49 protein-coding genes (2 of these 49 only partly in view) are annotated in these 57,671 nt (G+C 71.6%); 22 read left to right on the forward strand and 27 right to left on the reverse strand.

Annotated features, from left to right (window positions below; genetic code table 11):
- Positions 1-1,431: the beginning of a S8 family serine peptidase gene (locus O7623_RS26445; RefSeq protein WP_282225658.1), read on the reverse strand. It extends 1,827 nt beyond the left edge of the window; only the first 1,431 of its 3,258 coding nucleotides appear in the window; it begins with the start codon at positions 1,429-1,431; its stop codon lies beyond the left edge, outside the window.
- 171 nt (positions 1,432-1,602) lie between these two features.
- Positions 1,603-2,847, reverse strand: a complete 1,245-nt coding sequence (locus O7623_RS26450; protein ID WP_282225659.1) for a DNA recombination protein RmuC — start codon at positions 2,845-2,847, stop codon at positions 1,603-1,605.
- Between the two features lie 77 nt (positions 2,848-2,924).
- On the opposite strand from O7623_RS26450, the gene O7623_RS26455 reads away from it, so the two are divergent.
- Both O7623_RS26455 and O7623_RS26460 read left to right on the forward strand, forming a co-directional pair.
- Positions 2,925-3,698 carry a hypothetical protein gene (locus O7623_RS26455; protein WP_282225660.1) on the forward strand — a complete coding sequence of 258 codons (774 nt, stop codon included), beginning with the start codon at positions 2,925-2,927 and terminating at the stop codon, positions 3,696-3,698.
- 36 nt (positions 3,699-3,734) lie between these two features.
- Complete coding sequence (locus tag O7623_RS26460) at positions 3,735-4,376, forward strand: hypothetical protein (RefSeq protein ID WP_282225661.1); 642 nt, start codon at positions 3,735-3,737, stop codon at positions 4,374-4,376.
- A 22-nt stretch (positions 4,377-4,398) separates the two neighbouring features.
- Here O7623_RS26460 and O7623_RS26465 read toward each other — a convergent pair whose 3' ends face one another.
- The 3 genes from O7623_RS26465 to O7623_RS26475 are packed head-to-tail and all read right to left on the reverse strand — an operon-like array spanning position 4,399 to position 6,527.
- Entirely contained in the window at positions 4,399-5,157 is a 759-nt protein-coding gene (locus O7623_RS26465) for an SDR family oxidoreductase (protein WP_282225662.1), read from the reverse strand.
- Between the two features lie 7 nt (positions 5,158-5,164).
- Positions 5,165-6,163 carry an alpha/beta hydrolase gene (locus O7623_RS26470; protein ID WP_282225663.1) on the reverse strand — a complete coding sequence of 333 codons (999 nt, stop codon included), beginning with the start codon at positions 6,161-6,163 and terminating at the stop codon, positions 5,165-5,167.
- 58 nt (positions 6,164-6,221) lie between these two features.
- Positions 6,222-6,527, reverse strand: a complete 306-nt coding sequence (locus O7623_RS26475; RefSeq protein ID WP_282225664.1) for an antibiotic biosynthesis monooxygenase — start codon at positions 6,525-6,527, stop codon at positions 6,222-6,224.
- Positions 6,528-6,684: 157 nt separating this feature from the next.
- Between O7623_RS26475 and O7623_RS26480 the strand changes: the two genes are divergently transcribed.
- On the forward strand, positions 6,685-7,593 hold the full coding sequence (locus O7623_RS26480) for an AraC family transcriptional regulator (protein ID WP_282225665.1): 909 nt from the start codon (positions 6,685-6,687) through the stop codon (positions 7,591-7,593).
- Positions 7,594-7,658: 65 nt separating this feature from the next.
- On the opposite strand, the gene O7623_RS26485 is transcribed toward O7623_RS26480, so the two are convergent.
- Together O7623_RS26485 and O7623_RS26490 are read right to left on the reverse strand one after the other, a co-directional pair.
- On the reverse strand, positions 7,659-8,414 hold the full coding sequence (locus tag O7623_RS26485) for an SGNH/GDSL hydrolase family protein (protein ID WP_282225666.1): 756 nt from the start codon (positions 8,412-8,414) through the stop codon (positions 7,659-7,661).
- A 101-nt stretch (positions 8,415-8,515) separates the two neighbouring features.
- Complete coding sequence (locus O7623_RS26490) at positions 8,516-9,085, reverse strand: GNAT family N-acetyltransferase (RefSeq protein WP_282229592.1); 570 nt, start codon at positions 9,083-9,085, stop codon at positions 8,516-8,518.
- Positions 9,086-9,322: 237 nt separating this feature from the next.
- Here O7623_RS26490 and O7623_RS26495 point away from each other — a divergent pair, with 237 nt between their 5' ends.
- The 3 genes from O7623_RS26495 to O7623_RS26505 all read left to right on the forward strand — a co-directional run bounded on the left by O7623_RS26495 (position 9,323) and on the right by O7623_RS26505 (position 15,485).
- The gene (locus tag O7623_RS26495; RefSeq protein WP_282225667.1) at positions 9,323-11,782 is read left to right on the forward strand and encodes an IPT/TIG domain-containing protein; all 2,460 of its coding nucleotides are present in this window, start codon (positions 9,323-9,325) and stop codon (positions 11,780-11,782) included.
- A gap of 181 nt (positions 11,783-11,963) precedes the next feature.
- On the forward strand, positions 11,964-14,594 hold the full coding sequence (locus tag O7623_RS26500; protein WP_282225668.1) for an IPT/TIG domain-containing protein: 2,631 nt from the start codon (positions 11,964-11,966) through the stop codon (positions 14,592-14,594).
- Between the two features lie 57 nt (positions 14,595-14,651).
- Positions 14,652-15,485, forward strand: coding sequence for a class I SAM-dependent methyltransferase (locus O7623_RS26505; protein WP_282225669.1), 834 nt, complete (start codon positions 14,652-14,654; stop codon positions 15,483-15,485).
- Between the two features lie 17 nt (positions 15,486-15,502).
- On the opposite strand, the gene O7623_RS26510 is transcribed toward O7623_RS26505, so the two are convergent.
- From O7623_RS26510 to O7623_RS26530, 5 genes are read right to left on the reverse strand one after another with little or no spacing between them, the layout of a single operon-like run.
- Complete coding sequence (locus tag O7623_RS26510; protein ID WP_282229593.1) at positions 15,503-17,335, reverse strand: ABC transporter ATP-binding protein; 1,833 nt, start codon at positions 17,333-17,335, stop codon at positions 15,503-15,505.
- A 44-nt stretch (positions 17,336-17,379) separates the two neighbouring features.
- Positions 17,380-19,164 (reverse strand): ABC transporter ATP-binding protein, encoded by a 1,785-nt coding sequence (locus O7623_RS26515; RefSeq protein ID WP_282225670.1) that lies wholly within the window; start codon positions 19,162-19,164, stop codon positions 17,380-17,382.
- A 30-nt stretch (positions 19,165-19,194) separates the two neighbouring features.
- Complete coding sequence (locus O7623_RS26520; RefSeq protein WP_282225671.1) at positions 19,195-19,716, reverse strand: methylated-DNA--[protein]-cysteine S-methyltransferase; 522 nt, start codon at positions 19,714-19,716, stop codon at positions 19,195-19,197.
- Positions 19,716-21,278: an AlkA N-terminal domain-containing protein gene (locus O7623_RS26525; RefSeq protein ID WP_282225672.1), complete on the reverse strand. Its 1,563-nt coding sequence runs from the start codon at positions 21,276-21,278 to the stop codon at positions 19,716-19,718. Before O7623_RS26525 ends, O7623_RS26520 begins: the two co-directional genes overlap by 1 nt.
- A gap of 51 nt (positions 21,279-21,329) precedes the next feature.
- Positions 21,330-22,607, reverse strand: coding sequence for an MFS transporter (locus O7623_RS26530; RefSeq protein ID WP_282225673.1), 1,278 nt, complete (start codon positions 22,605-22,607; stop codon positions 21,330-21,332).
- A gap of 165 nt (positions 22,608-22,772) precedes the next feature.
- Here O7623_RS26530 and O7623_RS26535 point away from each other — a divergent pair, with 165 nt between their 5' ends.
- From O7623_RS26535 to ychF, 3 genes are all read left to right on the forward strand, one after another.
- Positions 22,773-23,237 carry a hypothetical protein gene (locus tag O7623_RS26535; RefSeq protein WP_282225674.1) on the forward strand — a complete coding sequence of 155 codons (465 nt, stop codon included), beginning with the start codon at positions 22,773-22,775 and terminating at the stop codon, positions 23,235-23,237.
- 81 nt (positions 23,238-23,318) lie between these two features.
- A complete protein-coding gene (locus O7623_RS26540; RefSeq protein WP_282225675.1) occupies positions 23,319-23,825 on the forward strand; it encodes a hypothetical protein in 507 nt (168 codons plus the stop codon).
- Positions 23,826-23,858: 33 nt separating this feature from the next.
- Positions 23,859-24,944 carry a redox-regulated ATPase YchF gene (gene ychF / locus O7623_RS26545; RefSeq protein ID WP_282225676.1) on the forward strand — a complete coding sequence of 362 codons (1,086 nt, stop codon included), beginning with the start codon at positions 23,859-23,861 and terminating at the stop codon, positions 24,942-24,944.
- 20 nt (positions 24,945-24,964) lie between these two features.
- Here ychF and O7623_RS26550 read toward each other — a convergent pair whose 3' ends face one another.
- The 5 genes from O7623_RS26550 to O7623_RS26570 all read right to left on the reverse strand — a co-directional run bounded on the left by O7623_RS26550 (position 24,965) and on the right by O7623_RS26570 (position 28,921).
- Positions 24,965-25,378, reverse strand: coding sequence for a Uma2 family endonuclease (locus O7623_RS26550; protein WP_282225677.1), 414 nt, complete (start codon positions 25,376-25,378; stop codon positions 24,965-24,967).
- A 325-nt stretch (positions 25,379-25,703) separates the two neighbouring features.
- The gene (locus O7623_RS26555; protein ID WP_282229594.1) at positions 25,704-26,324 is read right to left on the reverse strand and encodes a hypothetical protein; all 621 of its coding nucleotides are present in this window, start codon (positions 26,322-26,324) and stop codon (positions 25,704-25,706) included.
- Positions 26,325-27,013: 689 nt separating this feature from the next.
- Positions 27,014-28,117 (reverse strand): hypothetical protein, encoded by a 1,104-nt coding sequence (locus O7623_RS26560; protein WP_282225678.1) that lies wholly within the window; start codon positions 28,115-28,117, stop codon positions 27,014-27,016.
- 54 nt (positions 28,118-28,171) lie between these two features.
- Positions 28,172-28,534 (reverse strand): PH domain-containing protein, encoded by a 363-nt coding sequence (locus O7623_RS26565; protein ID WP_282225679.1) that lies wholly within the window; start codon positions 28,532-28,534, stop codon positions 28,172-28,174.
- A 75-nt stretch (positions 28,535-28,609) separates the two neighbouring features.
- Complete coding sequence (locus tag O7623_RS26570; RefSeq protein ID WP_282225680.1) at positions 28,610-28,921, reverse strand: 4a-hydroxytetrahydrobiopterin dehydratase; 312 nt, start codon at positions 28,919-28,921, stop codon at positions 28,610-28,612.
- Positions 28,922-29,079: 158 nt separating this feature from the next.
- Between O7623_RS26570 and O7623_RS26575 the strand changes: the two genes are divergently transcribed.
- On the forward strand, positions 29,080-29,523 hold the full coding sequence (locus O7623_RS26575) for a (deoxy)nucleoside triphosphate pyrophosphohydrolase (protein ID WP_282229595.1): 444 nt from the start codon (positions 29,080-29,082) through the stop codon (positions 29,521-29,523).
- On the opposite strand, the gene O7623_RS26580 is transcribed toward O7623_RS26575, so the two are convergent.
- From O7623_RS26580 to O7623_RS26610, 7 genes are all read right to left on the reverse strand, one after another.
- On the reverse strand, positions 29,517-30,293 hold the full coding sequence (locus tag O7623_RS26580) for a hypothetical protein (protein WP_282225681.1): 777 nt from the start codon (positions 30,291-30,293) through the stop codon (positions 29,517-29,519). The two genes, O7623_RS26575 and O7623_RS26580, sit on opposite strands and share 7 nt — an antisense overlap.
- Positions 30,294-30,534: 241 nt before the next feature.
- Entirely contained in the window at positions 30,535-31,593 is a 1,059-nt protein-coding gene (locus tag O7623_RS26585) for a succinate dehydrogenase/fumarate reductase iron-sulfur subunit (RefSeq protein WP_282225682.1), read from the reverse strand.
- Positions 31,593-33,530 carry a fumarate reductase/succinate dehydrogenase flavoprotein subunit gene (locus O7623_RS26590; protein WP_282225683.1) on the reverse strand — a complete coding sequence of 646 codons (1,938 nt, stop codon included), beginning with the start codon at positions 33,528-33,530 and terminating at the stop codon, positions 31,593-31,595. The genes O7623_RS26585 and O7623_RS26590 overlap by 1 nt, the downstream gene beginning before the upstream one ends.
- 13 nt (positions 33,531-33,543) lie before the next feature.
- Entirely contained in the window at positions 33,544-34,350 is an 807-nt protein-coding gene (locus tag O7623_RS26595; RefSeq protein ID WP_282225684.1) for a hypothetical protein, read from the reverse strand.
- A 458-nt stretch (positions 34,351-34,808) separates the two neighbouring features.
- Positions 34,809-36,287 (reverse strand): metallopeptidase TldD-related protein, encoded by a 1,479-nt coding sequence (locus O7623_RS26600; RefSeq protein WP_282225685.1) that lies wholly within the window; start codon positions 36,285-36,287, stop codon positions 34,809-34,811.
- A complete protein-coding gene (locus tag O7623_RS26605) occupies positions 36,284-37,720 on the reverse strand; it encodes a TldD/PmbA family protein (RefSeq protein ID WP_282225686.1) in 1,437 nt (478 codons plus the stop codon). Before O7623_RS26605 ends, O7623_RS26600 begins: the two co-directional genes overlap by 4 nt.
- Positions 37,721-37,744: 24 nt before the next feature.
- The gene (locus tag O7623_RS26610; RefSeq protein WP_282225687.1) at positions 37,745-39,847 is read right to left on the reverse strand and encodes a prolyl oligopeptidase family serine peptidase; all 2,103 of its coding nucleotides are present in this window, start codon (positions 39,845-39,847) and stop codon (positions 37,745-37,747) included.
- 78 nt (positions 39,848-39,925) lie between these two features.
- Here O7623_RS26610 and mshB point away from each other — a divergent pair, with 78 nt between their 5' ends.
- The 3 genes from mshB to O7623_RS26625 all read left to right on the forward strand — a co-directional run bounded on the left by mshB (position 39,926) and on the right by O7623_RS26625 (position 41,840).
- Positions 39,926-40,819: an N-acetyl-1-D-myo-inositol-2-amino-2-deoxy-alpha-D-glucopyranoside deacetylase gene (mshB, locus tag O7623_RS26615; RefSeq protein WP_282225688.1), complete on the forward strand. Its 894-nt coding sequence runs from the start codon at positions 39,926-39,928 to the stop codon at positions 40,817-40,819.
- A gap of 23 nt (positions 40,820-40,842) precedes the next feature.
- Positions 40,843-41,301 carry a hypothetical protein gene (locus O7623_RS26620; protein ID WP_282225689.1) on the forward strand — a complete coding sequence of 153 codons (459 nt, stop codon included), beginning with the start codon at positions 40,843-40,845 and terminating at the stop codon, positions 41,299-41,301.
- Positions 41,302-41,375: 74 nt separating this feature from the next.
- Positions 41,376-41,840 (forward strand): hypothetical protein, encoded by a 465-nt coding sequence (locus O7623_RS26625; RefSeq protein WP_282225690.1) that lies wholly within the window; start codon positions 41,376-41,378, stop codon positions 41,838-41,840.
- Here the strand turns inward: O7623_RS26625 and O7623_RS26630 are convergent.
- Positions 41,809-42,891, reverse strand: a complete 1,083-nt coding sequence (locus O7623_RS26630) for a GNAT family N-acetyltransferase (protein WP_282225691.1) — start codon at positions 42,889-42,891, stop codon at positions 41,809-41,811. The genes O7623_RS26625 and O7623_RS26630 overlap by 32 nt on opposite strands.
- Positions 42,892-42,971: 80 nt before the next feature.
- Between O7623_RS26630 and fdxA the strand changes: the two genes are divergently transcribed.
- The 5 genes from fdxA to O7623_RS26655 all read left to right on the forward strand — a co-directional run bounded on the left by fdxA (position 42,972) and on the right by O7623_RS26655 (position 52,204).
- A complete protein-coding gene (fdxA, locus tag O7623_RS26635) occupies positions 42,972-43,298 on the forward strand; it encodes a ferredoxin (protein ID WP_282225692.1) in 327 nt (108 codons plus the stop codon).
- Between the two features lie 38 nt (positions 43,299-43,336).
- On the forward strand, positions 43,337-44,440 hold the full coding sequence (dapC, locus tag O7623_RS26640; protein ID WP_282225693.1) for a succinyldiaminopimelate transaminase: 1,104 nt from the start codon (positions 43,337-43,339) through the stop codon (positions 44,438-44,440).
- A gap of 9 nt (positions 44,441-44,449) precedes the next feature.
- Positions 44,450-45,121: an SIMPL domain-containing protein gene (locus tag O7623_RS26645; protein ID WP_282225694.1), complete on the forward strand. Its 672-nt coding sequence runs from the start codon at positions 44,450-44,452 to the stop codon at positions 45,119-45,121.
- Positions 45,122-45,378: 257 nt separating this feature from the next.
- Positions 45,379-48,537, forward strand: coding sequence for an EAL domain-containing protein (locus O7623_RS26650; protein WP_282225695.1), 3,159 nt, complete (start codon positions 45,379-45,381; stop codon positions 48,535-48,537).
- Between the two features lie 199 nt (positions 48,538-48,736).
- On the forward strand, positions 48,737-52,204 hold the full coding sequence (locus O7623_RS26655; RefSeq protein ID WP_282225696.1) for a S8 family serine peptidase: 3,468 nt from the start codon (positions 48,737-48,739) through the stop codon (positions 52,202-52,204).
- A gap of 123 nt (positions 52,205-52,327) precedes the next feature.
- Here the strand turns inward: O7623_RS26655 and dapD are convergent, their stop codons facing one another.
- A complete protein-coding gene (gene dapD / locus O7623_RS26660; protein WP_282225697.1) occupies positions 52,328-53,281 on the reverse strand; it encodes a 2,3,4,5-tetrahydropyridine-2,6-dicarboxylate N-succinyltransferase in 954 nt (317 codons plus the stop codon).
- A 124-nt stretch (positions 53,282-53,405) separates the two neighbouring features.
- Between dapD and dapE the strand changes: the two genes are divergently transcribed.
- A complete protein-coding gene (dapE, locus tag O7623_RS26665) occupies positions 53,406-54,479 on the forward strand; it encodes a succinyl-diaminopimelate desuccinylase (RefSeq protein WP_282225698.1) in 1,074 nt (357 codons plus the stop codon).
- A gap of 92 nt (positions 54,480-54,571) precedes the next feature.
- Here the strand turns inward: dapE and O7623_RS26670 are convergent, their stop codons facing one another.
- On the reverse strand, positions 54,572-54,724 hold the full coding sequence (locus O7623_RS26670; protein ID WP_282225699.1) for a hypothetical protein: 153 nt from the start codon (positions 54,722-54,724) through the stop codon (positions 54,572-54,574).
- Positions 54,725-54,961: 237 nt separating this feature from the next.
- Here O7623_RS26670 and O7623_RS26675 point away from each other — a divergent pair, with 237 nt between their 5' ends.
- The 3 genes in view from O7623_RS26675 to O7623_RS26685 are tightly spaced (at most 58 nt apart) and all read left to right on the forward strand, a layout consistent with a single transcriptional unit that may run on beyond the window.
- Complete coding sequence (locus O7623_RS26675; RefSeq protein WP_282225700.1) at positions 54,962-55,873, forward strand: TIGR00730 family Rossman fold protein; 912 nt, start codon at positions 54,962-54,964, stop codon at positions 55,871-55,873.
- Between the two features lie 10 nt (positions 55,874-55,883).
- A complete protein-coding gene (locus tag O7623_RS26680; protein WP_282225701.1) occupies positions 55,884-56,429 on the forward strand; it encodes a TIGR00730 family Rossman fold protein in 546 nt (181 codons plus the stop codon).
- Between the two features lie 58 nt (positions 56,430-56,487).
- Positions 56,488-57,671, forward strand: partial view of an ATP-dependent DNA helicase gene (locus O7623_RS26685; protein WP_282225702.1) — the beginning only. 2,284 nt of this gene lie beyond the right edge of the window; only the first 1,184 of its 3,468 coding nucleotides appear in the window; its start codon is at positions 56,488-56,490; the stop codon falls past the right edge of the window.

Below are 57,671 nucleotides of genomic sequence, written 5' to 3' on the forward strand. Positions count from 1 at the left end.
CAGGCCGGGACCGGAGTTGCCGGCGGAGATGAACATCTGCACGCCGTACTCGTCGATCAGGATGTCGTAGAGCTCGGCACGGGCGTTGTTGCCGTCGTTGAGCGCCGGCAGGCCGCCGATCGACATGTTGATGATGTCGACGCCCCGGTTGAGCACCAGGTCGACCATGCCGTCGGTGAGCGCCGCCGCGGTGCAGCCGCCAGCGAAGGTGCAGGCCCGGGAGGAGACCAGCTTGGCACCGGGTGCCGCGCCGTCGAAGTCGGCGTTGCCGAGCATGTCGTTGGCGGCCACGATGCCCGCCACGTGGGTGCCGTGCGACGAGGAGATCAGGCCGATGTTGACGTAGTCGACCAGGCCGGGGCCGCCGACCGGGGTGGTGTCGACGCCGGTGCGGTACTCGACGACGAACGGCACCTGCTCGGCGATGGCCGTGGCCGGGTCGTCCGCGCCGAAGTGTCCGATGTCGAAGCGCTCGTTGTACGGGCGCATGACGGCGTCGTCGGTGAAGTCGAGGTTCTGGTTGGTGTCGACCCGCACGTCGCCGGTGGCCGGGTCGTAGAGGACGCCGAACCGGTCGGTGGTGTCCCCGTCGCGGTTGACGTCACCGTTGGACGCCCCGCCCACGGTGATGTTCTCGGCGAACAGGTTGATCCGGTAGGTGCCGGCCGGCGCGGTCCAGGTCACCCCAGCGTAGCTGAAGCTCGGGCCGGCGACCTGGGTCAGCATCGGCCGCCAGCTGCCGTCGTTCTCGAACACCGGGTCGACAGTGGTGACCCAGTCGACGATCTTGCGCTCACCGGTGGTGGTCGTCTTCAGCGCGGGGTGGTCCAGGTCGATGCCGGAGTCCATGATGCCGACGACGACGTTGCGTCCGTCCCAGCGGGGGTGGCTCTTCTTGAACGAGACCGCGCCGGTCTCGTTCGTCGGCATGTACGGGTTGACCGCGTCGGTGTCCGGTCCGGGACCGGTCGCCTCGGTGGCCACGGAGGAAGCGGCCGGCAGGCTCTCCGGGGTCGGGTCCGGCAACTGGATGGTCTCGTTGAGGTCGATCGCGGAGACGCCGGCGAGCTTCGATGCCTTGATGACGTTGCCCGTCGGCACCCGGGCCCGGACGTAGCCGACCTCGTCGACCTGGTTGCCGATGACGCCGCCGAGCTTCTTCAGCTCCGCAGCGACCTTCGGGGCCTGGCCCTTGTCGGTGGCGACCAGCAGTGTGACGGTCTGCTCGCTCTTGGCCTCGGCCTCGGCGAGCAGGTCAAGGTCGCGTGACCCCAACGTATCGGCAGGGGTGTCCTTCAAAACGTCGGCTTCGGTCGACGGGTTGGCGCTCGCGGTGGACGCACCACCCGCCAGCGTCACGGCACCGGCCGCCATGACGGATGCCAGGAGTGCGGCAGAGGTTCGCCGCCTCCAGATGCGGGGTTTACTCACGTTCTCTTCCTCCGGAAGAACTGGGCCCTGGGGTGCAGGACACGTGTGACCGCATCCTTTGTGTTCCGGACGATCGCTGTCACTACTTCCCACCGCGTTGTGACCAGCCCGTGACATGCACATTTTTGAATGGCAGGGACCGCGGTAGCGAATTGCCTGCAATGAGTGAGGTCAATCGAGAGCTTCCCTGCTCAACCGGTCCACTCGGGACGTGTCCGATGCGTCGTGCGTCAGGTACGGCTGGCCGTCGCCGGCCGTACCGGAGGCCACCGGATCCAACTCCGGTGCCTGCACCTGCCGGGGCACCACCTCGACCTGGGCCGGCGCGGCCAGCTCGGCGTCGGACACCCCGAGGTCGGCCAGCTTGCGGGCGCTGACCAGGACCCGCGCCTCCAACGAACCCACCGCCCGGTTGTACGCGGTGACCGCGCCACCCAGCGCGTTGCCCAGCTTCGTCACGTGCTCGCCCAGCGTGCTCAACCGCCCGTACAGCTCCCGGGCCAGCGAATGCACCGCCACCGCGTTGCGGGCCAGCGCCTCCTGCCGCCACGAATACGCCACCGTCCGCAGCAACGCCACCAACGTCGCCGGGGTGGCCAGCACGATGTCCCGGCTGAAGGCGTGCTCCAACAGCGTCGGATCCCGCTGCAACGCGGCGTCCAGGAACGGATCGGCCGGCACGAACAGCACCACGAACTCGGGGGTCTGCGCAAATGCCGACCAGTACCGTTTGCCGGCCAGCGCGTCCACGTGCGCCCGCAACTGTCGGGCGTGGCCGTCCAACTGCTGGTCACGGGTGCGTTCCTCGCGTGCCTCCATCGCCGACAGGTACGCGTCGAACGGTGCCTTCGCGTCGACCACCACGCTGCGCCCGCCGTGCAGCCGTACCACCAGGTCGGGCCGGACCGACTGCTGGTCGGTGGCCGCCGTGACCTGCTCGGCGAAGTCGCAGTGCTCCAGCATTCCGGCGGCCTCGACGATGCGGCGCAGCTGGTGCTCCCCCCACCGGCCCCGCACCTGCGGCGCGCGCAACGCGGCCACCAGCTGTTTGGTCTCGGTCCGCAGCTCGCCGGAGACCGTCGTCATCGCCCGTACCTGCTCGCGCAGTTCGGCGTAGGCGTCGACCCGGTCGTGCTCCAGTTCGGCGACCCGCTGCTCGTAGCGGCGCAGCGTGTCGTGCAGTGGTGCCACCGCCCGCGCCACCGCCTCCTGCGACTGGGCGGTGGCCTCGTACGACAGGGCCCGCAGCGACTGCTCCAGCCGCCCCTCACCGTCCCTGGTCGCCCGCAGGGTGGCGTCCAGACGGGCGATCTCCGTCGCCGACCGGGCCCGCGCGGCCAGCCAGCCGAGCGCCCCACCACAACCCAGACAGACGACCACCACCGCCACCGTCGAGACATCCACGTCGGGAAGCATGTCAAACACCCACGACGTACGCCCGCCATGCCGGCGGTGTTGGCTGGTGGTGGATCAGGGCGGCTACCGTCGTAGGCATGGAATTTCTTCTGCTCCTGGTCCTGGTGGCGCTGCTCGCCGGCGGCGCGCTGTGGTGGCGACGGGAGAGCGCCGCCCGCAAGGAGCGTGCGTTGGCCGACGCCCGCGCCGAGGCGCAGCGCTGGTACGAGCGGCTCGGCGGGCAGGTGATGAACCTGCACGGCGACGCTCCGGCAGTTAAGCAGGCCCTGTTGGACGCCGGTGAGCGCTACAACGCCGCCGGTTCGCAGCTGGAGCAGGCCCGCAGCGTCACCCAGTTCGAGCTGGCCCGGGAGACCGCCCTGGAAGGGCTGGCCTACGTGCGGGCCGCCCGGGTGGCGCTCGGCATCGACCCGGGCCCGGAGCTGCCGCCACTGGCCGCCGCCCGGGGCGCCGGGCAGCTCACCAAGGAGCGCGAGGTCGACGTACAGGGGCAGACCTTCCGGGCCGGGCCCAACCCGGGCCCGCAGACTCCGCACTACTACCCGGGCGGCTACCACCAGGGGCGGCCGGTGCCCGCCGGCTGGTACTCCCAGCCGCTGTGGAAGCCGGCGCTGGCCGGTGCCGCCGGTGCCCTCGGCGGCATGCTGATCTTCAGCGCGTTGTTCTCTCCGGCGTTCGGTGACCCTGGCTACGACGCCGACTCCGCCGCTGGTCTGGACGACGGCGGGGCCGGCGGTGACGACTTCTCCGGCGGTGAGGACTTCTCCGGCGGCGGTGAGGACTTCGGCGGTGGCGATTTCGGTGGTGGTGACTTCGGTGGTGGTGACTTCGGCGGGTTCGGGGATTTCTGACCGTCGGAGGTAGGGCTAGCCGGATGGTGCGCCGGCGTGCCGGCCGGCAGAGTCGTCGTCGTGGACACCAACGGTCAGACTCAGCGCGGTTGGCTCGCCGGAATCGGCGCGGCGGCCCTGGCCACCGGTGCGGTGACCGCCCTCGCCCAGTCGACGGGCCGGTTCCACTGGTGGGCCGGCTTCGTCCTGGTGCCCGGTGCGTTGCTGGCCGCCTGCGGCGGGCCGCTGCTGGTCCGGGGCGGCGGCCGAGCCCTCGGCGGGTACGTGACCGCGTGCGCCGGTGCCCTGGTCTGCACCGTCGGCGCCCTGCTCATGCTGGGGTTGATGGGCGTCGGCTGGCCAGTGATGATCGCCCTGCCGTGCCTGGCCGTCGCCGGTACCTACCACTGGCGGCCGGAGCATCCGCTCGGCCGGGGGCTGCACCGAACCGTCGCGTCGCTGGCCCTGACCGGCGCCGGGCTCGGCGTGACGTTCCTGCTGATCACCACCGGTGTCGTCGATCTGGCCGGCACCGGTTGGTGGGGGGCCTTCATGATGCTGGCCGCCGTCGCGGTCCTCGGTAACGCGGTCGACCTCGGCCGGCACCGGATGCCGTACCGGCTGCAGGCGGTGACCCTGCTCGCCGGTCCGGCAACGGTGGCCTTCCTGCTCGGCCTGCGCTTCCTGCGCGGTTCGTGACACCGGTGCGTAACCGCCGCGGTCAGAGGCGGTAGCCGCCGGAGACCTCGATGTCCTGCGCGGTGATCCAGCGGCTCTCCGCAGCCAGCAGCGCTGCGATCGCCATGCCGATGTCGTCGGGTTCGCCGAGCCTGCCGAGGGCGGTCTCGGCCACCAACGCCGGGATCACCTCCGGGTGACGGTCGAACGCGTCGTCGGCGATGCGGGTGCGGGTGGGGCCGGGTGAGACCGAATTGACCCGGATGCCGCGGCTGCTGAGCTCCTTGGCCAGGTAGCGGGTCAGCACCACCAGGCCGCCCTTCATGGTGCCGTACGCCGAGTAGCCGGGTGTCAGGCCGGCGTGGCCGGCCGAGGTGCTCGTGACGTTGACGATCGCGCCGCCGTCGACCAGCGTCGGCAGCAGGGTCTGGGTCAGGAAGTACGGACCCTTGAGCAGGATCCGCAGCTGGGCGTCGAACGCCTCCTCGGTGGTGTCGGGGAACAGCGCCACGTGGCTGGACCCGGCGTTGTTGACCAGGAAGTCGAACGTGTCGCGCCCCCAGGTGTCGCGTAGTGTCGCGACGACGCGGTCTGCGAAGGCGGTGAACGTCGCCGACCGGCCGAGGTCCAGCGGCAGCGCGACGGCCGTGCCGCCGGCCTGCGTGATGCGGGCGACGGTGGCCGCCGCCCCGGCCTCGTTGCCCTGGTAGGTGCAGATGACGCCGGTTCCCCGGCGGGCGATCTGGATGGCGGCGGACTGCCCGATGCCCGAGCTGGCACCGGTGACGATGGCAACCTGCATGACTGACCTACCTGTCCGTTGGAGGGGTGGTGGGAAGCGGTGCGTCGGTCGGTGCCGACAGGACCCGGGCGAGCCAGTCGCTGCGGGTACGGCGGGCCTCGACCGACAGTTGGGCGTGCGGGAACAGCGCGTCGAAGCCGTGGCATCCGCCGGCCCAGACGTGCAGCTCGGCCTGGCCGCCGGCCGCCCAGATCCCGGTGGCGTAGGCGACGTCCTCGTCGCGGAAGACCTCGGCGGTGCCGACGTCGACGTAGGTGGTCGGCAGGCCGGCGAGGTCGTCGGCCACGGCGGGCGAGACGTAGCCGGGCACGTCGCCGTCGGCCGTGTCACCGAGGACCGCGGACCAGCCGTACTCGTTCATCTCCCGGGTCCAGACGCCTGCCCCGCCGGCGTACTGCCGGCTCGACGTGGTGACGCCCCGGTGATCGAGCATCGGGCAGATCAACACCTGCGCGGCGATCGGCGGGGTGCCCCGGTCGCGGGCCAGCAGGGTGACACCGGCGGCCAGGCCACCGCCGGCGCTGGCCCCGGCGACCACGATCCTGGCCGGGTCGATGCCCAGCTCGTCGGCGTGCGCGACGGTCCAGAGCAGACCCTGGTAGCAGTCCTCGACGAGGGTGGTGCCGGCGGCCTCCGGGGCCAGCCGGTACTCCACCGAGACGACGACGGCACCGAACCGGTCCAGCCAGTCGAGCGGGATGTCGATCTGCGAGTACCGGTCGCCCATCACCATCCCGCCGCCGTGGATCCAGTAGACGCAGGGTGCGGGGGTGGGGCGGTCGGTCCCGGCGGGGCGCAGGACCGACAGCGGGATCATGGTCCCGTCCGGGGCGGTGGCGGCGACCTCCCGGCGATCGACGGCCCGGCCGGCGAGGAGGATGTCGATCGGCGTCGTCGGAAACTGACGCAGCTGGGCGAGGATCTCGGCGTCGAGCTCGGTCGTCAGCGGCAGGTCGGCGAGCAGCGTACGCAGCTCGGGGTCGAGATCAGGCCGTACGGGTGGCATGGGGTTCCTCCACAGGGGGTGGTCGCTGTCGCTGTCGGCGGGGTCGGTCGGCGGGGGTTCAGAAGGCGGCCCGGCCGCCGACCGGGATCTCGTCGGTGTACCGGGCGTCGCCGGTCAGCAGCGGCTGCAGCGCCGCGACCAGTGCCTGCGCCGGCTCGCTGGCGAAGAACGTGGTGTGCGCCTCCCGGCTGGTCCAGCCCTCCGTGACGGAGACGGTGTCCGGGTCGGCGGCCGACCGACCGACCAGGAAGACGACGCACTCGTCGTGCCGCAGGGCCGGCGCGGCGAGCAGCAGCGCGACCAGTTCGTCACCCTTGCCGGGCTGGGCGGTCATGGTGGCGTGGAAACCGTGGTCGACGGTCATCAGCGGGTTCTCCTTGCTTGTCGGTTGCTACCGCAACCGCGCTTTATCGACACACCAATGGAAGCACTGCCAGCTGCTGAAACGATAGAAACATCCTCGCGGATGCTTGCCTGATCCTCTCGTTGTGGCGAGGATCGAATGATGCTCTAATCGGTGGGTGGACCTCGATGAGCTGCGCGCACTGATCACCCGGCACGCCCGCCCCGACACGACGACCGCGATCGACGACGTACTGATCTCCAAGGTGGACCGGACGACGCCGCCGACGCCGTCGATGACCGGCACCGTCCTGGCGCTCATCGCCCAGGGCGCGAAGCGGCTCGCGCTGGGCGACCGGGTGTACGAGTACCACGCTGGGCAGTACCTGATCGCCTCGGTCGACCTGCCGATCACCGGGCACTTCACCGAGGCCGACCCGCAGCGGCCGGCCCTGGGTTTCGGCCTCGTCCTACGCCCGACGACCGTCGCCGAGCTGCTCCTGCACGCCGCACCCGGAGACCTGCCACCCGTGGCCGGAGGCACCCCGTCCGGTCTGGCGGTCAGCGACGCGCCCGCCGAACTCGTCGACGCGGTGGTCCGGCTGCTGCGCCTGCTCGACCGGCCCGGGGACCGGGCGGTGCTGGCTCCGCTGATCAAACGGGAGATCCTCTGGCGGGTGATCACCGGCGAGCAGGGCACCGTGGTGCGCCAACTTGGCCTGGCCGACAGCGGCCTGACCCACGTCGCGCGGGCGGTCCGGTGGATCCGCGAGCACTACGCCCGGTCCTTCCGGGTCGAGGACGTCGCTCAGTTGTGCGGCATGAGCGTCTCCGCGTTCTACCGCAACTTCCACGCGGTGACCGCGATGAGCCCGATCCAGTTCCAGAAGCAGATCCGGCTGCAGGAGGCCCGGCTGCTGCTCGCCACCCACCCCACCGACGTCACCGGGGTCGGGGCCCGGGTCGGCTACGACAGCCCGTCACAGTTCAGCCGCGAGTACCGCCGGCAGTTCGGCGTACCGCCCAGCCAGGATGCCGCCCGACTGCGTGGGCGGCCCGCCGCCGAGGTGGTGCCGGCCGCGATGTGAGCGGCTCACACGGCTCGGCTCGACCGGCGGGGCCGACTCAGGCCGGCTGGACTGTCAGGGCCGACTCAGGCCGGCTGGACCGGCACCCAGTCGAAGTACTTTGCCGTCCGCCCGTCGCCGGACGAGCGGCCCCGCAGCCGCCGGTGCACCCACGGCACCACGAACTCCCGGTAGTAGCGGGCCTCGGCCAGCAGACCCCGCCGAGTACCGACCGGTGCCGGCTCGACCACGTGCGCCTCGGTCGCGTACCCGAGCCCGTCGAGCACCAGACTCGCCACCCGGCGGTGCCCGGCCGAGTTCAGATGCAGCCGGTCGGTCGACCAGTACTGCTCGCGGCGGATCTCGACGTCGCTGAACACGTCGACGAACTCCAGGCCGTGCCGGGCGGCGAGGTCCGCGGTGGCGGCGGTCAGCGCCACCCCGCGTCGGCGCATCACGTTGCCGAAGGGCAGCCGCGCGCTGGGGTCACCGCCGCTGAGCAGCACCAGCCGTACGCCAGCGGCGGCGCAGCGGCGGACCGCGCCCTCGGTGAGCGCCAGCAGCCGGTCCAGGTCGGCACCGGGGCGCATCATGTCGTTGCCGCCCCCGTTGAGCGTGATCATCGTCGGGGCGGGGGACATCGACAGCGCCCGGTCCAGCTGGTCGGTGACGATCGGCTCCAGCAGCCGGCCCCGGATCGCCAGGTTGGCGTACTGCACGGTCGTGCCGTGGGCGGCGGCGAGCCCGGCGGCGACGAGGTCGGCCCAGCCCCGGGTGGTGCCGTCGGGCAGCTCGTCGCCGAGCCCTTCGGTGAAGCTGTCGCCGATCGCCACGTACCGCACCGCGACCTCCCGTCCCCGTGGACCACACCGGCCCCCGCCACGCGCGGCCATCAAGCTACCCGCCGGTGACCGCGCACCGCTGTGACGCGGATCCCGCCGGCTCAGTCCATACCGGAGTGCTGCATTATCCAGATTGTCAACGGATCGGCCGCCATCTGCCGGATCACCTGCCAACCGGCGCGGCGGTATCGTTCCACGTTCGCCGGGTTGCTGGTCTCCAGGACGGCGGGCAGGCCGTCGGCGGCGGCCCGGCGCAGCCCGGCCCGCATCACCGCCCCACCCCACCCCTGGCCGGCCCGGTCCGGCCGGGTGCCGAGCACCCCGAGGTACCAGAACGGGGTGGCCGGCAGCGCCGCGTGCACGGCCATGTCGTATCGGCGTACCCGGGCCAGCGCGTCGGCGGGCAGCACCTCGGCGAGGTCGTCGGTGTCGCCGGATCCGGGGTCGGCGGCGTCGACGTCCGGCCGTTGCCACATCGCCACCGCGTCGCCGCCACCGACGGTCCAGACCGTGCCGTGCGGCACCCGGCGGTCGAACAGCCGGCCGAAGAAGGCCCCGGCGCAGTGCGGGTAGCTGGCGTCGTCAGGGAACAGGTACCGCAGCACCGGGTCGGCGACGAACGCCGCGACCAGCGTGTCGACGGTACGGCCACGGTCGGCGGCGGTGGCCACGTCGACCTGAGGCGGGGGTGCCGTGTCGGGTGAACCGGGATGCTGCACCGGACGACTATACGGGCTGCGTTCCGGTGACGTACGGACGGCAACCCTAGTCGCTGGGCCCGGGTGACATCCGGCGAACGGCGGAAACGGAGCCGTTCGGGCGACGCCCTGGCGTCCAGCCAGAGTCGCCGTGACCGACGTGTGGGCCAACCTGACGCAACGTACGACTTTTTACGAGACTCGCCCGATTTGTTGTCGTTCTCGGTTGAGGGACGGGCACATCGACCTGTTCCGGACGATGCCGAATGCGAGACGAGGGAAATAGTGCAGTCGACAATGAAACGCGTAGCCGGCCTCTGGCTGGCCGCGCTCCTTTGGACAGCCGGTGGCCTGGCGGTGACCACCACGCCGGCTCACGCCGCTCCCGGCGATGCGCAGGCGAGGGGGGTCGTCGTCGACCTGTCCGGAGAGGTGCTCGGAGTCCCGGTGGTCGAAGCCGACGCCGTGATCGGGTCCGCGACCGCACCACCCGGCGGTGGCACCGACACCGAGACCCTGATCGACATCACCCTGCCCGGTGCCGTCGGTGTCACGGCCGACGGCACGGTGCTGGAAGTCAGCGCGACCAGAGGCCCGATCTCCTCGTTCGCCTCGTCGGCGGTCGCCGACGTCTCGTTGAACATCCTCGGCGTGAACGTGCTGACCGCCTCGGCGGTCGAGGCGGCGGTGAGTTGCCCGTACCTCGGCACGCCGACCGCCGAGACGACGCTGACCGGACTGACCGTCCTCGGCTCCGCCGAGGTCCTGGTCCCCAACGGACCGAGCCTCGACGTGAGCGCCGCGGTGACCGTGCCGGGCCTGGCCGGTGCGAGCCTCGACCTGTCGTTGTCCCGTATCGAGACCGTGGCCGCCGACAGCGCGGCGGCGGCGACCATCGTGCTCACCGCCGAACTCTCGGGTGAGATTCTCGGTGTGCCGGTGGTCATCCCGGTCGGTACCGTGATCATCGCGGAGGCCACCTGCGAACGTCCCGCCGCGCCCGCACCGCCGACGGCGTCGTCGATCGATCCGGATGCTGGTCCGCAGTCTGGTGGTCAGACGGTGACGATCACGGGTTCGGGGTTCGTGCCGGGTGGTACGGATGTGACGTTCGACGGGGTGCCGGCTACTGGTGTGGTGGTGGATCCGTCGGGTACGTCGTTGACGGCGGTGACGCCGCCGGGTGCGGTGGGTCCGGCGGATGTGGTGGTGTCCACTGACGGTGGTGCGACTGATCCGTTGGGGTACACGTATCTGGCTGACGGTAGTGACGCGGTGGTGACCGGGTTGGATCCTGATTCGGGTCCGACGTCGGGTGGGACGACGGTGACGATCACGGGTTCGGGTTTCACGGGGGCGACCGGGGTCACGTTCGATGGGGTTCCGGGTTCGGGTTTTTCGGTGAATCCGGCTGGTACGGAGATCACGGTGGTGACGCCGCCGGGTGCTGCTGGTCCGGCGGATGTGGCGATCACGTTCCCGGCGGGTACGGCGGACGCGGGGACCTTCACCTACGTTCCGGTGCCGCCGACGGCGTCGTCGATCGATCCGGATGCTGGTCCGCAGTCTGGTGGTCAGACGGTGACGATCACGGGTTCGGGGTTCGTGCCGGGTGGTACGGATGTGACGTTCGACGGGGTGCCGGCTACTGGTGTGGTGGTGGATCCGTCGGGTACGTCGTTGACGGCGGTGACGCCGCCGGGTGCGGTGGGTCCGGCGGATGTGGTGGTGTCCACTGACGGTGGCGCGACTGATCCGTTGGGGTACACGTATCTGGCTGACGGTAGTGACGCGGTGGTGACCGGGTTGGATCCTGATTCGGGTCCGACGTCGGGTGGGACGACGGTGACGATCACGGGTTCGGGTTTCACGGGGGCGACCGGGGTCACGTTCGATGGGGTTCCGGGTTCGGGTTTTTCGGTGAATCCGGCTGGTACGGAGATCACGGTGGTGACGCCGCCGGGTGCTGCTGGTCCGGCGGATGTGGCGATCACGTTCCCGGCGGGTACGGCGGACGCGGGGACCTTCACCTACGTTCCGCCGACGATCGACTCTGTTGTGCCGGAAACGGGTCCGAACACGGGCGGGACCACGGTGACGGTCACCGGTTCGGGACTCGCCGACGCTACCGATGTGACGTTCGGTGGGGTGCCGGGGACCAACCTGGTGGTGGATCCGTCGGGTACGTCGTTGACGGTGGTAACGCCGCCGGGGCCGGCGGGTCCGGTCGACGTGGTGGTGGTGTTGCCGGGTGACGACGCGGTCGCCTCGGACGGGTTCACCTACACCTCCGGGCCGGCGCCGGTGATCGACTCGGTCGATCCCGCCGAGGGCTCCACCGGCGGTGGTACCACGGTCGTCGTGGACGGTGACGGGTTCATTCCGGGCCAGACGGCCGTCACGATCTGTGGCCAGACGGTGCCGGCCGGTGCGGTGACCGTGAACAGCGTCGGTGATCAGCTCACCTTTGTCACGCCTGCGTGCGGAGCGGGGCGTACCTCGATCACGGTGACCACCCCGAACGGCACCTCGAACGAGATCGCCTTCCGGTACGTGGGGCTGCCGGTCACCGGTAGCGCGACGACGAACCTGATCACCAGCGGTGGCGCACTCGTGCTGCTGGGCGTCTCGTTGCTTCTGCTCACCCGCCGTCGGGCGAAGAGGGCGTGACAGGTAACGACTGAGGGAGGGTGGTCCCGGGAGCGTGGAACGACCGGGGCCACCCGTCCTCATCGCGTCGACCGGACCGGAGCTCGCGACCAGCGAAACCTGATCTCATTTGTCGCTGTTCGTCGCTGGGATCGAGATCCAAGGTCGTGTCGGAGTCCGCAGACAAGTCGAGGTTGTTCCAGTGAGTTCGACATGGGATCGCACAGCGGCCCTGACCCTGGCCGCGTTACTCGGGATCGTCTCCGGCCTGGCGGTGATCACGCCAGCGCTCGCCGCATCCGGTGACGCGCGAGCCAGGGGAGCGGTGGTGTCGCTCGACGCCGAAGTGCTCGGGCGGACGGTGATTTCCGCAAACCTCGCCGCCGGCGTCGCGTCGGCTCCCATCGGTGGCGGGACCGACAGCAAGACCTCGATCGCGATCGACGCCGCCGGTGCCGTCGGGGTGACCACCGGCGGCACGGTCACCGAGGTGACCGCCACCAAACTTGTCGGCGGCTCGTTGGCATCGTCCTCGGTCGCCGGCCTGTCGTTGGCCGTCCTCGGGCTGGAGGTCCTCACTGTGGCGGCGGCCGACGCGTCGGTGAGTTGCCCCGCCACCGGCGGTCAGCGAGCTGATACGACCCTGGCGGGCCTGACGGTCTTCGGGGAGCCGGTCACCCTGTTGGCAAACCGCGGTGGGGGTCGCCGGTGGACCGCCGCCGTGACCGTGGACGGTCTGGGCAACGGAAATCTCGTCGTCACCCTGAGCCGCACCGAGTCCGTCACTGCGGACGGTGCCTCTGCCGCCACCGTCACCGCGACGCTCCAGTTGACCGGCGAGATCGCCGGCTCGCCGGTCGTGATCCCCGTTGGCACCGTGGTCGTTGCCGAGGCGTCCTGCGCGCGGGCGGTGCCACCGTCACCAACGTATGCGATCGACCCTGATGCCGGTCGGCAGTCGGGTGGCGAGAGCGTGACGATCACCGGTACGGGTTTCGTGCCGGGCGGTACGTCGGTGACGTTCGACGGTGTTGCCGCGACCCACGTAGTGGTGAAACCATCCGGAACGTCCCTGACGGCGGTTACCCCGGCGGGGCCGACGGGCCCGGCCGACGTGCTGGTGTCCACCGCCGGCGCTACGACGCTACTTCGCTACACCTATCTGGCGGATGGCTCGGACGCCGTGGTCACCGGGCTCAATCCCGATTCCGGGTGGACTTCCAGCGGTTCGCTGGTGGACATCACTGGCAGGGGCTTCGAAGGGGCGACAGGTGTCACGTTCGCCGGTGTCCCGGGCACCGACTTTCGGCTGAGTCCGGCGGGAACGGTGATCACGTTGGTGCCTCCGCAGAATCCTGCCGGTCCGGCGGCTGTGGAGATCGTGTTCCCAGCAGGTGTGGTGCACGCGGGGACGTTCACATACAACGCCCCCTATGTTGACTTCGTCACGCCGGGCGAAGTGCCGAATACTGGCAACGAGCTGGTGTGGATTGGCGGTGGTGGGCTCCTGAACGTGGAAGGCGTGACGTTCGGTGGTGTGCCGGTGATCGGCAGGGTCGAGCAGCTGGACTGGTGGGGTGCTCTGTTGCGGGTGATAGCGCCGCCGGGGCCGCTGGGTCCGGTCGACGTGGTGGTGCAGCTGCCGGGACCGGACGCAGTCCTCCGCAACGCCGTCACGTACGTCCTTGGCCCACCAGCGGCGTACGGCATTCATCCGCGATCCGGTCCGCTCTCGGGTGGTCAGACAGTGACGATCACCGGGGCGCGTTTCGTGCCGGGCGGTACGTCGGTGACGTTCAACGGGGTGCCGGCTACGGACGTGGTGGTGGATCCGTCGGGGTCGTCGTTGACGGCGGTTACTCCACCTGGGCGGGGGTGGGTTCAGGTGGCGGTGACCACGGCCAACGGCACCACCTTCCCACTGAACTACGCGTACCTGCTCGACGGGTCGGACGCGGCGGTGACAGACCTGTACCCCAGGTACGGCCCGACCGAGGGCGGCACGTTGGTGACGATCGCCGGTCGGGGTTTCGAGGGAGCAACTGATGTGACCTTCGGTGGGGTCGCGGGTGCGCAGCTGTCGGTGGATTCGGCAGGCACGTCGATCACGGTGGCGACGCCGCCGGGGGTCGCCGGCCCGGCGGACGTGGCGATCGTGTTCCCGGCCGGCGTGGTCGACGCGGGAACGTTCCGGTACGGAGGTCCGCCGATCGATGCGGTGTCACCCGATTCGGGTCCCAACACGGGTGGGACCACGGTGACGGTCACCGGTTCGGGACTCGCCGACGCTACCGATGTGACGTTCGGTGGGGTGCCGGGGACCAACCTGGTGGTGGATCCGTCGGGTACGTCGTTGACGGTGGTGACGCCGCCGGGGCCGTTGGGTCCGGTCGACGTGGTGGTGGTGTTGCCGGGTGACGACGCGGTCGCCCCGGACGCGTTCACCTACACCACCGCACCGGCACCGGTGATCGAGTCGGTCGACCCCGGACAGGGACCGGCCAACGGCGGGGCCACAGTTGTCGTCGCGGGCAGTGGCTTCATTCCAGGTCAGACGACCGTGACGATCTGCGGCAGGACGATTCCGGCAGGTGACGTCACGGTCGACAGCTCCGGAACCTCGTTGAGCTTCGTCACCCCGTCCTGTGGCGTCGAGGAGACGACCATCACGGTGGCCACCCCGAACGGCACCTCGAACGAGATCGCCTTCCGGTACGTGGGGCTGCCGGTCACCGGTAGCGCGACGACGAACCTGATCACCAGCGGTGCTGCCCTCATGGTCATGGGTGTCGCCCTGCTTCTCCTTACCCGGAGGCGCGCGACCATGGCGTGACGTCGACAGCCGATAAACGGGATGTCGGGATCGGGAAGCGGTGGCATCGTCAGCCACATGACTGCCGACTACCTCGAGATCAACCGGGCCAGCTGGGACGAACGCGCCCCGGCGCACGCCGCCTCACCGGACTACCGGGTCGCCGAGCTGGTCGCCGACCCGACCGGGCTCAGTGACGTGGTCCGGTTCGACGTGCCGCGCCTCGGTGACCTCACCGGCGTACGCGGGGTGCACCTGCAGTGTCACATCGGCACCGACACTCTGTCGCTGGCCCGGCTGGGTGCGACGATGACCGGTCTGGACCTGTCCGGGGCGTCGCTGGCCGAGGCCCGCCGGATCGCCGCCGCCGCGCGGACCCCCATCGAGTACGTCGAAGCCGACGTCTACCGGGCCGTCGAGGTGCTCGGCGCCGGTCGGTTCGACCTGGTCTTCACCGGTATAGGGGCGCTCTGCTGGCTGCCCAGCGTGACCCGCTGGGCCGACACGGTGGCCGGGCTGCTGCGGCCGGGCGGCCGGCTGTTCCTGCGGGAAGGGCATCCGGCGCTGTGGGCGATCGACGAGACCCGTCCGGACGGGCTGCTGGTGCTGGACCTGCCGTACTTCGAGACGGAGCAGCCGCTGGTGTGGGACGAGGCCGGCACCTACGTCGACACCGACGCCAACTTCACCCACAACCTGACGCACTCGTGGAACCACGGCATCGGGGAGATCTTCACCGCACTGACCGCTGCCGGGCTGCGGGTGACCGACCTGGTCGAGCACGACAGTGTGCCGTGGAACGCGCTGCCCGGCCGGATGACCAAGGGCGACGACGGCGAGTGGCGGCTGACCGAACGCCCGCAGCGGCTGCCGCTGAGCTACACCCTGCGGGCGGTGAAGGACGTCGGCTGAGGCTGTCGTGAAGGACGTCAGCTGAGGCTGTCGCGCCACTGGTCGTGCAGGGCGGCGTACCGGCCGCCGGCGGCGACCAGGTCGGCCGGTGCGCCGTCTTCGACGATCCGGCCGCCGTCGAGGACCAGCACCCGGTCGGCGATCTGCACCGTGGACAGCCGGTGGGCGATGACCAGCGCGGTCCGCCCCCGCCCGCCGTCGCCGCCGGTCAGCATCGTCTGCAACGCCCGCTGCACCAGCCGTTCGGTCGGTACGTCCAACGACGAGGTCGCCTCGTCGAGGATCAGCACCGCCGGGTCGGCGAGCATCGCCCGGGCGAACGCCACCAGCTGCCGCTGCCCGGCGGAGAGCCGCCCGCCACGGCGGTGCACGTCGGTGGCGTACCCGTCGGGCAGCCCGGCGATGAACTCGTGCGCGCCGATCGCCCGCGCGGCGGCCTCGATCTCGGCGTCGGTGGCGTCCGGCCGGCCGAACCGGATGTTGTCCGCCACGCTGCCGGCGAACAGGTGGTTCTCCTGGGTCACCATGATCACGTGGCGGCGCAGGTCGACGCCGGCGATGTCGCGCAGGTCGACGCCGTCGAGGGTGACCGCGCCGGACACCGGATCGTAGAGCCGGGCCACCAGCTTCGCGATCGTCGACTTGCCGGCCCCGGTGGCGCCGACCAGGGCGACGGTCTGTCCCGCCGGGATCCGTACGGTCAGCTCAGGCAGCACCAGCCGGTCCGGCCGGTAGCCGAAGGAGACCGCGCGCAGCCGCACCGCGCCGCGCACCGGCACCGGCAGCGGGCGCGGACGGGCCGGCTCGGGCACCTCGGGTCGCTCGTCGAGGACCCCGGACAGTTTCTCCAGGGCGGCGGTGGCCGACTGCAGCGAGTTGTAGAACTGGCTGAGCTCCTGCATCGGCTCGAAGAATCGGCGCAGGTACAGCAGGAACGCGGCGAGTACCCCGATCTCGGTCTCGCCCTGCAGCACCTGCCAGCCGCCGTAGGTGAGCACGATGGCGACCGCGACGTTGCCGATCCCCTTCAACGCCGGCGAGTAGATCGCGATCAGTCGGAACGCCCGCAGGTTGGCCTGCCGGAAGCCGTCGTTGACTTCGGTGAAGATCTCCTGGTTGCGGGCTTCACGGCCGAACGCGTGCACCGCCCGTACCCCGCCGAGGGATTCGACGAAGTGGACGATCAGCAGGGCGACGGCCTCCCGGGTCCGCCGATAAGCCACAGTGGAGGCGCGGGCGAACCAGACCGAGATCCACAGCAGGAACGGGAACGCCAACAGGGTCACCACCGCCAGCGGGGGGTCCAGCCACAGCAGGATGCCGGCCACCGAGATCACCGACAGCCCGGCCAGCACCAGGTCGTCGATGCCACCTTCGACGAGTTCGGCGATGGAATCCATGTCGCTGGTCAGCCGGGCGACCACCCGGCCGGAGGTGTACCGCTCGTGGAAGTCGACCGACAGTCGCAGGAAGTGCCGGTACACCCGTTGGCGCAGGTCGAGCAGGATCGCCTGGCCGATCCGGGCGGACAGGATCAGGAAGGTGCGTTTGCCGGCGTACTCGGCGATCGTCGCGGCCAGGAAGGCGACGCCGACCGCGACCAACGGGCCGACCGCGCCCCGGTCCCGCAGCAGCGGGATGGCCCGGTCGATACCGATCATGACCAGGTACGGTCCGGCCATCGCGGCGGCGTTCTGCAGCAGCAGCAGGGCGACCGCGACGCCGATCATCCGTCGGTGCGGTCGGGTCAACGAGCCGAGCAGGGCCCGGCTGCGGGCCCGCAGCCGGGCCGGGTCGCCACCTGCCGCCTCGCCGGATCCGCCCAGGTGGTCCATCCGGTCGTCGGCCACCCCCCGCCAGTCCGGCTGCCCGCCGACGGAGCCGTTGCCGCTGGTCACGCTGACCTGACGAGGCCGTGTCCGTCGGCGGAGAGCACCGCCCGGTACGCGGGCACGGTGGCGAGCAGCTCGGTATGGGTGCCGACCGCCACGATCCGCCCCTCCGCCAGCAGCGCGACCCGGTCAGCCAGCGCCACTGTGGATGGTCGGTGCACCACCAGCAGTGCGGTGGTGCCGGCGAGTACCCGGCGCAGCGCCTGTTCCACCAGGGCCTCGGTGTGCACGTCCAGCGCCGACAGCGGATCGTCGAGGACCAGCACCCGGGGTCGGCCGAGCACCGCGCGGGCCAGCGCCAGCCGCTGCCGCTGCCCGCCGGACAACGACAGCCCCTGCTCGCCGATGCGGGTGCGTAACCCCCACGGCAGGTCGTCGACGAAGTCGGCCTGGGCAAGGCGCAGCGCGGCGCGCACCTCGGCGTCGGTGGCGTCGGGGCGGCCGAGGGTCAGGTTCTCCCGGACCGACATCGAGAACAACGTCGGGTCCTCGAAGGCGACGCCGACGCAGCGGCGCAGCTCGTCGAGGCGCAGGTCCCGCAGGTCGTGCCCGTCCAGGGTGATCCGTCCGCCGGTCACGTCGTACAGCCGGGGCACCAGGGAGACCAGGCTGGTCTTGCCGCTGCCGGTCAGGCCCGCGATGGCCAGCGTCTCACCCGGGCGTACGGTCAGGTCGACGCCGCGCAGCACCGGCGCCCGGGCGCCCGGGTAACCGAAGGTCACTCCCTCGAAGCGTAGCTCGCCGCGGACCTCGTCGATCCGGATCCGGGTGGCACCGGGCCGGTCGGTGATCGTCGGCGGGGTGTCCAGCACCTCGTGGATCCGGTCGGCGGCGGTCATCGCCTCCTGCGCCTGGGCGATGATCCAGCCGAGCGACCGGATCGGCCAGACGAGCATCAGCTGCAACGTCACGAACGCGACCAGCTGCCCGATGGTGAGTTGTCCGTACACGACGGCGGCGGCACCGGCGACCAGCACCACGGCGAGCGCCATGTTCGGCACCAGGTCGTAGCGGGCGGAGGCGCGGGCGAGCAGCCGGCCCTTGCCGACCGCGGTGTCGTGCAGGGCACGGGCGCGGTGGGCGAACCGTTCGGTCAGCAACGGGCCCCGGCCCAGCGAGGTGATGGTCCGCAGCCCCTGCGCGGACTCCTCCACCAGGGTGGCCAGGTCGCCCTGTTGATCCTGCAGCCGGCGGGAGATCCGCAGGTACGCCCGGGTGAAGTGGCGGCTGAACAGATACAGCGGGACGGCGCTGGCCGCCACGACCAGCCCCAACGGCCAGTGCAGGTGCAGCAGCAGCGCGACGACCGTGACATACGTCGCCGTGTTGAGTAGCAGAAAGAGCAACCCGAAGGAAAGGAATCGACGGATTACTGACAGATCGCTGGTGGCGCGGGACAACAACTGCCCGGACTGCCATTGATCGTGAAAGGCGACCGGGAGCCGTTGCAGGTGGGCGTAGATGTCGTCGCGGATGGTGCTTTCCATCCCGATCGACGACGCGCTCTGTGTCCACCGCCGGATGAAGATCAGCGCCGCCTCGACCACGCCGAGCAGCAGCGCGAGTCCACCGAGGAGCAACAGCCCGGTCGGCTCACCGGCCGCCACCGGACCGTCCACCACCCCCGCGATGACCAGTGGAATGGCGATACCGGCGGCGGTCGCGGCGGCGGCAGCAGCGAGCAGCCAGCCGAGCTGGCCGAGGTACGGACGCAGGTAGCGGCGGAGCCGCCAGAGATTGTGGACGGCGGGTCGAGGTCGCGATGATCGATCGAGTGCGGCGTCCACAATATGACGGTAGCCGGTACCGGCGATACTTCACCGCCCCCGATCGGTCACCTCTCGCTCATGATCGAGCAGCCATTTCTTGATCGACAACCCCCATCGGTAGCCGCCCAGTGAACCGTCACTGCGCAACACGCGGTGGCAGGGCACGATCAGGGCGACGGCGTTGCGGCCGCAGGCGTTCGCCGCCGCCCGGACCGCCGCCGGCCGGCCGGCCAACGTGGCGAAGTCGCGGTAGGTCACCGGCTGGCCTGCCTTGACCTCCCGCAGTACCGACCAGGCGTGGTTGAGAAACTCGCCGCTGTGCTGGTGGACCGGCAAAGTGTCGAGCGCGGTCAGCTCACCGGCCAGGTAGGACCGGATCGCTGTGGTGACCGCCCCCAACTCGGCCCGCTGCCGCACCGACGCGCGGACGGCCGGGGTGATCAGCGGCAGCAGCGGCCCGGTGCCGTCGGTGAACCCCCCGGCCCGGACCGCGCCGTCGGCGTCGACGATCAAGGTGAACGGGCCGACCGGCGTCGGCACCGCCGCCGTGTCCAGGGTGACAAGTGGCATCAGGGATTCCTTCCGGCGCCGACCAGCGCCAATCGATTGTGGATCGTGACAGCCTGCCACAGGCGCAGCGTCGCGTACGACCGCCACGGTCGCCATCCGGTGGCGTGCGCGGTCAGTCCGGACACCGTGGTGGGCAGGTCGAGCAGTCGGGCGCCGTGGCGGACGCCCAGGTCGGTGCCGAGCAGGACGTCGGGGTCGGCCAGCGCCCGCATCGCCACGTACCCGGTCGTCCACGGCCCGATTCCGGGCAGCGCGCCGAGCCGGGCGACCAGCTCGGCCCGGTCGGCACCGGGGTCGAGCTCGACGGTGCCGTCGGCGACGGCGACGGCCAACGTCCGCAGCGTCGCCCGCCGCGCCGCCGGCATCGCGAACGCCGCGTCGGGCAGCTCCAGCAGCTCGGCCGGCGACGGAAACGGCACCAGCTCGTCGTCGGCCGGCTCTCCACTGTCGGCTGGCTGCCCGTCGTCGGTCGTCGGTCCGCCGCCGTCGGGTGCCGTCGGGTCGCCGGCGGCCGCCGCGCAGAGCCGGGCGAGCACCCGGCGGGCGGCGGCGACCGAGATCTGCTGGCCGACGACCGCCCGGACCGCCAGTTCGAAGCCGTCGACCGTGCCCGGCACCCGCATCCCCGGCGCGGCGGCGACGACCGGCGCGAACGCTGGCTCCGCACCGAGCGTCGCGTCCACCGCCACCGGGTCGGCGTCCAGGTCGAACAACGCCCGGCAGCGGGCCACCGCCGGGGCCAGGTCCCGCAGATCGGCCAGTCGGAACGTCGCGGCGAAGTGGTCGGCGTGCGGGGTGACCGCGACGGTGCCGGGTCCGTGCGGCAGCCGCAACGCCCGGCGGTACGCCCCGTCGCCGGCCGCCTCCACCCCGGGTACCGCCCGCGCGGCCAGGAAGTCCAGTACGGCGTCGGTCGGCATCGGCTGGCGAAACGCCAACCGGACCGTGATCGCCCCGAGCGTGTCGGCGTCACCGCCCCGGTCCGGTGTGGTCCCGGCGGCGCGGACCCGGCCCCGCAGCGCGGTCGGCGCGAGCCCGTACACCGTCCGGAACGTGTCGTTGAACTGACGCACGCTGCCGAACCCGGCGGCGAACGCGATGTCCGTGACGGTCAGCCCGGTCCGCTCGATCAGGATCCGGGCGGTCTGCGCCCGCTGGGCCCGGGCCAGCGCCAACGGGCCGGCACCGAGCTGGTCGGTCAGCACCCGGTTGAGGTGCCGCTCGGTGTAGCCGAGCCGCCGGGCCAGCCCGGACACCCCGTCGCGGTCCACCACCCCGTCGCGGATCAGTCGCATCGCCCGCCCCACCAGGTCGGCGCGCAGGTCCCAGTCCGGCGAGCCGGGTGTGGCGTCCGGGTGGCAGCGGCGACAGGCCCGCAGCCCGGCCTGCTGCGCGGCGGCAGCCGAGACGAAGAACCGGACGTTCGCCCGTTTCGGGGTGACCGCCGGACACGACGGCCGGCAGTAGATGCCGGTCGAGGTCACGCCGGTGTAGAACCAGCCGTCGAAGCGTTGGTCGCGGCTGTCCACCGCCCGGTAGCACCGCTCGAAGTCGAGCTCCATGGGTCGAATCCTGCCTGCCTCGCCGACGCTGCGGCTGGCGGGAATCGGACCTTACCGGCCGGCTCCGTTCTCGGCTCCGTCGTCGGGTAGCGGCCGGGCCGCACCGGCCACCAGCAGGCCGATCAGCAACGCGCCGAGCACCACCAGCAACGACCGCAGGATGCCGACCTGCTCGGCCAGGAAACCCACCAGCGGTGGGCCGGCGAGGAACGCGGTGTAGCCGATCGAACTGACCACCGACACCCGTACCGCCGCCCGGTCGGCCTGGTCGGCGGCCGCGCTCATCCCGACCGGGAAGCCGAGCGACGCGCCCGTACCCCACAGCAACGCTCCGACCATCGCCCACGGCAGCGACGGGCCGAACACCACCAACGTCAACCCGACGACGGCCAGCACGGCGGTGGCCCGCAGCACCGGCACCCGGCCCCACCGCGCCAGGGCGGTCCCGCCGACCATCCGGGCACCGGTCATCGCTGCGACGAAGACCCCGAACGCCACCGCGCCGACCGCGTCGCCCACCCGGTAGCCGTCGACGACCGCCAGCGTCAACCAGTCGTTGGCCACCCCTTCGGTGAACGCGAACGCCAGCACCACCAGACCGATCAGCAGCGTGCGTGGCTCCCGCCAGGCCCGCAGCACCCCGGACCGGGGCGCCGACTCGCCGGGCTCGCGGGCCGGCACCGGCAGGAACATCCGCACGGCGGTGGCGACCGCGGCGATCGCCAGCAACGCGGTGGCGGCGAGCTGCCAGTCCACCGGTACGCCGAGCCATGCGCAGCCGGCCCCGGCGAGCGCGCCGGAGACCGTACCCAGACTGAAGCCGGCGTGGAAGCGCGGCATCAGCGGCCGACCGAGCCGGCGCTCGACGTCGGCGCCTTCCACGTTCATCGCCACGTCCCAGCTGCTCACCCCGGTGCCGGTGAGGAACAGCCCGGCTCCGGCCAGCGGTGGCGACCCGATCGTCACACCGAGCGCGACGGCGAGCATCCCGACGGTCACCGCCGAGGTGCCGAGCAGCACCGTGCGGCGCGGCCCGATCGCGTGCACCAGCGGCCCGGACAGCGGCAGCGCGCTGACCGCACCCGCCGACATGCACAGCAGCAGCAGGCCGAACTGGGCGTTGGTCAACTCGAGCGCGTCACGGATGGCCGGGGTACGGGAGATCCAGGACGCGAAGGCCAGGCCGCTGACCCCGAAGGCGATACCGACCGCGATCCGGGCCCGCTCGACCGTCGGCCGCGCCACCGTGTCCTGCCTGCCCGTCACCACGTCCGCCGCCTCCCCGTTGCCACCCGTTGGCCGACCGGCGTCGGACGCACCGGCTACCACCAGCACAGACGGTAGATCACCGGAAACCGCTAGGTAACATGACGATGCTCACCGTCCCATCTCCACGCATCTGCTCCCGTCGATCGACCTGATCGGGCGGATGTCGGGATCGATCGATAAGCTGAGGCGGTTCGCCCCACCTCGATCAAGGAGTCGGTAGATCCCATGCGTCACCTACTGGCCAGCGCCGCCCTCGGCTCGGCCCTGTTGTTGAGCCTTGCCGCCTGCGGCACCGAACCGCCGACGAACTCCGCGTCGCCGCCCCCCGCCAACACCACCGCCAGCGAGGCCGACATCCTCGCCGCCACCAACGCCGCCTGCAACCAGGCGGTCTCGATGAGCAACGACTTCGCCGCCGGGTTCGAGCGGGACGCCAAGCTGCTCTTCCCCGAAGACGACAGTGTCGCGACGCAGGTGTCGGCGGAGGACTTCGAGGCGCAGATGCGGGCCTGGTCGGCGACGCTCACCTCGCTGGCGACCGGCCCGGTCGACGAGGAGCTGCGGACCGTGCTGGCGGAGAGCACCACCGCGATCGAATCGGCGACCGAGGTGGGGGAGACCCCGTTCACCGACGAGCAGATCGCTGCGGTCACGGCCGTCCCGGAGAAGCTGGGCGCCGTCTGTCAGTGACGCGGAAGGGGCCGATCTGGGGCGGGCGCAGGCGTTGGGTAGCCTGCTCCAGTTTGCTCGCCTCCCATCGGATGGACCACGGTGCTACGTACCCTGATCACCGCCGCCGTCACCACGGCGCTGGCACTCACCCTGGCCGGCTGCGGCGGCGCCGACGCCGGGACCGACGCCGCCGCTGACCCGAGCCCCCAGTCGTCGGCCAGCGCCCCGGCCGACGGGCAACCGGCCGAGTCCGCCGACGACGAAGCCGCCGTGGCCACGAAGACGGCATGCGACACGGCGGTACCGGTCGCCGAGGAGACCGCATCGACCATCGAGGCGTACTTCGCCGAGTTCATCGCCGCGATAGCCGAGGGCGGTACGGATGCGGAGACCGCCGACGCCGAGTTCCGGGCCAAGTTCACCGACCTCTCGGCAATGCTGGAGTCGCTCGCCGCCGACCCGGTCGACGCCGACGTGCAGCAGGCGCTGACCGAGGCGTCCGAGTTTGCCGCCCAGATCGTCGACCCGGACGACAACACCCCGATGGGGCAGGTGGAGGCTCGCCTGGCCGAGCTGGCGGAGAAGCTGAAGACCGCCTGCGCCTGACCCGCTGCTGGGCGCTGCGTAGACTCGACCGACGTGAGTCTCACCATCGGCATCGTCGGCCTGCCCAACGTCGGCAAGAGCACCCTGTTCAACGCGCTCACCAAGAACGACGTTCTCGCGGCGAACTACCCGTTCGCCACGATCGAGCCGAACGTCGGCGTGGTGGGGCTGCCGGACGGGCGGCTGGACAAGCTCGCGGAGATCTTCGGCTCGCAGAAGATCATCCCGGCACCGGTGTCGTTCGTCGACATCGCGGGCCTGGTCCGGGGCGCGTCCAAGGGGCAGGGCCGGGGCAATGCCTTCCTGGCGAACATCCGTGACGCCTCGGCGATCTGCCAGGTGGTCCGGGTGTTCGCCGACCCCAACGTGGTGCACGTCGACGGCAAGGTGTCGCCGGGTGACGACATCGAGACGATCAACACCGAGCTGATCCTGGCCGATCTGCAGACGTTGGAGAAGGCGCTTCCCCGGCTGGAGAAGGAAGCCCGGCTGCGCAAGGACCGGGTGGCGATACACACCGCGGCGAAGGCCGCCGCCGAGCTGCTCGACGGCGGCACCACACTGTACGCGGGTGCGACCGCCGCCGGCATCGACGTCGCCGAGCTGCGCGAGTTGCACCTGCTGACCACCAAGCCGTTCCTGTACGTCTTCAACGTCGACGAGGACGAGCTGGGCAACGCCGCGCTCCTCGACGAGCTGCGGGCCCTGGTCGCCCCGGCCGAGGCGGTCTTCATGGACGCCAAGATCGAGTCCGAGCTGATCGACCTGCCCGACGACGAGGCGCTGGAGCTGCTGGAGTCGATCGGGCAGAGCGAGCCGGGGCTCCACCAGCTGATCCGCGTCGGCTTCCGCACCCTGGGGCTGCAGACGTACCTCACCGCCGGGCCGAAGGAGGCACGGGCCTGGACCATTCCGGTCGGGGCGACCGCGCCGGAGGCCGCCGGGGTGATCCACTCCGACTTCCAGCGTGGCTTCATCAAGGCCGAGATCGTCTCGTTCGACGACCTGGTCGCGGCCGGGACGATGGCGGCGGCGAAGGCGGCCGGCAAGGTCCGGATCGAAGGCAAGGAGTACGTGATGCAGGACGGCGACGTCGTCGAGTTCCGCTTCAACGTCTGATCCCGGAGCAGCTGCCCGGCTCAGCTCTTGCGACCGGGTACCAGCCCATCCAGGTCCAGCTTGACCTCGAACGGCGTCGTGGTGTGCAGCTCGTGGCGGTGGATCCCGGTCGCTACGTACGACCGGGTGGGACCGTCGAGCTCGTAGGCGTGGACCACCGGTGATCCACCCTCGTCTTCGACGCCCCAGTAATGCGGGATGCCTGCTTCCGCGTACCTGCGCAGCTCGACCGTCCGGTCACGGTGGGCCGACTCCGGCGACACCACCTCCACGACCAGCAGAGTCTCCTCAGACGTGTAGTAGGTCCGGAACGGATCGTAGGCCGCCGCTGCGGCCACCAGGTCGGGCTCGGGACGGTTCCATCTGTCGAGTCGGATCGTGATTTCCCGGTCGACCTCGACGCCCGGCGGTGCCTGGTCGGTCAGGCTGTTCACCAGCGCGGATTGTCGAGGTCGTCGGCGTACCACCCCTCAGGGCGGGGCGGTCGCATCCACTCGGGCACCGCGGTCATGTTCTTCACCGTAACGGCCTCACCGCTATGCGGAATCGAAGGCCGAGCCCCGGTCAGCCCCGGTTGGTTGCGTCAGCGCGTGCCGAGTGCCACAGGTACGGAAGCGGCTTGCGGCCCGCTCCGGCGGATCCTGCGAGCGGGTGGTGTCACCCCGGATACACAATCCTGAGGTAGGCATGCGTCGAGGGCCGGACCCCGGGTACGGGGTCCGGCCCTCGACGTTGGCTGTGTCTGTGTCTACTTCCAGGTCAGCTGTTCCAGTGCTGGGCGACGAGTTCGGCGGCCTGGGTCTCCCACTGGGCGTAGTGGTCCGGGTACGCCGACACCTGCACGGTCTGGGCGGCCTGGGTCAGCGGCATGTCCTGCCAGCCGTCGACGGCCTTGAGCCCGTTGAGGAACGCGGTGGTGGAGTACTCGACGTCGGTGATCTGCTCGACGGTGCCCCAGCCGGAGGAGGGCCGCTGCTGGAACAGGCCCTGCGAGTCGTGGTCGTTACGGTCACCGAGGTGGCCGAGGTTCTCCAGTTTCGATTCCTGCAGGGCGGTGGCGATGGCGACGACGGCGGCACGCTCGTCCATGCCGGCCTTCTTGGTGGCGGCGATGATGCCCTTGACGTTGTCGGTCTGCTCGCCGGACAGGGTGATGCGGGACTGTTCGCCCTGCACGCCGTGCGGGATCAGCGTGCTCGTGTCGACGCCGCCGCTGCCGCTGTCGCTGGCCGCGGCGGAGGTGGTCGACGCGGTGACGGTGGTCGAGGCGGCCTGGACGCCGGGGGTGTGCTGGGCGGCCAGGGCGGGGGCGGCGATCGCCCCGCCGGCGAGGGTGAGGCCGGCGATGCCCAGGGCGGTGTTGCGCAGGCTGGTGGCCAGGGTACGGCTGATGATCGTGGTCATGGGGGGTCCACCTTCCGTTTTCCGAGGGGGCACACCCGTCACTCGGCCCCTGCAACGGGCGGGTGGTGTGTGGGGTGTGCGGTAAACGGTCATCCGGGTGGTACGGGGACGCGGCGGTGGCTTCTCGCCCGCTCGGGGGCTGGCCTTCCGCGCGTCGCGACCATGTACAACGACGCGGGCCGGCCGGTCATTCCCCGCCGGGCGCGGCCCGGGGTGCCCGGCCCGGGGTGCCGGCGGCACGGCGGCCGACATCTCGGCCCGCAGGCAGCGGCCGGCTGGGGCAGCAGTGGCCTTGTGGCCCGCCACGTCACCGTCCGTGACGGCGCCACAGGGACATCTGTCCGGGCGGTATTCCTCAGAGGAATAATCATTCCTCTGAGGAATACCGCTCTACCGCAGTACCGGTCCGCCGGGACGCCCACTCGGGTGGAACAGGCTGGCCGGTCGGAGCCGGACAGAGGGCGCGGCAGGGAGGTGCGGCGGAGCGGCCCACTGCGTCGCGAAGCATGTACAACCACGTCGGCGGCCGGGTCATTTCCAGGGGCCGGCGGCTGAGATGGAAGGGACGGCGGAGGCGCTCCGGCCCGCGCTGCGACGTATGGGACAGCTGATTCGACGGGCCGAGCAGCGGGTCGAGCAACGGGTCGAGCGTGCGCGGGTCGGCGTCACTCGTGGGTGATCAGTGAATCCTGCCGCTGCAGCAGTTGGTAGACGATTGATGCTGGCGCACCGTCGGTCGGTCGCAGCCGGACGACCACCGTATCGCCGTCCTGGCGGACCTCCGGCTCGGTGAACCGCTGCGACCAAGGCTGTCCGGTGCTGGAGCTGCCCTGTTCCAGCAGGGTGCCCAGCGCTCCCGCGTTGGCCTTCGCGGAGTCGGCGTCCGCGTGGGCATAGGCGAGCACCGCGACGGGCGCGCCGTCGTGGGCGAGCCCGCCGGCGACCCCGTCGAACGCGGCGGGCAGCGTCTGCCCTCCCCGGCCGCCGCCGTAATCGCCGCCGACCCGGAACAACACCGAGTACGCCTCCTCAGCGTCCATTGCTTCGGCGAGTGCGACCGCGGCCGGCGTGTCGGCGAACGACTCGGCCCCGTTGTCGAGCGCGGTGGCGGTTTCGGAGTTGTCGGCCACTGTCAGCCTGCCGTCACTCAGCCGCAGGTGCAGCGGCTGGCCGAATGGCCGGGCGACGGTGCGACCGGCCAGGTCGATGCTGCCGTCAGCGTTGCCGAGCTGCCATCCGCCGTCGGTCGGCTCACCCATCGCGTCGGTCATCCGGTCGCTGTCGAAGTCGCCGCCGAGCACGGTCATCACGTTCGGCGGATTGCTGTGTTCGGCGTACCAGGAGACGTCGAGCACGGACCAGCCGAGCTCGGCCTCGAACCCGGCGAGGTCGGGTTTGCCGGCCGGTACCGCCTGCTGGGGCAGCAGTGCCGCCACCGCTGCCGGTCCGTCGGCGCTCGCGCCGGGGGACAACGCCGCGAGGTAGCTGCGGACCGCCTCGGCGTCGGCGGGGTCGGTCGGCCGGGTCACCCCGGCGAGCTCGGCCGCCCGATCGAGATCGGCCATCTGTAGCACGATCTCGTCGTCGGCGAGCCGCTGCGGTAGCAGCGCCAACCGTTCGGCGAACGTGGGCCGAGCGACGTTGGCGGAGCCTGCCGGTCCGGCCGGCGCCGTGCCGTCGGCGTCGTCGCTGTCAGTGCTACCGCAGCCGGCGGCGAACAGGGTCAGAACAAGTCCGGTGGCGGTGGCGCCAAGCATGATCCGCTTCACGACCTGCACCGTAACAACCCTGGTCCAGGGCTTCTGCCGGCCGGCGAGGGCTGATCACGAGATGTAGTGCAGGATTACGTTGTGTACGTGGTGTGACTTCTGGTCGCCCCGGAACTCGACCTCGTAGGTGTGCGTGCCGACGTTGATGGCGATGGCGCCGGTGGAGAAGTACGAGCCACCCCAGGACTTGTTGCTCACCACGCTGACGCTGGTGATCTTCGAGTACGGGATGCTGGTGATGGCGACCTTCTTGCCGACGAAGGACTTGTCCTGGATGATCACGCGACGGTTGGTCAGCCCGATGAAGCCGGTGCCAGTGCCGATCGCGTCGTAGACCGCGATCACCTGCTCGCCATCGAGCAGCCCGCTTTCGATCTGCCGTAGTTGCTCGCGTCGGTCGTACGCAACATTCGCCATGATCCGAGGGTAGGTCGCATCGACAACCAGCCCCGGCAGCCGCCGGCCGCCGGTGGAAGCCAGGGGACCGGTGGATCAGACGGCGTCGATGATCGTACGGTAGGCGTCCTCGATCCGGGCGGCGAGCGTCACGTCACCTTCGGTGATCTTATCGCCGTCCGGGGCGCCGAGGCAGATCTGGGTGTGCCCGTCCACCCTGCGCACCTGTGGTCGTAGATGCAGGGCGTCGGCCGCGACCTTGATCCGCTCGGTCAGCTCGGCGTGCTGACTGTCGTCGAGCAGTAGGGTTCGGCGGATCTGCTGGCCGTCCTGGGTCCACCCGTCCAGCTGGGTCAGCGCGTCGCTAAGGTAGTCGCGGCCTACCCGGCCGGGCCAGATTGCTCGCAAAGCCACACCTCCCAGGCGTCGTTGCCGGCTTGTGGCCAAATCGTCGCCATCCTGTGTCTTGGTCGGTGGCCCCCAGTCTGGCCGCTGACTGGCTGGTGTGTCCACGTCCACCCTTCCGTCATCTGCTGTCCTTGCAGACAGCAGGGTTACCCGAATTGCTGATTGATCTGGCAGGCTGGTCTGCTGTGCGGACCGGGCAGTCAAGGCGTCGGGTAGTGGTGGGGGCGGCGATCGTCCGCGAGGGGCAGGTGCTGGCCTGCGCGCGGGCTCACCCGCCGAGTGCGGCGGGAAAATGGGAGTTTCCTGGCGGAAAGGTGGAAAACGGCGAGTCGGAAGTCGACGCGTTGGTCCGGGAGTGTCACGAAGAGTTGGGAGTGACGGTCGCGGTCGGGCAGCGACTCGGCGACGACCAGGTGCTCGGGCACGGTCGGTCGGTCCTACGGGTCTACCTGGCCAGCCTGCTCGGCCCGGCCCAGCCCACCGCGCTGGAGCACGCCGAGTTGCGATGGCTGGCCGCCGACGAACTCGACCAGGTCACCTGGCTGCCGGCGGATCAGCCCATCGTCGCCGTACTCGGGCCGCATCTGCGTCAACCTCAGTAGTTGATCTTCACCTCGAACGACTGGGAGGCGAGTCCGGCACCGCCGTGCCAGATCTCGAAGCCCGCCTCGATTCCGGTGAGGTACCAGTCACGGTCGATGTACCCCCGGCCCACGGCGTCACGCGTGAAGGCCGCCAGCTCCAGATCCTCCGCCCGGTCGGTCGGGCTGGTCCGCACGTATGCGACGTAGTTCCAGTGCCAGTCGGCGTGGTAGACGTCCCAGGTCGCCCCGGCCAGGGCGACGTCGCTGGCCACCAGCGTGCCGGCGGGCTCGGCACCGCCGTGGCGATCCAGCCAGACCATCAGTTCCGCCCCGTCCGGCGAGCGGTGGGCGTTCGCGTCGGTGTGGAACCACAGGTCGTACGTGGCGTTCCACCGGCCCTCGGCGTCGGCGGTGTCGAACGTCCAGTCGGAGCGGGCCGACCGCAGTTGCCGTACCTTGATCGGCAGCCCGCTGCCCACCGTGCAGTTGCCCCAGTGACAGCCCTGGTAGATCGTCGGGTACGCGGCCGCCGACCCGGTGCGCTTGTCGTGCTCGGAGCGGCTGACGGTGAACCGGCCCTCCTCGGTGACCCGCAGACACTGCAGGGTTCCGGCTCCCCAGACGTTGTTCATCACCACGTACCGTTTGTCGGCGATGGCGACCGTGTCCGTCCGGCCGCAGAGTTCGCCGGCGTCCGCGACCGGTGCGAACCAGACGACGGTGACCCCGAGGGCGACGACCGCGGCGAAGATGATCGAAAGCAGGCGGAAGCGCCTGAGTGCACACATTGCCGTGGAGCTCCTTCGGCGGGCAGCCCGCATGGCGGACTGGTGCCGTGGGCTCGGCGGCCCGACACCGCCCACGACGGAAACGATCGACGAGGTTCGTTCCCGGCTCCGCCGAGGATGCTACGACTGTCGATCTGGTGCCGGCAACCCCGCGACGATCACGTCGCCCACGACGATCGCCCCGCCTGCCGGTGCAAGGCAGACGGGGCGATCACCGTCAGTGACGTACTGTGCTGGCCGCTCAGCGGTCCTGGTCGGGGTGGTGGTAGTTCAGCGACTTGTCCGGCAGCGGGAAGGTGACGTCCTCGCCGAACGGTGACGGCGCGGCCGGCTTGTCGAAGGCCAACTCGCTGATCGGCAGGTGACCCTTCTCGTCCACCGCCGCGGCCTGCGGACGGGGGACCTGCCGGTGCCAGTTGACACCCCGGGCGGCGTCGGCCGCCGGGCTGTGGTCACCGTCGGCCGGCAACGCGCTCGCCGCGACGGTGCCGACAGGCTGGTCGAGGCCGGACTGACCGAGCGCCGGACCGCTGTCCGCCGCGCCGTTCTGCCCCCGCCGGAAGATCTTGCTACCGAGCCACACCAGTGGATCGTACCGCCGGTCGACGACGCGCTCCTTCATCGGGATGATCGCGTTGTCGGTGATCTTGATGTGCTCGGGGCAGACCTCGGTGCAGCACTTGGTGATGTTGCAGTAGCCCAGCCCCTGCGAGGCCTGGGCGTACTGCTTGCGGTCGGTCCTGGTGTCCAGCGGGTGCATGTCCAGCTCGGCGGCGCGGATGAACACCCGGGGACCGGAGAAGGCGGTCTTGTTGTCCTCGTGGTCACGGACCACGTGGCAGGTGTTCTGGCACAGGAAGCACTCGATGCACTTGCGGAACTCCTGCGAGCGTTCCACGTCGACCTGCTGCATCCGGTACTCGCCGGGAGCCAGGTCCTCCGGCGGGCTGAACGCCGGCGTCTCCAACGACTTCTGGTAGTTGAACGACACGTCGGTGACCAGGTCCCGGATCACCGGGAAGGTGCGTAGCGGGGTGACGCTGATCGTCTCGTTCTCCTCGAACGTCGACATTCGCGTCATGCAGCCGAGCTTCGGCATGCCGTTGATCTCCATGGAGCAGGAGCCGCACTTGCCGGCCTTGCAGTTCCACCGGCAGGCCAGGTCGGGAGCCTGCGTCGCCTGCAGCCGGTGGATGACGTCGAGGACGACCTCGCCCTCGTTCACCTCGACCTGGTAGTCCTGCAGCTCGCCGCCGTTCTCGTCGCCCCGCCACACCCTGAAGTGGCGATTCGTGCCCATCAGTTGTCCGCCTCCTCAGCGAGCGCGTCCTGCGCCAGCGCGTCGAACTCCGCCAGCTCCTCGTCGGTCAGGTACTTGGCCAGCTCCGCCCGGTCGAAGAGCTTGATCAGCTCGGGGCGCATCTTCGGCAGCGGCTTGTGTTCCAGCGTGACCGTCTCGCCGTCGAGCGAGCAGACCAGGTTGACCTTGCGCCACTGCGGGGCCATCGTCGGGTGGTCCTCGCGGGTGTGCCCGCCCCGGGACTCGGTGCGCTCCAGCGCAGCCTTGGCGGTGCACTCGGAGACGACCAGCATGTTGCGCAGGTCGAGCGCCAGGTGCCAGCCCGGGTTGTAGCGTCGGCCACCGGCCGCGCTGACCTTGGCCACCCGTTCTCGCAGCTCAGCCAGCTTGACCAGGGATTCGGCCAGCTCGCCTTCGCGGCGGATGATGCCGACCAGGTCGCCCATCACCGCCTGCAGGTCCTGCTGCAGGGTGTACGGGTTCTCCCCGGTGTCGCGCGACAGCGGCGCCAGTGCCTGGTCGACGGCGTGCTCGACCTCCTCGGCGGAGACCTTCGGCCGCCGGTCCAGGCTCGCGGCGTACGCCGCCGCGTGCTCGCCGGCCCGCTTGCCGAAGACCAGCAGGTCGGACAGGGAGTTGCCGCCGAGGCGGTTGGAGCCGTGCATGCCGCCGGAGACCTCGCCGGCGGCGAACAGTCCGCGGACCCGGCCGGTGGCGGCGGCGGTGTCCGGGTCGACCTCGACGCCACCCATCACGTAGTGGCAGGTCGGCCCGACCTCCATCGGCTGCTTGGTGATGTCGACGTCGGCCAGCTCCTTGAACTGGTGGTACATCGACGGCAGCCGGCGACGGATCTCCTCGGCCGGCAGCCGGCTGGCGATGTCCAGCAGGACGCCGCCGGACTTCGTACCCCGGCCGGCCTTGACCTCGCTGTTGATCGCCCGGGCGACCTCGTCACGGGGCAGCAGCTCCGGCGGACGCCGGTTGTTGTCCGGGTCGGTGTACCAGCGGTCCGCCTCCTCCTCGGTCTCCGCGTACTGCTTGCGGAACACGTCGGGGACGTAGTCGAACATGAACCGCTTGCCGTCGGTGTTGCGCAGTACGCCGCCGTCGCCCCGGACCGACTCGGTGACCAGGATGCCCTTCACCGACGGTGGCCAGACCATGCCGGTCGGGTGGAACTGCAGGAACTCCATGTTGATCAGGTTCGCGCCGGCCCGCAGGGCGAGCGCGTGTCCGTCACCGGTGTACTCCCAGGAGTTCGAGGTGACCTTGTACGACTTGCCGACTCCGCCGGTGGCCAGCACCACGGCCGGCGCCTCGAACAGGACGAACTCGCCGCTCTCCCGGTAGTAGCCGAAGGCACCGGCGACCCGGGGGCCGTCCGGACCGTCCTCCAGCATCAGTTCGGTGATGGTGGTCTCGGCGAAGACCTTGATCCGGGCGTCGTGGACGCCGTACTCCCGCTTGTCCTCCTGCTGCAGCGAGACGATCTTCTGCTGGAGGGTACGGATCAGCTCCAGGCCGGTGCGGTCGCCGACGTGGGCCAGTCGCGGGTACTCGTGGCCGCCGAAGTTGCGCTGCGAGATCTTGCCGTCCTTCGTACGGTCGAACAGCGCGCCGTACGTCTCCAGCTCCCAGATCCGCTGCGGTGACTCCTTGGCGTGCAGCTCGGCCATCCGGAAGTTGTTCAGGAACTTGCCGCCGCGCATGGTGTCGCGGAAGTGCACCTGCCAGTTGTCCCGGCTGTTGACGTTGCCCATGGCGGCGGCCGCGCCGCCTTCGGCCATCACCGTGTGGGCCTTGCCGAACAGCGACTTGGAGATGATCGCGGTGCGCTTGCCGGCCAGTCGGGACTCGATCGCCGCCCGCAGCCCGGCGCCGCCGGCGCCGATGACCACGACGTCGTAGTGGTGTCGTTCGATTCGGGTAGTCATGTCTTCCAAGCCCCTAGTTGAAGAACCGCAGGTCGCTGAACCAGCCGGCGGAGAGCGCCATCACGTAGAAGTCGGTCAGCGCCAGGGTGCCGAGGGTGATCCAGGCCAGCTGCATGTGCCGGACGTTGAGCTTGGAGATGAACGTCCAGATCCGGTAGCGCACCGGGTGCTTGGAGAAGTGCTTGAGCCGGCCACCGGCGATGTGCCGGCAGGAGTGGCAGGACAGCGTGTACGCCCACAGCATGACCACGTTGCCGAGCAGGATGACGTTGCCCAGGCCGACGCCGAAGCCGTTCTCGCCGTCGAAGGCCAGGATCGCGTCCCAGGTGTTGATCAGCGAGATGATCGCGGCCGCGTAGAAGGCGTACCGGTGCACGTTCTGGAAGACCAGCGGGAAGCGGGTCTCACCGGTGTAGCGCTGGTGGCCGTCCGGTACCGCGCAGGCCGGCGGGCTCAGCCAGAACGCCCGGTAGTAGGCCTTGCGGTAGTAGTAGCAGGTGAGCCGGAACAGCAGCAGGAACGGCAGGGTCAGCGCGGCGTCCGGGATGATCCACCAGCCGGGCAGGAACCGGCCGAAGTGCGCGGCCTCCGGTACGCAGCGTTCGGTGACGCAGGGTGAGTAGAACGGGGTCAGGTAGTGGTACTCGTCGACCCAGTAGAAGTCGTGCATGAAAACACGGACAGTGGCGTAGGTGACCCAGGCACCGAGTCCGATGACGGTGATGAGCGGGGGTAGCCACCACCGGTCGGTGCGCAACGTCTTCGCCGCGATGGCGGCGCGCGCCCGCGCCTGCCCCGGCGTCGTTGCCGTAGTCGTCATCCTGTCTCCCTGACGGGGCCCGACTTTCCCAAGGCGGACCCGGATATCTTCGGCCGGTCCGTGGCGAGCAGGGCAGAGCCCAGATTGCCGTGCGACCGCGTGCTCCAATCCCGCGCCGCACGTTCGACGGCTGGCGCAGTCCGGTGCACACGTTACGCCCCGTACCGACGGACGTATGCGCAAGGGAGTCTCGCCGGTATCGCGTCGGTTACGAAAGCCCGGCCCGCCGCCGGGCGGGCGGATGTGCAGAACCTCACTGGATCCGTAGCGGCGTCGGTCACAGATCGGCCGTTGTCAACCGTCGGCGGGGTGGTCCGGCACCCATTGGTACGGGTGACGGGCGGCGCGGTCGACCAGCCCACACCGCCCGTCGCGGACCCACCAGAAGTGAGGTATGCCTAACCTAAGTGATTGATCGAGATGTCGTCAACACCGATGGTCGCCGGCGACACGGATGGTCAGCCGGCGGCGCCGCCGGTGATCTGCCAACTGGCCAGGTGCAGCGCCGGCGCATGCCACGAGGTGGCGTCCCAGGAGTCCGGCAGCCGGGTCAGCCGCGTACCCAGCCCGCGCACCGCCCCCGGGGCCAGCGCCTCCGGATAGGACTGGGTGAACCGCAGGTTCGCCACCGCCGCGACGATCTCGCCCGACTCGACCAGCCACACCCCGTTACGGGTCAGCCCGGTCACCACCAGACTGCGTGGATCGAGCACCCGGGTGTACCAGAGATCGGTGATCAGCAGGCCGTGCTCCATCCCGCCGAGCAGCGCCGCGCTGCCGTCCGCCGCCGGACCCACGTCCGCCGCCGGACCCACGTCCGCCGTACCGGCACCGGCCGCCGAGGCACCGGCCGCCGTACCATCGCCGGCCGGACCCTGATCGGCCTGGTCGGCCGGGACCAGCCGCAGGTGCTGGGCCGCCGGCCCCCACACCACGCTGCCCGGCACCGCGTGCCCGGTCGAGGCCATCCCGGCCGCCGCCCCGGTCCGCCGATCGTGGGTGAGCGCCACCGACCGGCCAGCGTCGACCAGCACCGTACGGCCGGTCGGCGTGCCCTCGGCGTCGAACGGCACCCCGCCGCCGACCGCCGGATCGTCGACCAGTGAGATCGCCGGATCGAACTGCCGCTCGCCGAGGGCGACGAACGACCGCCGCTCGTGGTGCGCCTTACCGGCGAAACCGTAGTGGGCCAGCATCTGCAGCAGATCCAGCACCGCCGTCGGTTCGAGCACCACCGGGTAGCGGCCCGCCGGCAGGTCGACCGGGTGCCGACCGGCTCGGGCCTTGACCGCCGCCCGCGCCCCGAGCCGCGCCCCGTCGACGTCGGCCAGCCGGGCCGCCGCCAACCGGGCCACCCCGTCGACCCCGTCGACCCGGGCGATGCCGTCCATCGCCGCCTCCGCCGTGCGACCCCCGGCGGTCTGCCCGGCGCTGTTGGCGAACCCGGTCGACCGGTGCACGGTACGGCAGTAGCCGGCGCACTCCAGGCCGTCGGCCGCGGCGACGAAGTCGCGCACCCGGGCGGCCCGCTGGTCCGGCCCGGCCTGGGCGGTCGCCTCGTCCCAGGTGCCGGCGGCGTGCAGCGGTGCCGGCCCGGCCAGTCCCGGCCAGGACGGATCCGGCGGGCACAGCCGCGCGGCGGTCAGGGTGCGCTCGACCAGGTCGGCCAGCCCGTCCGGACCGGTCAACGTCGTCGAGCCGATCGCGGTCCGACCGTCGAGGTGCAGCCGCAGCCACACCGTGGTCGCCGCCTCGGCCACGTTCTGATGGATGAACGAGTTGGCGAACCGGGTCAGCGCCAGCGCCCGGTGGTCGACGTACGCCTCCGCCTGCGCGCCCGGCCCGGCGGCCCGGCGGACCAGCTCCACCACCCGGACCGCCAGTTCGGTCTCGGCCGGCGACAGCGCCACCCCGGTCGTCCCCGCGTCCAGACTCATCCGCGCACCCCCACCCGGACGCCGGTGAACCGGGCCGGCGCCGCCGGATGCCCGGTGTGCCCGACCTGGCCGGGCTGGCCCTTGCCACAGTTCGGCGTTCCCCACGCGACGCTCTCCGACGACAGCATGTCCATCGACCGCCAGAACACCGGGCCGATCCCGGTGTACGTCGGATTGCGCAGCATCCGCCCCAACTTTCCGTTCTTGATCTCCCAGCCGACCTCGCAGCCGAACTGGAAGTTCAGCCGCTTGTCGTCGATCGACCAGGACCGGTTGAAGTCCATCAGCACCCCGTCGTCGGTCGCCGCGATCATCTCGTCCAGGGTGTGCGGCCCAGGTTCCAGACCGACGTTGGTCATCCGCACCATCGGCAGCCGCGACCAGCCGTCGGCCCGCACACTGCCGCCGTGGTCGAGCCCGGCGACCGCCGCCGAGTCCCGCCCGGCCAGTACGCCGACCCACCGGCCCTCGCGCACCGCGTCCCGCTTGACCGCCGGGCTGCCCTCGTCGTCGAACCCGAAGCTGCCCAACGCCCCCGGGATCGTGGGGTCGATGGTGACGTTCATCAGCTCGGAGCCGTACCGCAGGCTGCCCAGCTGGGCCAGGTCCAGCCAGGACGTCCCGGCGAAGGCCGCCTCCCAGCCCAGGATCCGGTCCAGCTCGATGGCGTGTCCGACCGACTCGTGGATCTGCAGCGCCATCTGTTCCCCGCCGAGGATCAGCGTGGTCTCCCCGGCCGGGCACGGCGGCGCGGTCAGCAGTGCCCGTGCCTCCTGGGCGATCCGGGCGGCATGCGCCGGCAGGTCCAGGCTGTCGACCAGCTCCCAGCCGCTGGTGCCGTACTGGCCCCGGTACGACGGGTAGGACCGGCGCTGGGTCTCGCCGTCGCCGATCACGGTCGCCGACAGCCCGGCTCCGCACTCGCGGATCCGCTGGTCGATCCGGTGGCCCTCGCTGGAGACGAACCATTTGTCGGTGTCCCAGATCTGGTACAGCCCTTCGGCCAGGTCCGCGCCGTGCTCCCGCATCGTCGCGGTGGCCGACACCAGCAGGTCACCCTTGTCCGACAACGGCACCGTGAGCGGGTCGACCAGGCACGGGCTGGCCCAGCTGGCGGCACCGGCACCGACCGGCACCAGGTCGATCGGCGGCCCCGGGACCTGGGCGCTGGCGGCGGCGATCTTCGCGGCCCGGCCGCCGGCCGCGCGGGCGGCGGCCGACGACGGATCCGGTACGGCGTAGAAGCCCCAGCTGGATCCGACCAGTGCCCGCACACCGAGCCCGGCGTCGCTGTGCTGGACCAGCGCCTCGATCTCGCCGTTGCGGGCGGTCATCGACTCGTACCGGCGGTGCATCAGCCGGGCGTCGGCGTACCGGGCGCCCGCGTCGAGGGCGGCCTGCACGGCCGCCGTCGCCACGTCGAAGTGGGTCATCCGTCGACCCTATTCGACATCGGCTCAGCCGATCGATCCCAACGCCCGATGGAAAAACTCCCGTTCGGCGCGGCGCACCGCCGCCGAGTCCGGGTCGGTGCCGGCGGCCACCGGCAGCACCGCGTGCGGCCGGCCGGTGGCCAGCAGCGCGGCCGACAACCGCAGGGTGTGCGCCACCGGGACATCGTCGTCGAGCGGGTGCACCAGCAGCAGCGGGCGTGGTTCGTCGCCGCCGACCAGCGGCTCGGCCGCGACCGCGACCAGACTGTGGTGCGGATAGATCTCCCCGTCGGCCTCCGGTACACCCAGGTAGCGTTCGGCGTACCCGGCGCGCAGCAGGGCCCAGTCGGCGATCGGCGCGCGGGCCACCGCCGCCCGGAAGATGTCCGGCCGGCGCAGCACGGCCAGCCCCGCCAGCCAGCCGCCGAACCCGGTGCCCCGCACCACCACCTGCTCCAGGTCCAGGTCGGGGTGCTTGTCGGCGAGCGCGGTCAGCGCGTCGACCTGGTCGGCGAGCAGCACGTCGGCGAGCCGGCGGTGCACCACCTTCTCGAAACTCGGGGCGACTCCGGGCGTACCGCGGCCGTCGACGGCGACCACCGCGAACCCGGCGTCGGCCCACCACTGCCGGCCCAGCCAGTCGGCCCGCCGGGCCCGGACCTGCTGGCGGCCCGGCCCACCGTCGAGGTCGAGCAGCACCGGCAGCCGCCGGCCGTCGACGTGGCTCTGCGGGTACAGCACGCCGGCGGGCAGTCGTCGGTCGGTGACCCGCTGCAGCGCCGGCCGGGGCGCGGTCGGGCCGAGCGCGGCCAGGCTGCGCAGTACGCCGATCTCGGTGTCGCCGCGCCAGATCGTCCACCGGGTGCCGTGCTGGTCCAGGGCGGCCGAGCCGACGGCGAGCACGTCGCCGCCGACCGCGCCGACGTGCCAGCCGCCGGCGGTGGTGACCCGGGCGGCGTCCAACCCGCCGGAGGAGGCCGCCGTGCGGACCCGGTAGAGGTGCTGCTCGCTGGGCTCCCCGTCGCTGGCCTCGATCAGCAGGTCCGGGCTGGCCTGCCGGCCGGGCAGCCGACCCACCACCCGGCGTACGTACAGCGCGGCCGGGGTGAGCAGGGTGCCGTCGGCGAACAGGCAGCGGGCGTCGTAGCCGTCGTGGGCGAGTTCGCCGCCGACCAGCACCCGCCCGTCGGGCAGGTAGCAGGGGGTGCCGGGGATCGGCTCGACCCAGCGCGGATCGGCGAGTTCGGCGTGCACCTGGGTCTCGCCGGTGCGGGGGTCGATCGACAGCACCAGCCCGTGCTGCTGCATCCGGCGCAGCACGGTGATCAGCGGGCCGCCGTCGGACCAGTCGACCGACACCAGGTACGGGTAGGTCTCCCGGTCCCAGTGCACGTCGACCCAGCCGCCGTCGAGGTCGAGCAGATGCAGGGTCACCTCGGCGATCGGCCCACCGCACAGCGGGTACGGCGCGGTGCGGCCGGGCTGCTGCGGCTGTGCCGGGTCGGCGTACCGCCAGCGGGGTAGCCGGGTCCGGTCGACCCGGGCGGTGAGGATGGTCTGCCCGTCCGCCGACCACCAGTAGCCACGGTCACGGCCGAAGTCGGCGGAACCCGGGTCGGGCAGGGCCCAGGTGATGTCGCCGGACTCGCCGGCGAGCAGCGTGTCCCGGCCGTCGGGATGGATGACCCGCAGTTTGCCGGGGGCGGTCGTCTGCGGCCGGGTGGCGGCGTCGGGGGCGTCGCTGTCCGACACGTAGGCGATCCGTTCGCCGGTCGGGTCGGGGCGGGCGTCGACGGCGGTGCCCACCACCGGCACCTCGACGACGTCGCCGGCGACCAGGTCCGCCCGCCACAGCCGGCCGGCGAGGGCGAACACGGCGATCCGGGCGGCCGGGTCGGTGACGTAGCGGTCGATGGTGGCGCCGCGCTGCCCGGACAGCACCGTCGGGTCGGCGATCCGGCGTTCCTCCGCGCTGTCGGTGTCCAGTACCCAGAGGCTGTCGGCCTCGTCGTGCGGCCCGGTGGAACGGAGGAACACGACGCGGGCGCCGTCGGCGCCGACGGTCACCGCCCGGGGCGCGCCACGGGCGGAATCACCGGTACGGACGGTCGATTGCGCAATTTCCACTCCCGGATCGTAGAACCGGCTGTTCAGCCATGAGACCGGTAATTCGCGCAGGTGCCCGTCCGGCGTAAAGTTCCCCGAGTGACCAACCTTGCCGCCGCCCATCGGCTTCTGCTGGTGCACGCCCATCCCGACGACGAGACGATCGGCACCGGTGCCACGATGGCCCGGTACGCCGCCGCCGGTGCCCACGTCACGCTGGTGACCTGCACCCTTGGCGAGGAAGGTGAGATCCACGTACCCGAGTTCGCCGGCCTGGCCGCCGGTGCCGCCGACCAGCTCGGCGGCCTGCGGATCGCCGAGCTGGCCGCCGCCTGCGCCGCGCTGGGCGTGACCGACCACCGGTTCCTCGGGGGGGCGGGCCGCTACCGCGACTCCGGGATGATGGGGTTGGCGACCAACGACCACCCGCGCGCGTTCTGGCAGGCCGACCTCGACGAAGCAGCCGGGTACCTGCTGGCGGTGCTGCGTGAGGTCCGCCCCCAGGTGGTGGTCACCTACGACGACAACGGCTTCTACGGCCACCCGGACCACATCCAGGCGCACCGGGTCACGATGCGGGCGGCCGAGCTGGCCGCGGCCGAGGGCATCGGTCCCGACAAGATCTACTTCACGGCCATGCCGAAGAGTGTGCTGGCGGCCGGAATCGACGCGTTCCGGGGCGCGGCGAACAATCCGTTCGCCGGCGTGGAGCAGGTCGACGACCTGCCGTTCGGCACCCCCGATCCGGAGATCGCCGCCCGCGTCGACGGCACCGACCACTACCCGGCGAAGCTGGCCGCGATGCGGGCGCACGCCACCCAGATCCCGGCCGACTCGTGGCTGTACGCGCTGGCCGGCAACATCGGCGGCGAGTTCATGGGCATGGAGTACTTCACCCTCGCCCACGGCGAACGCGGTCCCGGTGAGGGGCCGTACGGCTGGGAGAGCGACCTGTTCGCCGGGCTGCCGGTCGCCGAGGTGCCGCAGCGGTGACCTGGCCCGGTGGGTCCGGTCCGATGTCCGCGACGCAGGAGCAGCCGGTGCCGGCGGCCGCGCCGTCGGTGCCGGGCCGGCTGCACCGCCTGGCAGATCTGACGGTACGGGCCGTCGGCGGTGCCGTCGCGGTGGTCGCGGCGGTGCTCACCGCGGTGTTGGAGCTGCAGTTCGCCACGGTCCGTCTCGGCGGTCACCTGGTCGGCCTGTCGGTGCTGCTGGCGGTGGTCGGCAACGTGCTGGTCAGCTGGTTCGCCATCCGGGCGGTGGGGGCCCGGTGGGCGGTGGCGGTACCGGCGGCCGCCTGGTTCGCGGTGATGGTGCTCGCCGCCGGCGGCACCACCGAGGGGGACATCCTGCTGGCCGGGGACAACTGGGTGGGCTTCGCGACGATCTTCGCCGGGGCCATCGCGTACGCGGTGATCGCCTTTCGGGCGATCCTGTCGCCACGTCCGGCACCCGGCCCGGACGAGCGGAGCTGACGCGCAACCGTCGCGGCTTCTACTATTTCCGGTATCCGGGAGAGCGTTCCCGGGTCCGCATCCGGGAGGTGGAGATGAGGCAGCGGTGGCTGCCGGTCGGGATCCTGGCCGGCGGGTTGTTCGCGATCAACGTGGTGGCCCGGCTGGTCGCCCGGTTCGCGTTCGGCACCGACACCGAGGCGCAGGACCGGCTGACGTTGGCGATGTTCGTGGTGATCGGGCTCGTGCTCGGCACGGTCGCGTTCGTCTGGGGCCGGCGTTGGCCGCTGGAGCGCTGGGGCGGCGACCTGGCGCTGGCGGTGCTGATCGCCCTGCTGCTGACCGTCCTGGTCGGCCCGTTCGTCAGCGGCGGGCATCCGTTCGCCAACGGCGCCGGTGCCTTCTTCTCCCAGGTGTGGCTCTACGGCGGGTGCTCCGCTGCTGGCGCGTTGCTCGGCTACCTGGTGCTGATCACGCTCGGCCTGGATCATCGGTCGCAGTCGCTGCAGCGCTACGCCGAGACGAAGCTCAGCAAGCCTCGCCGGGTGGTGCGTCGCTGACCTGGCACCACGGCACGTACACGTGGTGGGTGGTGAAGCCCAGCCGGGTGTAGAGCGCCGTCGCCGGGTTGCGCTGCTCGACCTGGAGGAAGGCGCGTCGTGCGCCCATGTCGTCGTGTGCCCAGTCGGCGATCGTGCCCAGCAGATGGCGGGCCAGGCCACGGCGCCGGGCGGCCGGGGCCACCTCCAGCAGTGACACGCCGCACCAGTGGCGGTCGGCGCTGACCGTGGCCCGGGCGACGGCGATCAGGGTGCCGGCGTCGTGGATCTGCGCGAACCGCACGTGTGGCGCGCCGGTGAGCAGTTGGTGGGCGGCGGCCGGCAGCGACTCCCCGGCGGACTTGCGGGCCGCCACGACGCGCAGCCAGTCCGCGGCCGGTTCGTGCGCCAGCCGTACCGGTGGCAGGTCGACGCGGGCGGCCGGGGCACCGTCGACCGTCGCGTCGACCGTCGTGTCGGCGTCGGCGCGGGCGCGGGCGCGCAGGTCGGCCAGGTCGGCGGTCTGGACCAGCACCAGCGGTCGGGCCTGCCAGCCCCGGTCGGCGAGCACGGCGGCCACGTCGGCGGCGGTCGGCAACGGTACGTTGAACTGCGCCGGCAGGTCACGGTCGGCGTACCAGTCGGTCACCGCGTCGACCGCCTCGGCCAGCGGTCGGCCGGGGTCACCCAGCGGCAGTGCGGTGTTGGCTCGACCGGTCCAGCCGTCGGCGGCCCGCAGCAGCCAGTCGCCGAGCCGCTGCTGCACCGGTGCCGGCCAGGACTCGTTGGCCGCCGCCTCCAGCCGGTGGACGTCGGCCGGGTCGGCCATCGCCCCGGCCGTGGTACCGGCCCGGAGCCGGGCGGTTGCGGCCGCTGGCGGTGGCACCCGTTTCGCCCGGTGCACCCGGGCGAGCGGGACCTGCCGGGGCCCGTGCCGGGTGAGCACCGTGAGTTCGGTCCCGGTCAGCTCGACCAGCAGGCCGAGCAGGTCGGTGTAGCGCGGCCGGTCCGCACCGGTACCGGTGTTCGTGCGGACTACCACGCGGCGTCCCACATCTTGTCTCCGGAGCACGATCGACCCCCTCCCCGGCGAGATACTAGGCTCGTTACGGCCGCGGGCGATCGCGGCATGTCGTGCGGGAAGGAAGGCCAGTGACATACATCATCGCCGAGCCGTGCGTCGATGTGCTCGACAAGGCGTGCATCGAGGAATGCCCGGTCGACTGCATCTACGAGGGCAACCGGATGCTCTACATCCACCCCGATGAGTGCGTCGACTGCGGTGCCTGCGAGCCGGTCTGCCCGGTGGAAGCCATCTTCTACGAGGACGACGTGCCGGAGCAGTGGAAGGACTACACCACAGCGAACTACGAGTTCTTCGAGGATCTCGGTTCGCCCGGTGGCGCCTCCAAGGTCGGCAAGATCGAGAAGGACACTCCGTTCGTCGCGGGGCAGCCGCCGCGCGGGGAGGGGCACTGACCGCGACGCCGGCGGAGCTCGTGGCCGGGCGGCGGGCCGTGACCGGTGGCGGATCCCTCGCCGCCGGTCTGCCGGACTTTCCCTGGGACCGGCTGGAGCCGGTCAAGGCCCGTGCCGCCGCCCACCCGGACGGCATCGTCGACCTGTCTGTCGGCACTCCGGTCGACCCGGTGCCGGCCATCGTCCAGGCGGCGTTGCAGGTCACCACCGACACTCCCGGCTACCCCCTGACGGCGGGTAGTCCGCCGCTGCGCGCGGCGATCCGTGACTGGTGCGTCCGGGAGTGCGGCGCGTCCCCCGACGGGCTCGGGGTGCTGCCGACGATCGGCTCCAAGGAGCTGGTCGCCTGGCTGCCGACGCTGCTCGGGCTCGGCCCCGGTGACGTCGTGGTGGTGCCGTCGGTCTGCTACCCGACCTACGAGGTCGGGGCACGGCTGGCCGGTGCCGAGGTGGTGCGGACCGATTCGCTCACCGCCCTCGGGCCGGTCAGCCGGGTGGGTCTGGTCTGGGTCAACTCGCCCGGCAACCCGACCGGGCAGGTGCTGCCCGCCGGCCATCTGCGCAAGGTCGTCGACTGGGCGCGCGAGCGCGGCGCGGTGGTCGCCAGCGACGAGTGCTACCACGCGCTTGGCTGGGAGGCCGAGCCGGTCTCGGTGCTGTGCGACGAGGTCTGCGGCGGGGACCTGACCGGTCTGCTCGCCGTGCACTCCCTGTCCAAACGCAGCAACCTGGCCGGGTACCGGGCCGGCTTCGTCGCCGGCGATCCGGCCCTGGTCGCCGAGCTGCTCGCGGTCCGCAAGCACGCCGGGATGATCGTGCCGGCGCCGGTGCAGGCGGCGATGATCGCCGCCCTGACCGACGAGACCCACGTGGCCGACCAGCTCCAGCGGTACGCGGCCCGCCGGGAACTGCTCCGTACGGCACTGACCGGGGCCGGCTTCACCGTGACCCACTCGACCGCCGGCCTGTACCTGTGGATCACCCGGGGTGAGGACAGCTGGGCGACGGTCGACTGGTTCGCCGACCGGGGCATCCTGGCCGCACCCGGTGCCTTCTACGGGCCGGCGGGGGAGCGGCACGTCCGGGTCGCGTTGACAGCCACCGACGAGCGGGTGGCCGCCGCCGTGGCGCGGCTCGGCTAGGCTGGCGTGATGGCGGGCGCTCCGGTGGTGGCGGTACGCGGCGAAGTGGTCCGTGAGGTCGCCCCCGAGCTCGCCCGGTTCGCGGTGACGGCCTCCGCGCGGGGCCGGGACCGGCCGGGCACCCTGGCCCGACTCGCCGAGCGGGGCGACGCGGTGCGTGCCCTGATCGACGGGTACGGTCCGGCGATCGAGCGTCGCGAGTCCGGTGCCCTGCAGGTACGTCCGGAGTGGAAACGCTCCGGTGAGCGGGTGGCCGCCTACCACGCCAGCGTGACCACCACCGTCACCGTGGTCGACTTCACCATCCTCGGTGAGCTGATGCTGCGCCTGGCCGATCAGGACCAGGTGCAGGTCAGTGGTCCCTGGTGGGCGCTGCGGCCGACCAGCCCGGTGCACGGCCAGGCGCGTCGGGCGGCGATCGACGAGGCGATCGCCCGGGCCCGCGACTACGCCGAGGCCCTCGGCGCCGAGGTGACCGGGTTGGTGGAGCTGGCCGACCATGGGATGGCAGCACCGCAGCCGATGATGTTGCGCGCCGCCGGTCGGACGTTCGCCGCGACGGAGCTGGCCGCCGACGGTGTCCCGCACCTCGACCTCGACCCGCAGACGCAGACGGTGCACGCCGTCGTGGAGGCCCGGTTCACCATCTCCGCCCCGGCCGTACTGGACCGGGCCCGGTGACGGTCGCGCCCCCATGGCGCGAATGATCGGCCCAGGTGACGCCGTATTACCGGGCGGTCGCCGACGCAATCGGGAAATCGCATCCGGTTACCTGCGACTCATCGTTCGACGACCATTGACCGGCAGAAGTATGGCCAACTCCTTGTCGGACTGGTAAACCGAGCGGTGGATGTGTAGCCGCGTGCCAGATGTGCACCGGGCACCGGTGTGTCGATCGTCGTGCGGCGTTCGTCCGCGTCCGGCCAGAGGGGAGGCTCGTGTCGGTCCGGAATTCCACCGGCGCGTACGTCGGTGTGATGATCCTGTTGTCGGCGGGGATCTTCGCGGTCCCTGCCTGGCATCCGGTCCTCTGGCCGGTCCTCGGCGCGCTCAGCGCCGGTGGAATCGTCGTCGGCCTGCGGCGGCACCGGCCGAAGCGGGCTGCCGCCTGGTGGTGCCTGGCGGCCGCGGTGGTCGCCCTGGCCGCTGGCGACACGACGTACGCCCTGCGCCCCGGTGCGGTGGTCGCCGAGCTCTTTTACCTCGCGGTTTTCTTCCTCACCGCGGTGGGGTTGTTCCTGCTGACCCAGGGCAATCGGGAGATCGGTGACCGGGCCAGATTGCTCGACGTTCTCACATTTCTGTGCACTGCGGCGCTGCTCGCCTGGATCTTCATCGTCGGGCCGTACATCACCGCCGACGGTTTGAGCCCGGCCGAACGGTCGTTGCTCGCCGCGTACGCGCTCGGTGATCTGTTGGTCCTCGCGGTGACGATTCGGCTGCTGGCCACGAATCGCCGCACCCCGGCGCTGCTGCTGTTGCTGACCGGCGCGGCCGGGATGTTGGTCAGCGACATCCTGTACGGGCTGACCACCCTCGGCGGGCCGTGGCAGCCGGGCGGGCCGATCGAGTTGGGCTGGCTGCTGCTCTATCTGACCTGGGGAGCGGCCGGGCTGCAACCGTCGATGGCGCAGCTGTCCGAACCGGCCGAGCTGGAGCAGGGCAAGGTGAGTCGGCCATGGGCGGTGCTGCTCGTCCTGGCCACGATGATCGCGCCGGCGATCCTGCTCGTCGAGTCGCTGACCGGGCGGGTCCGCGACGGCGCGATGCTGGCCATCACCTCGGCGGTGGTCTTCGCGCTGGTGCTCAGCCGGTTCGGTGACGTGCTGGCGGCACACCGGCAGACAATGCGCCGTGAGCATGGGCTGCGCAACGCCTGTGCGGCGCTGGTCTCCGCCGCCGACGCGGCCGAGGTCGACCGGGCGGTCCGCGCCGGCCTGGCGCAGATCGTTCCGGAGGGCGTCGCCCACCGGCTGGTGCTGGTGGTCAATCGCGCAGGCGGGGTGCCGGCGCTGGCCACCAGCATCTGGGGGCCGTCGGTGCCGGCGACAGCGAGCGACGCGCTGCTGCCGCCGAGCGCGGCGGTCCGGCGGTCCCGGATGCTGCGCCGGTCGGCCCTCACCCCGGGGCTGGCCCGGCAACTCGGGTCGTTTCCGTTCGCGCTGCTCTGCCCGCTGGTGCTGCCGGAGCGCCGCCCGACGACACCGGCGACGACACCGGCGACGGTGTCCGCGCAGCGCGGGCGGCGGCCCGCCGGTGCCGACGACGTCGCGGGCCCGCGCGCCGGCGTGCTGCTGGTGGCGGCGGAGACGACGGTCCTCGGTACGCTGCGCGACAGCATCGAGGTGCTGGCGAGTCATGCCGCGACCGCGCTGGAACGGGTCCGGCTCAGCGACGAGATCAACCGGCGCGACGCCGAAGCGTACTTCCGCACCCTGGTGCTCAACAGCGCCGACATCATCCTGATCGTCGACGAGCAGGCCCGGATCCGGTACGCCAGCCCGGCGGTGAGTACGGTGCTCGGCCGTCCGGCACCGGACGGCGGACCGGTGACCGAGCTGGTGGACCCCGACGATCACGAGCGGGTGATCGAAGGGCTCGACCTGGTCCGGACCTCCGGCGACCCGCACGACTGGCAGGACTGGCGGTTGCGGCACGCCGACGGCAGCACCGTACAGGTCGAGGTGAGCTGCCGGGATCTGCGGTCGGACCGCACCGTACGCGGCCTGGTGCTGACGTTGCGCGACGTCACGGAGCGGCGGCGGCTGGAGCGGGAGCTGACCCACCGGGCGTTCCACGACTCGCTGACCGGGTTGGCGAACCGGGTGCTCTTCCACGACCGGGTGCAGCAGGCGGTGGCGCGGGCCCAGCGGGGCGGGCACACCGTCGGTGTCCTCTTCATCGATCTGGACGACTTCAAGGTCGTCAACGACACCCTCGGGCATCAGGCCGGCGACGAGTTGCTGGTCGCGGTGGCGAACCGGTTGGCGGCGACGCTCGGGTCGGCCGACACGGCGGCCCGGCTCGGCGGGGACGAGTTCGCCGCCCTCGTCGACGACGCGGCCGACGCGGCCGAGGTGGAGCAGGCCGCACAGCGGGTGGTGGCGGCCTTCGCCGAGCCGTTCCGGCTGGCCGGCCGCCTGGTCGGTGGCGCGGTCAGTGTGGGTGTCGCCACCACGGCGGACGCTGGCGGCACCGACGACCTGCTGCGCCACGCCGACCTCGCCCTGTACGTGGCCAAGGGGGCGGGCAAGGGCCGCTGGCGGCGCTACCAGCCGGCCCTGCACGTCAGCCTGGTCCGGCGGATGGAGCTGCGTACGACGTTGGAGCGGGCGGCACCGGAGACCGATTTCGTCGTCGAGTACCAGCCGATCGTGGAGCTGGCCACCGGCTGCGCGGTCGGCCTGGAGGCGTTGCTGCGGTGGCAGCACCCGACGCTGGGGCTGCTGCGCCCGGACCAGTTCATCGATGTGGCCGAGGAGACCGGCCTGATCGAGTCGATCGGGGACTGGGTGCTGCGTCGGGCGTTCGCGGCGGCCGCCCAGTGGCAGGTGGGTGCGGCGCCGGGGGACGCGCCGTACATCAGCGTCAACGTCTCGGCGCGACAGTTCCGGGTCACCGGGTTCGTCGGCACGGTACGCCGGTCGCTGACCGAGGCCGGACTGCCACCGGAGCAGGTGATGCTGGAGCTGACCGAGAGCCTGCTGCTGGGCAGTGAGGACGACATCTGGTCCGATCTGGCGCAGCTGCGCGAACTCGGGGTGCGGATGGCCATCGACGACTTCGGCACCGGCTTCTCGTCGTTGAGCTATCTGCGGCAGTTGCCGATCGACGTACTGAAGATCGACCGGTCGTTCACGGCGGAGATGGCCTTCTCCGCCCGCCAGCGGTCGCTGGTGGACGGGATCATCCGGCTGGCGCACAATCTCGAGCTCGCCGTGGTGGCCGAGGGCATCGAGACGGTGGCGGAGCGGAACCTGCTCGGCGATCTCGGCTGCGGCTTCGGGCAGGGCTATCTCTTCTCCCGGCCGTTGCCCGAGCCGGCGGCGGCGGCGTGGGTGGCCGGCGGCCGGCCGGTGGGCTCGGCCCGGCCCTGACCGGCCCTGACCTGCCCTGACCGGCCCGGGGTGGCCGGCCCGGCCCTGACCGGCCTGGGGTAGCTGGATGATCACTGCGTGTCAATATCGGTCCTTATTGTCCCGAGTTTTGGGGCATCGATATGGATACTGAGTATGTAATCCTGGGGCTTCGGATCACGACCCTGACGTCCACTCGACGTCTACCGGGGAGGTTCAGTTGCATCCAGTCAGGAGAACGACCGCCGCCGCCCTCGCCGCCGTCCTGGCGGCCGGCCTGATCGGCGTCGGCCGGGCCGCACCCGCCGCCGCCACACCGTCCACTCCGGCTGCCGGCGCGTCGTCGCCGCAGCCCGGCTCACCCGCCGCCGGCCCGTCGTCGTCACCCGGCGCCGGCCTCGCCGGAGCGCGGCCCGGCGCCACCACCGTCACGCTGATCACCGGTGACCGGATCACCGTGACCGACCGCGGGGCCGCCGTCGCACCGGCCCCCGGCCGCCGACACCTGCGCTTCCACACCTACCAGCTCGCCGACGGCCGGTACGTCGTCCCGACCGACGCCCAACCGTTGATCCGCGCCGGGGTGCTCGACCGACGGCTGTTCAACGTCACCAACCTGATCACGTACGGCTATCACGACGCCGCCACCGACCGGCTGCCGCTGCTGGTCGAGTACGCCGGCCCGGCCACCGCCGCCGGTCGGGCCACCGGCCGGCTCGCCGGCACCCGGATCACCCGCGACCTGCCCGCCATCGGCGGGGCGGCCGTCAGCGCCGACAAGTCCGCCGCCGACGAGTTCTGGGCGGCGGTCACCGGGGCCGCCGCCGGGTCGCCGACCACCGCGTCCCGCTCGCTGGCCGCCGGATCCGGGGTCGCCCGGATCTGGCTCGACGGCAAGCGGCGGCTGCTGCTGGAGCGCAGCGTCGGCCAGATCGGTGCGCCGGCCGCCCACGACGCCGGGCTCACCGGTGCCGGGGTGACCGTGGCCGTGCTGGACAGCGGCGTCGACGCCGACCACCCCGACCTGGCCGGCCGGGTCGCCCACGCGGAGAACTTCACCGAGGACCCGGACCCGGCCGACGTCGTCGGCCACGGCACCCATGTGGCGTCGATCATCGCGGGCAGCGGTGCCGCCTCCGAGGGCGCCAACCGGGGCGTCGCCCCGGACGCCACGATCGTCTCCGGCAAGGTCTGCGAGTCCTACTGGTGCGCCGAGTCGGCGATGCTGGCCGGGATGCAGTGGGCCGCGGCCGACCAGCGCGCCACGGTGATCAACTTCAGCATCGGCGGCCAGGACACTCCGGAGATCGACCCGCTGGAGAAGGCGGTCGACACGCTGACCGCGCAGACCGGCGCGCTGTTCGTCATCGCCGCCGGCAACTCCGGCACCGACGCCAGCGTCGGCTCCCCGGGCAGCGCCGACGCGGCGCTGACCGTCGGCGCCGTGGACCGCGACGACGTCCTGGCCGACTTCTCCAGCAGGGGCCCGCGCATCGGCGACGACGCGGTCAAACCGGACGTCACCGCACCGGGCGTCGGCATCGTCGCCGCCCGTGCCGCCGGCACCACCCTCGACACCCCGGTCGACGCACACTACGTCGCCGCCTCCGGCACCTCGATGGCGACGCCGCACGTCACCGGCGCGGTCGCGCTGTTGGCCCAGCGTCGCCCCGGCTGGTCGGCGCAGCGGCTCAAGGCCGCGCTGACGGGCTCGGCGGCCCCGCAGCCCGGTACGGGTGCCTATCCGCAGGGGGCCGGCCGGGTCGACGTGGCCCGCGCGATCACTCAACGGGTCGTAGCCACCCCGGCGAGCGTCTCCTTCGGCCGTACCGTCTGGCCGCACCACGACGACGAGGCCGTCGCGAAGACGGTCACCTACCGCAACACCACCGGCACCGACATGACCCTGACGTTGGCCGTCGACGCCGTCGGACCAACCGGTACGCCGGCCCCTGCCGGCGTGTTCAGTGTGGGCGCGACCGAGGTGACCGTGCCGGCGCAGGGCACCGCCGAAGTCGTCGTCACCGCCGACACCAGCGTCGACGGGCCCGACGGCTACTACTCGGGCCACCTGGTCGCCACTGGCGCCGACGGGGTCCGCGTCGTCACCCCGTTCGGCGTCAACCGCGAGGTGGAAAGCTACGACCTGACCCTGGCCCACCTGGACCAGACCGGTGCGGCGACCGACGCCTACTGGACCCTCGCGATCGGTCTCGACCAGCCGTACGACGCGATGCCGTGGCGGGCCGACGGCTCCGGGTCGGTCACGGTCCGGCTGCCGGCCGGCCGGTACGGCCTGTCCAGCATGATCGAGCGCCGGATCGGCGAGGGCGACGACGTCGAACTCGAACTGGCCGTCCTGGTCCGGCCGAATCTGAAGATCACCTCCGATACGACGGTCACCTTCGACGGCCGGCGCGGCCAACCGGTACGGGTCACCGTGCCGGAGCCGACCGCCCGGCCGGCCCTGGTCGACGTCAGCTTTGCCTACTGGACCCGGAACAACGCCGGGGCCGGGGTCGGGTTGCTCTCCGACACCTTCGACGGGCTGACCGCCGGTCAGTTCGGGGCCCCGCCCCGGCGCGGTGAGTTCGCCGCCACCATCGCCAGCCAGTGGCTGCGACCGGACGGCGCGGACGGTTTCGTCGGCAGCCCGTACTTCTACGGCCTGACCGAGCACTTCGCCGACCAGTTGCCGACCGGGTTCACCCGGCACTACCGCCCGCGTGACCTGGCCACCGTGCGGCACCGGTTCCGGGGCGTCGCCCACGGGGACACGACCGACCGGACCGTCTTCGGCAGCCACGGTGACCGCGACCCCGGCGGATGGGCACTGGTCGCCCCGGTCGAGCTACCCGCCGTACGGGTGGAGCACTACAGCGTCGCCGACACGTTGACCTGGAACGGCTACCTGGAGTTCTCCCGGAAGGTGCCCGGCCAGCAGTGGGGGGAGGCCACCGCGATGCTGACCTCCATGCCGCAGCGGTACCCGCCGGGACGGCAGACCCAGGACACCTGGAACGTGGCGCCGTACGGGCCGGTGTTCGCCGACACGACGTACCCGGGAGGCTGGGTGCGCCGCGACGGTGACGTGATCGCCGTGGAGGTGCCGCTGTTCGGTGACGCCGACGGCCATCCAGGATCGGCGTTGACCGACAGCGGGCGGACCGCGCTGTACCGCGACGGCAAGCTGGTCGGGGAGAGCGAATACCCCGGGTACGGCTGGTTCGAGGTACCCCGGGCGGAGGCCGACTACCGGCTTGAGGTCGCCGCGACGCACGACGTCAGCGACTTCTCCACCTTGGTCAGCGGGGTCTGGACGTTCGCCTCCGGGCCGGTGACCCGGGGCCGGGCCGCCGCGTTGCCGGTGATGGCGGTGCGGTTCGCGCCGGCGGTGGACGCGGGCAACACCGCGCCGGCCGGGCGGGCGACGGAGATCCCGTTCACCATCGCCCACCAACCGGGCGTGGCCGGTATCGGGGTCCGTAAACCGGTGGTCGAGGTCTCCTACGACGGCGGCGACAGTTGGCTGCCGGCGCAGGTGCGGTCGGCCAAGGCCGGATGGACCGCGTCGGTGCACCACCCGGACGCCGACGGGTTCGTGTCGCTGCGGGCCTCGGTGACCGACCGGGACGGCAACACCGTGCAGCAGACGATCATCCAGGCGTACCGGATCGCGGTGCGCTGACCCGCTGCCCTACCGCCCGCCCGCTGCCCTAACCTCCGCCCGCCCTCCGCGATCTTGCACTTATCGATGGACAATTGCGACATAAGTTCTCGATAAGTGCAAGATCGCGAGGGGGGCCGAGGGTCAGTCGTTGGCGTGCAGGGCGGCGTTCAGGGTGATCCCGGCGCCGGTGCGCGGCCGCGCCTCCAACCCACCGGTCACCGAGTTGCGCCAGAACAGCAGCCCGTCGACCCCGGACAGCTCGCGGGCCTTGACCACCCGGCCGTCGGGCAGGGTGACCTTCGAGCCGGCGGTGACGTAGCAGCCGGCCTCGACCACGCAGTCGTCGCCGAGGGAGATGCCGATGCCCGCGTTCGCGCCGAGCAGGCTGCGTTCGCCGATACGGATCTTCTCGGTGCCGCCGCCGGAGAGGGTGCCCATGATCGAGGCGCCGGCGCCGATGTCGGAGCCGTCACCGACGACGACACCGGCGACGATCCGGCCCTCGACCATCGAGGTGCCCAGCGTGCCGGCGTTGAAGTTGCAGAACCCCTCGTGCATGACGGTGGTCCCGGCGGCCAGGTGGGCGCCGAGGCGGACCCGGTCGGCATCGGCGATACGCACCCCGGACGGCACCACGTAGTCGGTCATCCGGGGGAACTTGTCCACCCCGTACACGGCCAGGTGCCGCCCGGCGGCCCGCTCGATGATCCGCAGCTCGTCGACCCGGTCCGGCGGGCACGGCCCGGCGGAGGTCCAGGCCACGTTGGCCAGCTGGCCGAAGACGCCGTCCAGGTTGAGCTCGTTGGGCCGGACCAGCCGGTGCGACAGCAGGTGCAACCGCAGGTACGCGTCGGGAACGTCCTTGATCGGATCAGCCAGCGAGCCGATCTCGACGACCACGACCTCGGTACGCAGCCCCGGCAGTGCCCGTGGACCGACCACGCCGGCCGGCAGCTCGTCGGGTTCACCGGCCGGTGCCGGTGGGCGTTCCCCGAGGCCCAGCTGACGGGCCGGGAACCAGGTGTCCAGCACCTGGCCCTGCTCCGTACTGGTGGCCAGGCCGATGCCCCAGGCGGGCTGCGTCGAAACCGTCACCGAACTGTCGCCTTCCGATCGTGGTACGGGTCACCGCCGGCCGTGGTCCGGGTGCGCGGTCGATCCGGGCGAACCGAGCGGTCAGCGGACGGGCCGGCCCTGTCGAGACGGTACCGTGCCAGCCATGGACAACCCGCTGACCCCCGAGGTCCTGGCCGATCCGGTGACGCTGACCCGTGCGTTGGTCGACATCGAGTCGGTGTCGCGCAACGAGCAGCGGATCGCCGACTGCGTCGAGCAGGTGCTGGCCGGGGTGCCGTGGTTGACCACCCGACGGTACGGCAACACGGTGATGGCCCGTACCGAACTGGGCCGGGCGCAGCGGGTGGTGCTCGCCGGGCACCTGGACACGGTGCCGTTGGCGGACAACTTCCCGTCCCGGGTGGAAGGCGGGTCGATCTACGGCTGCGGTACCTCGGACATGAAGTCGGGGGTGGCGCACGCACTGCACCTGGCGGTCACCGTCGACGCCCCCCGGTACGACGTGACGTACCTGTTCTACGAGGCCGAGGAGATCGACTCCCGGTTCAACGGCCTGCGCCTGGTGGCGCAGGCACACCCGCAGTGGCTGGCCGCCGACTTCGCGGTGCTGCACGAGCCGACGTACGGCCTGGTCGAAGCCGGCTGCCAGGGCACGCTGCGGGCGATGGTGGTGACCACCGGTCGCCGGGCGCACTCGGCACGGTCCTGGCGTGGCGTCAACGCCATCCACGCCGCCGGGGAGGTGCTGCGTCGGCTGGGGGAGTACCGGGCCCGCGAGGTCACTATCGACGGCTGTCACTACCGGGAGGGGTTGAACGCGGTCCGGGTCGAGGGCGGGGTGGCCGGCAACGTCATTCCGGACCGGTGCGCGGTCGAGGTCAACTTCCGGTTCGCTCCCGACCGCGACGAGCAGCAGGCGCAGCAGCACGTCCGAGAGGTCTTCGACGGGTTCGCGGTGGAGATCGTCGACTGTGCCGGCGGCGCGCTGCCCGGACTGACCGCGGCCCCGGCCCGGGAGTTCCTCGAGGCGGTCGGTCAGCCGGCGGTGGCCAAGCTGGGCTGGACGGACGTGGCCCGGTTCGCCGCACTCGGCATCCCGGCGTTGAACTTCGGCCCGGGGGACCCCAACCTGGCCCACGCCCGGGACGAACGGGTGGAAATCGACAAGATTCGCGAGGGTGCCGCGACGCTCCACCGCTGGCTGGCCCCGGCGTGACCGCCGGGCCGGTGTCTGCTGGCTGGCCCCGGCGTGACCGCCGGGCCGGTGTCTGCTGGCTGGCCCCGACGTGACCGCCGGGGCCGACCAGTTCAGCGCAGTAGCAGCGACTCGGACTCGGTGACCGGGTCGGTCGCCGGCTCCACCGGGTCGGGCCGCCCCCCGGCAACCCGACGCTCGGCTACCACGGCCCGGATCCGACGGTGCATCTGACGGCGGACGCGGATCAGTTCGCTACGTGTCATCATTGTTGCTCCTCCCCCCGAAGGCACCTCGTGCGACGTCCTCCCCGCCGCACGGGCGTTCCCAGTATCTGCCAATGAAGACGTGAGCGCAGCCGATTTGGTTGCACCTCACGCCGAATTCGCGAGAAATCCGTCCGGTCCGCGACAGCTCCGTCGGTGGCGGCCGGACCGGTCCGCTCTGGACACGCGAGCGCCCGGACCGACGCTGTCGCGATATCGCCCACTACGGTTGGTCGGATGGACCATCGACTCAACGGCCCCACGGCAGGTGACGAATCGGTTGCGCCGTCGGACGAAACCCTTGCGGCACCGCCGGAATCCGGCCCTGAACGGCATCGGGGTGCGGTGACGCTGCGCCGGGAGGCGGTCCGGCGCGGCACCGCCGATCAGGGTCTTCTCGATTCCCGGGCCCGGGCCCAATGGCAGACCAAGGACTCCTGGCGGGCGTTGCGCATCCTGTCGGAGTTCGTCGAAGGGTTCGACACCCTGGCCGATCTGCCGCCGGCAGTCAGCGTATTCGGATCCGCCCGCAGCGGGCCGGACAGTCCGGAATGCCAGCTCGCCGAAGAACTGGGCGCGGCACTGGCCGCCGCCGGTTACGCGGTGATCACCGGCGGTGGTCCGGGCGTGATGGAAGCCGCGAACCGGGGAGCCACCGCCGCCGGCGGGGTCTCGGTCGGGCTCGGCATCGAGCTGCCCTTCGAACAGGGCATCAACGAATGGGTCGAGGTCGGCATCAACTTCCGCTATTTCTTCGCCCGCAAGACGATGTTCGTCAAGTACGCCCAGGCGTTCGTGGTGCTGCCCGGCGGGTTCGGCACGATGGACGAGTTGTTCGAGGCGCTGACCCTGGTGCAGACCGGCAAGGTGACCCGCTTCCCGGTCGTCCTGATGGGCACCGGGTACTGGGCCGGTCTGCTCGACTGGCTGCGTGACACCATGCAGGCGCAGGGGAAGATCGGCGCGGCCGACCTCGACCTGCTCTGCCTGACCGACGACGTGAACGAGGCGGTGCGGCACATCGTCGACGCCGACGCCGCGCTCGCCGCCGAGCAGGCGTCGCTGCGCGAGACTGCGTCGGCGCAGGCCGCCGCCGAACGGCAGGCCGACCATCGGGGACCGGCCGGTGATCACCGGCCGGCGGGATGAGGGGAGCACCGTGGCCGCGATCGGAGTCTTCTGCGCCTCGTCGCGCACGCTCGACCAGCGCTGGCTGGACCTGGCCGCCGAGACCGGGCGGGAGTTGGCCGCGCGCGGCCACAGCCTGGTCTCCGGCGGCGGCTGCGTCGGCATGATGGGGGCGCTGGCCGACGGCGCCCGGGCCGGCGGCGGCTACACCCTGGGGGTGATCCCGCAGACCCTGGTCGACCTGGAGGTGGCCGACACCCGGTCCGACGAACTGGTCGTCACTGACGGCATGGCCAGCCGTAAGACGCTGATGATCGAGAAGTCGGACGCGTTCGTCACCCTGCCCGGTGGCCTGGGCACCCTCGACGAGCTGTTCGAGGTCTGGACCACCGCCGTGCTGGGGCTGCACCGCAAGCCGGTCGTCCTGGTCGACCCGGACGGCTTCTACCAGGGCCTGCTGACCTGGCTGGCGGCGTTGGCCGACACCGCCTTCGTCGGGCGTACGGCGCTGGATCTGCTGATCGTCGTCGACTCGGTGCCGGCCGCGCTGGACGCCATCGAGTCCCGGCTGGATTGACCGGGCACCGGGTGGGCGCGCACCCGCGCGCCGCGTGGTGTCGCCGCGTCGTGGTGAGATGAGCGGCGTGCAGGCGTACCGGCTGGTCCGTCGGCCGGCCCCGGCCGCGCCGGCGCACCTCGACGACCCCGCGCAGCAGTCCGTGGTCGCGCACACCGACGGTCCGCTGCTGGTGGTCGGCGGGCCGGGCACCGGGAAGACGACCACCCTGGTGGCGGCGGTCGCCGCCCGGGTCGCCGAAGGGACCGACCCGGAACGGATCCTGGTGCTCACCTTCAACCGGCGCGCGGCCGTGGCGTTGCGGCGGCGGATCGAGGCGGCCGTCGCCGGCGGGTCGCGGCGGGTGCTGCACGAACCGCTGGTACGCACGTTTCCCGGCTACGCGTTCGGCCTGTTGCGCCGGGCCGCCGCCGAGCGGGGTGAACCGTCGCCCCGGCTACTCACCGGCCCCGAGCAGGATCTGATCATCCGGGAACTGCTGGACGTCGCCGGGCCACAGCCGGGCGAGGCGACGGCGACCGCCACCGGGACCGCCGAGCCGCCTCCGGGCGACCAGTTGGGTGACCCGGTGGGCTGGCCGGCGGACCTGCGGGCGGCGTTGCCGACCCGGGCGTTCGCCACCCAGCTGCGCGACCTGTTGCAGCGGGCCACCGAACGGGGGGTCGGGCCGGTCGAGCTGGCCCGCCTCGGTGAGCGGCTGGGCCGGGCGGACTGGCCGGCGGCCGCCCGCTTCCTGCGCCAGTACGTCGCCGTACTGGCGTTGCGCGACGTCAGCAACCGGGGCTCGATCGGTTACGACCACGCCGAGCTGGTCCGGGCCGCCGCCGGGCTGCTGGTCGACGACCCGCAGCTGCTGGAGTCGGAGCGTCGCCGGCTCGCCTACGTCTACGTCGACGAGCTGGCCGACACCGACCCCGCCCAGGTCGAGCTGCTGCAGTTGATCGCCGGCGGGGGCCGGCCGCTGGTGGCGTTCGCCGACCCGGACTCCTCGACGTACGCGTTCCGGGGTGCCGACCCGGGCATCGTGTCCGCCTTCGGGCTGCGGATGCGGACCGCGTCGGGCGCGCCGGCCCGGCAGATCGTGCTGCCGGTCTGCTACCGGGCCGACCCGGCGCTGCTGGCGGTAACCGGTCGGGTGGCGCGCCGGCTGCGGGGTCCGGCCGGTCACCGCGACCTGCGTCCGCCGACCCCGCCGACTCAGGCCTCTCAGGCGACCGGGCCGGCCCCGCCAGCCCAGGCCCC

Origin of the sequence: Solwaraspora sp. WMMD791, assembly GCF_029581195.1 — a bacterium.
Taxonomy (GTDB): Bacteria; Actinomycetota; Actinomycetes; order Mycobacteriales; family Micromonosporaceae; genus Micromonospora_E.

Bases quoted from the DNA above. Each gene is read 5' to 3' on its own strand.
- O7623_RS26450 (WP_282225659.1), bottom strand. From the start codon at position 2,847: ATGCTTCCCGACGTGGATGTCTCGACGGTGGCGGTGGTGGTCGTCTGT.
- O7623_RS26455 (WP_282225660.1), top strand. From the start codon at position 2,925: ATGGAATTTCTTCTGCTCCTGGTCCTGGTGGCGCTGCTCGCCGGCGGC.
- O7623_RS26465 (WP_282225662.1), bottom strand. From the start codon at position 5,157: ATGCAGGTTGCCATCGTCACCGGTGCCAGCTCGGGCATCGGGCAGTCC.
- O7623_RS26470 (WP_282225663.1), bottom strand. From the start codon at position 6,163: ATGCCACCCGTACGGCCTGATCTCGACCCCGAGCTGCGTACGCTGCTC.
- O7623_RS26475 (WP_282225664.1), bottom strand. From the start codon at position 6,527: ATGACCGTCGACCACGGTTTCCACGCCACCATGACCGCCCAGCCCGGC.
- O7623_RS26505 (WP_282225669.1), top strand. From the start codon at position 14,652: ATGACTGCCGACTACCTCGAGATCAACCGGGCCAGCTGGGACGAACGC.
- O7623_RS26520 (WP_282225671.1), bottom strand. From the start codon at position 19,716: ATGCCACTTGTCACCCTGGACACGGCGGCGGTGCCGACGCCGGTCGGC.
- O7623_RS26525 (WP_282225672.1), bottom strand. From the start codon at position 21,278: ATGGAGCTCGACTTCGAGCGGTGCTACCGGGCGGTGGACAGCCGCGAC.
- O7623_RS26535 (WP_282225674.1), top strand. From the start codon at position 22,773: ATGCGTCACCTACTGGCCAGCGCCGCCCTCGGCTCGGCCCTGTTGTTG.
- O7623_RS26565 (WP_282225679.1), bottom strand. From the start codon at position 28,534: ATGGCGAATGTTGCGTACGACCGACGCGAGCAACTACGGCAGATCGAA.
- O7623_RS26580 (WP_282225681.1), bottom strand. From the start codon at position 30,293: ATGTGTGCACTCAGGCGCTTCCGCCTGCTTTCGATCATCTTCGCCGCG.
- O7623_RS26585 (WP_282225682.1), bottom strand. From the start codon at position 31,593: ATGGGCACGAATCGCCACTTCAGGGTGTGGCGGGGCGACGAGAACGGC.
- O7623_RS26590 (WP_282225683.1), bottom strand. From the start codon at position 33,530: ATGACTACCCGAATCGAACGACACCACTACGACGTCGTGGTCATCGGC.
- O7623_RS26595 (WP_282225684.1), bottom strand. From the start codon at position 34,350: ATGACGACTACGGCAACGACGCCGGGGCAGGCGCGGGCGCGCGCCGCC.
- O7623_RS26600 (WP_282225685.1), bottom strand. From the start codon at position 36,287: ATGAGTCTGGACGCGGGGACGACCGGGGTGGCGCTGTCGCCGGCCGAG.
- O7623_RS26605 (WP_282225686.1), bottom strand. From the start codon at position 37,720: ATGACCCACTTCGACGTGGCGACGGCGGCCGTGCAGGCCGCCCTCGAC.
- O7623_RS26620 (WP_282225689.1), top strand. From the start codon at position 40,843: ATGTCCGCGACGCAGGAGCAGCCGGTGCCGGCGGCCGCGCCGTCGGTG.
- O7623_RS26625 (WP_282225690.1), top strand. From the start codon at position 41,376: ATGAGGCAGCGGTGGCTGCCGGTCGGGATCCTGGCCGGCGGGTTGTTC.
- O7623_RS26645 (WP_282225694.1), top strand. From the start codon at position 44,450: ATGGCGGGCGCTCCGGTGGTGGCGGTACGCGGCGAAGTGGTCCGTGAG.
- dapE (WP_282225698.1), top strand. From the start codon at position 53,406: ATGGACAACCCGCTGACCCCCGAGGTCCTGGCCGATCCGGTGACGCTG.
- O7623_RS26670 (WP_282225699.1), bottom strand. From the start codon at position 54,724: ATGACACGTAGCGAACTGATCCGCGTCCGCCGTCAGATGCACCGTCGG.
- O7623_RS26675 (WP_282225700.1), top strand. From the start codon at position 54,962: ATGGACCATCGACTCAACGGCCCCACGGCAGGTGACGAATCGGTTGCG.